Annotated in this window: 40 protein-coding genes, 1 tRNA gene and 1 pseudogene (1 of these 42 running past the window's edge); 14 read left to right on the top strand and 28 right to left on the bottom strand. The window is 46.0% G+C overall.

Features of this window, described 5'->3' with window-relative positions; translation table 11 throughout:
- From RID09_RS21870 to RID09_RS21860, 3 genes are all read right to left on the bottom strand, one after another.
- Positions 1-139 carry the 5' portion of a tetratricopeptide repeat protein gene (locus tag RID09_RS21870; RefSeq protein WP_446338026.1) on the bottom strand. 2,516 nt of this gene lie to the left of the window's left edge, so 139 of the gene's 2,655 nt are visible here — the first part of the coding sequence; it begins with the start codon at positions 137-139; its stop codon lies beyond the left edge, outside the window.
- Positions 140-618: 479 nt separating this feature from the next.
- Positions 619-2,550: a tetratricopeptide repeat protein gene (locus RID09_RS21865; RefSeq protein WP_446338025.1), complete on the bottom strand. Its 1,932-nt coding sequence runs from the start codon at positions 2,548-2,550 to the stop codon at positions 619-621.
- Positions 2,498-3,853, bottom strand: a complete 1,356-nt coding sequence (locus RID09_RS21860; RefSeq protein WP_446338024.1) for an ATP-binding protein — start codon at positions 3,851-3,853, stop codon at positions 2,498-2,500. The genes RID09_RS21865 and RID09_RS21860 overlap by 53 nt, the downstream gene beginning before the upstream one ends.
- Here RID09_RS21860 and RID09_RS21855 point away from each other — a divergent pair.
- Positions 3,845-4,057, top strand: a complete 213-nt coding sequence (locus RID09_RS21855) for a hypothetical protein (RefSeq protein WP_446338023.1) — start codon at positions 3,845-3,847, stop codon at positions 4,055-4,057. The two genes, RID09_RS21860 and RID09_RS21855, sit on opposite strands and share 9 nt — an antisense overlap.
- Positions 4,058-4,204: 147 nt before the next feature.
- Here the strand turns inward: RID09_RS21855 and RID09_RS21850 are convergent, their stop codons facing one another.
- The 7 genes from RID09_RS21850 to RID09_RS21820 all read right to left on the bottom strand — a co-directional run bounded on the left by RID09_RS21850 (position 4,205) and on the right by RID09_RS21820 (position 17,612).
- Entirely contained in the window at positions 4,205-5,545 is a 1,341-nt protein-coding gene (locus RID09_RS21850; RefSeq protein ID WP_446338022.1) for an erythromycin esterase family protein, read from the bottom strand.
- Positions 5,546-5,562: 17 nt separating this feature from the next.
- Positions 5,563-6,225 (bottom strand): phosphoribosyltransferase, encoded by a 663-nt coding sequence (locus RID09_RS21845; RefSeq protein ID WP_446338021.1) that lies wholly within the window; start codon positions 6,223-6,225, stop codon positions 5,563-5,565.
- A 244-nt stretch (positions 6,226-6,469) separates the two neighbouring features.
- A complete protein-coding gene (locus tag RID09_RS21840) occupies positions 6,470-9,064 on the bottom strand; it encodes a PAS domain S-box protein (protein WP_446338020.1) in 2,595 nt (864 codons plus the stop codon).
- Entirely contained in the window at positions 9,006-10,514 is a 1,509-nt protein-coding gene (locus tag RID09_RS21835) for a CBS domain-containing protein (RefSeq protein ID WP_446338019.1), read from the bottom strand. Before RID09_RS21835 ends, RID09_RS21840 begins: the two co-directional genes overlap by 59 nt.
- Before the next feature lie 95 nt (positions 10,515-10,609).
- The gene (locus tag RID09_RS21830) at positions 10,610-16,288 is read right to left on the bottom strand and encodes a PAS domain S-box protein (protein ID WP_446338018.1); all 5,679 of its coding nucleotides are present in this window, start codon (positions 16,286-16,288) and stop codon (positions 10,610-10,612) included.
- Positions 16,255-16,518, bottom strand: a complete 264-nt coding sequence (locus tag RID09_RS21825) for a hypothetical protein (protein WP_446338017.1) — start codon at positions 16,516-16,518, stop codon at positions 16,255-16,257. Before RID09_RS21825 ends, RID09_RS21830 begins: the two co-directional genes overlap by 34 nt.
- Positions 16,519-16,559: 41 nt before the next feature.
- Positions 16,560-17,612 carry a YihY/virulence factor BrkB family protein gene (locus tag RID09_RS21820; RefSeq protein WP_446338016.1) on the bottom strand — a complete coding sequence of 351 codons (1,053 nt, stop codon included), beginning with the start codon at positions 17,610-17,612 and terminating at the stop codon, positions 16,560-16,562.
- Positions 17,613-17,934: 322 nt separating this feature from the next.
- Between RID09_RS21820 and RID09_RS21815 the strand changes: the two genes are divergently transcribed.
- From RID09_RS21815 to bchD, 3 genes are all read left to right on the top strand, one after another.
- A complete protein-coding gene (locus RID09_RS21815; RefSeq protein WP_446338015.1) occupies positions 17,935-19,149 on the top strand; it encodes a sensor histidine kinase in 1,215 nt (404 codons plus the stop codon).
- Between the two features lie 189 nt (positions 19,150-19,338).
- The gene (locus tag RID09_RS21810) at positions 19,339-20,610 is read left to right on the top strand and encodes a glycosyltransferase (RefSeq protein WP_446338014.1); all 1,272 of its coding nucleotides are present in this window, start codon (positions 19,339-19,341) and stop codon (positions 20,608-20,610) included.
- A gap of 121 nt (positions 20,611-20,731) precedes the next feature.
- Positions 20,732-22,759, top strand: a complete 2,028-nt coding sequence (gene bchD / locus RID09_RS21805) for a magnesium chelatase ATPase subunit D (RefSeq protein ID WP_446338013.1) — start codon at positions 20,732-20,734, stop codon at positions 22,757-22,759.
- 112 nt (positions 22,760-22,871) lie between these two features.
- On the opposite strand, the gene RID09_RS21800 is transcribed toward bchD, so the two are convergent.
- The 4 genes from RID09_RS21800 to RID09_RS21785 form a co-directional block, all read right to left on the bottom strand.
- Positions 22,872-23,486, bottom strand: a complete 615-nt coding sequence (locus tag RID09_RS21800; RefSeq protein WP_446338012.1) for a Uma2 family endonuclease — start codon at positions 23,484-23,486, stop codon at positions 22,872-22,874.
- Between the two features lie 427 nt (positions 23,487-23,913).
- Complete coding sequence (locus RID09_RS21795; protein WP_446338011.1) at positions 23,914-24,960, bottom strand: DUF4231 domain-containing protein; 1,047 nt, start codon at positions 24,958-24,960, stop codon at positions 23,914-23,916.
- A gap of 8 nt (positions 24,961-24,968) precedes the next feature.
- On the bottom strand, positions 24,969-26,204 hold the full coding sequence (locus RID09_RS21790; protein WP_446338010.1) for an RNA-guided endonuclease InsQ/TnpB family protein: 1,236 nt from the start codon (positions 26,202-26,204) through the stop codon (positions 24,969-24,971).
- A gap of 159 nt (positions 26,205-26,363) precedes the next feature.
- The gene (locus tag RID09_RS21785; RefSeq protein WP_446338009.1) at positions 26,364-26,846 is read right to left on the bottom strand and encodes an alpha/beta hydrolase; all 483 of its coding nucleotides are present in this window, start codon (positions 26,844-26,846) and stop codon (positions 26,364-26,366) included.
- 550 nt (positions 26,847-27,396) lie between these two features.
- On the opposite strand from RID09_RS21785, the gene nifJ reads away from it, so the two are divergent.
- The 3 genes from nifJ to RID09_RS21770 all read left to right on the top strand — a co-directional run bounded on the left by nifJ (position 27,397) and on the right by RID09_RS21770 (position 32,976).
- Positions 27,397-31,011, top strand: coding sequence for a pyruvate:ferredoxin (flavodoxin) oxidoreductase (gene nifJ / locus RID09_RS21780; RefSeq protein ID WP_446338008.1), 3,615 nt, complete (start codon positions 27,397-27,399; stop codon positions 31,009-31,011).
- A gap of 82 nt (positions 31,012-31,093) precedes the next feature.
- Complete coding sequence (locus tag RID09_RS21775) at positions 31,094-32,110, top strand: dihydroorotate dehydrogenase-like protein (RefSeq protein WP_446338007.1); 1,017 nt, start codon at positions 31,094-31,096, stop codon at positions 32,108-32,110.
- A 236-nt stretch (positions 32,111-32,346) separates the two neighbouring features.
- Complete coding sequence (locus RID09_RS21770; RefSeq protein ID WP_446338006.1) at positions 32,347-32,976, top strand: transposase; 630 nt, start codon at positions 32,347-32,349, stop codon at positions 32,974-32,976.
- Between the two features lie 298 nt (positions 32,977-33,274).
- On the opposite strand, the gene RID09_RS21765 is transcribed toward RID09_RS21770, so the two are convergent.
- Both RID09_RS21765 and RID09_RS21760 read right to left on the bottom strand, forming a co-directional pair.
- Positions 33,275-36,829 carry a HEAT repeat domain-containing protein gene (locus RID09_RS21765; RefSeq protein ID WP_446338005.1) on the bottom strand — a complete coding sequence of 1,185 codons (3,555 nt, stop codon included), beginning with the start codon at positions 36,827-36,829 and terminating at the stop codon, positions 33,275-33,277.
- Between the two features lie 808 nt (positions 36,830-37,637).
- A pseudogene (locus RID09_RS21760) lies at positions 37,638-39,581 on the bottom strand (DUF3370 family protein).
- Positions 39,582-39,900: 319 nt separating this feature from the next.
- On the opposite strand from RID09_RS21760, the gene RID09_RS21755 reads away from it, so the two are divergent.
- Positions 39,901-39,974 (top strand) — tRNA-Asp (locus tag RID09_RS21755).
- 23 nt (positions 39,975-39,997) lie between these two features.
- Here RID09_RS21755 and RID09_RS21750 read toward each other — a convergent pair.
- Positions 39,998-40,180 carry a hypothetical protein gene (locus RID09_RS21750; protein WP_446338004.1) on the bottom strand — a complete coding sequence of 61 codons (183 nt, stop codon included), beginning with the start codon at positions 40,178-40,180 and terminating at the stop codon, positions 39,998-40,000.
- On the opposite strand from RID09_RS21750, the gene RID09_RS21745 reads away from it, so the two are divergent.
- The 4 genes from RID09_RS21745 to RID09_RS21730 all read left to right on the top strand — a co-directional run bounded on the left by RID09_RS21745 (position 40,179) and on the right by RID09_RS21730 (position 44,047).
- Complete coding sequence (locus tag RID09_RS21745) at positions 40,179-40,940, top strand: hypothetical protein (RefSeq protein ID WP_446338003.1); 762 nt, start codon at positions 40,179-40,181, stop codon at positions 40,938-40,940. The genes RID09_RS21750 and RID09_RS21745 overlap by 2 nt on opposite strands.
- Before the next feature lie 99 nt (positions 40,941-41,039).
- Positions 41,040-42,485 (top strand): glutamate--tRNA ligase, encoded by a 1,446-nt coding sequence (gene gltX / locus RID09_RS21740; protein WP_446338002.1) that lies wholly within the window; start codon positions 41,040-41,042, stop codon positions 42,483-42,485.
- 156 nt (positions 42,486-42,641) lie between these two features.
- Entirely contained in the window at positions 42,642-43,547 is a 906-nt protein-coding gene (locus RID09_RS21735; protein WP_446338001.1) for an XDD3 family exosortase-dependent surface protein, read from the top strand.
- A 275-nt stretch (positions 43,548-43,822) separates the two neighbouring features.
- Positions 43,823-44,047, top strand: a complete 225-nt coding sequence (locus RID09_RS21730; RefSeq protein ID WP_446338000.1) for a hypothetical protein — start codon at positions 43,823-43,825, stop codon at positions 44,045-44,047.
- 135 nt (positions 44,048-44,182) lie between these two features.
- Here RID09_RS21730 and RID09_RS21725 read toward each other — a convergent pair whose 3' ends face one another.
- The 9 genes from RID09_RS21725 to RID09_RS21685 all read right to left on the bottom strand — a co-directional run bounded on the left by RID09_RS21725 (position 44,183) and on the right by RID09_RS21685 (position 55,281).
- Entirely contained in the window at positions 44,183-44,827 is a 645-nt protein-coding gene (locus tag RID09_RS21725; RefSeq protein WP_446337999.1) for a ThiF family adenylyltransferase, read from the bottom strand.
- A gap of 60 nt (positions 44,828-44,887) precedes the next feature.
- On the bottom strand, positions 44,888-45,109 hold the full coding sequence (locus tag RID09_RS21720; RefSeq protein WP_446337998.1) for a hypothetical protein: 222 nt from the start codon (positions 45,107-45,109) through the stop codon (positions 44,888-44,890).
- Between the two features lie 152 nt (positions 45,110-45,261).
- Positions 45,262-46,179, bottom strand: a complete 918-nt coding sequence (locus tag RID09_RS21715; protein WP_446337997.1) for a hypothetical protein — start codon at positions 46,177-46,179, stop codon at positions 45,262-45,264.
- A gap of 312 nt (positions 46,180-46,491) precedes the next feature.
- A complete protein-coding gene (hpsP, locus tag RID09_RS21710) occupies positions 46,492-47,742 on the bottom strand; it encodes a hormogonium polysaccharide biosynthesis glycosyltransferase HpsP (RefSeq protein ID WP_446337996.1) in 1,251 nt (416 codons plus the stop codon).
- Between the two features lie 189 nt (positions 47,743-47,931).
- Complete coding sequence (gene hpsO, locus RID09_RS21705) at positions 47,932-49,101, bottom strand: hormogonium polysaccharide biosynthesis glycosyltransferase HpsO (RefSeq protein WP_446338039.1); 1,170 nt, start codon at positions 49,099-49,101, stop codon at positions 47,932-47,934.
- 136 nt (positions 49,102-49,237) lie between these two features.
- Positions 49,238-50,230 carry a hormogonium polysaccharide biosynthesis glycosyltransferase HpsN gene (hpsN, locus tag RID09_RS21700; RefSeq protein ID WP_446337995.1) on the bottom strand — a complete coding sequence of 331 codons (993 nt, stop codon included), beginning with the start codon at positions 50,228-50,230 and terminating at the stop codon, positions 49,238-49,240.
- Positions 50,231-50,345: 115 nt separating this feature from the next.
- Positions 50,346-52,034, bottom strand: a complete 1,689-nt coding sequence (hpsL, locus tag RID09_RS21695) for a hormogonium polysaccharide biosynthesis protein HpsL (RefSeq protein ID WP_446337994.1) — start codon at positions 52,032-52,034, stop codon at positions 50,346-50,348.
- 207 nt (positions 52,035-52,241) lie between these two features.
- Complete coding sequence (glmM, locus tag RID09_RS21690; protein WP_446337993.1) at positions 52,242-53,705, bottom strand: phosphoglucosamine mutase; 1,464 nt, start codon at positions 53,703-53,705, stop codon at positions 52,242-52,244.
- A gap of 139 nt (positions 53,706-53,844) precedes the next feature.
- A complete protein-coding gene (locus tag RID09_RS21685) occupies positions 53,845-55,281 on the bottom strand; it encodes a pentapeptide repeat-containing protein (protein ID WP_446337992.1) in 1,437 nt (478 codons plus the stop codon).
- A gap of 135 nt (positions 55,282-55,416) precedes the next feature.
- Here RID09_RS21685 and RID09_RS21680 point away from each other — a divergent pair, with 135 nt between their 5' ends.
- On the top strand, positions 55,417-56,256 hold the full coding sequence (locus RID09_RS21680; protein ID WP_446338038.1) for a prephenate/arogenate dehydrogenase: 840 nt from the start codon (positions 55,417-55,419) through the stop codon (positions 56,254-56,256).
- 133 nt (positions 56,257-56,389) lie between these two features.
- On the top strand, positions 56,390-57,001 hold the full coding sequence (locus tag RID09_RS21675) for a hypothetical protein (RefSeq protein ID WP_446337991.1): 612 nt from the start codon (positions 56,390-56,392) through the stop codon (positions 56,999-57,001).
- Here the strand turns inward: RID09_RS21675 and RID09_RS21670 are convergent, their stop codons facing one another.
- Positions 57,002-57,367 (bottom strand): hypothetical protein, encoded by a 366-nt coding sequence (locus tag RID09_RS21670; RefSeq protein ID WP_446337990.1) that lies wholly within the window; start codon positions 57,365-57,367, stop codon positions 57,002-57,004.
- A 183-nt stretch (positions 57,368-57,550) separates the two neighbouring features.
- The gene (locus RID09_RS21665; RefSeq protein ID WP_446335796.1) at positions 57,551-57,661 is read right to left on the bottom strand and encodes a hypothetical protein; all 111 of its coding nucleotides are present in this window, start codon (positions 57,659-57,661) and stop codon (positions 57,551-57,553) included.
- Positions 57,662-57,671 lie beyond the last annotated feature (10 nt).

The raw sequence follows: 57,671 nt of genomic DNA, 5'->3' as shown, positions 1-57,671 counted from the left end.
TATCGGAAAGCGCTTGAGATAGTAACGCATGTTGGGCGATGGCTTGAGGCTGGATAACGCCAACAGACAATAGGATTGTCGAAAAGACAACTGCGCTTAACGATAGGAATGTCAAAGTCACCGAGTTTATGAGCTTCATCAGAACGTCCTTTGCCTATTGCTCTCCCATTGCCATCTGATTTCTAACCTTACCTCAAAATCACTATCGCTGACTCAAGCTAGGCTCGTCGTTGTTCGTAGTGAGCGCTTTAGCGCTAATTCATCGGGGAGCGGGGGGAGCGGGGGGAGCGGGGGGAGCGGGGGGAGCTGGGGGAGCGGGGGGAGCGGGGGGAGCTGGGGGAGCTGGGGGAGCGGGGGGAGCTGGGGGAGCGGGGGGAGCTAGGGGAGCGGGGGGAGCTGGGGGAGCGGGGGGAGCTGGGGGAGCGGGGGGAGCTGGGGGAGCTGGGGGAGCTGGGGGAGCGGGGGGAGCTAGGGGATACTTCGCTTTTTGTTAGGCGGGGGAACCGGAAATTCTTCAAAGTCTCTTTTCTAAAGAGGAAAACCAGAAATTCTTCAAAGTCCCCCTTTTTAAGGGGGATTTAGGGGGATCTAAACTTTTAGCGTGAGTCAGGTAAGTCCTCAATCCGGAAGGCGTTCTAATAATTCTCGCGTCATATCAGCGAAATATTCATCCTGATATTCGATAAATATCTCTAAGGCTGTCTGTAAATTGACCTTAGCCTCAGCGTAATTTTCCTGGGTTTTTGCCAATAATCCTAAGTTGTGATAAGTGTTAGCTTGATTGTAGCGATCGCTAAATTCAATAAAAATATCCAGCGCTTGTTGATAATAATGCTTTGCCTGCTCATACTCCCGTAACTCTGCGGCAATGGGCCCTAAGTTATGATAGGTTTTAGCTTGAGCGTAGCGATCGCTAAATTCAATAAAAATATCCAGAGCTTGTTGATAGTAAGCTTTTGCCTGCTCATACTCCCGTAATTCTTGGGCAAGGTTTCCTAACTGGTGATAGGTGTTGGCTTGCTCGTAGCAATTACCAAATTCAATATCAATCTCCAGAGCCTGCTGATAGTAGCTCTTTGCCTGCTCATACTCCTGTAAGGCGTGGGCAACCATTCCTAACTGATGATAAGTGTTAGCTTGATTGTAGCGATCGCGAAATTCAATCTTAATATCCAGAGCCTGCTGATAATAAGCTTTTGCCTGCTCATACTCCCGTAATTCTTGGGCAACTACGCCTAAATTGTGATACGTATCAGCTTGAGCGTAGTGAGCGCTATATTCACTAAAAATATTTAGAGCCTGTTGATAACAAGCTTTTGCCTGCTCATACTCACGTAACTCTTGAGCAAGGTTTCCTAATTGTCCATAGGTGTAAGCTTTAGAGTAGTGATCGCTAAATTCACTCTTCATATCCAGAGCCTGCTGATAGTAGGCTCTTGCCTGCTCATACTCCCGTAATTCTTGGGCAACTACGCCTAAATTGTGATACGTATCAGCTTGAGCGTAGTGAGCGCTAAATTCAATACAAATATTTAGAGCCTGCTGATAATAAGCTTTTGCCTGTTGAAATTCCCTCAATTCCAGGTAAACATTACCCAGATAAAATAATGCCGTGGCTTCACTCTGCCGATTCTCCAATCTCCGGGATAGGGTTAACGACTGCTCATAATACTGAATCGCCGCTTCAAATTGCCGTTGCTGATGATAACTCTTACCTAAATGATTAAAAACTCTCACTTGAAACCCTAGATCATCCGGCTTCAAGTTCAGCGCCGCCTCTAAATACTCCCTGGCTTCCTCTGGTTTCCGCTGAGTCAGATACGCCTCACCCAACTGCTCTAAAATCTCCGTATAATGCTGAAGGTTTTCCCCCGTAGCCTGTTCTCCCGTTGGCTGATAATCCATCAACAGACGCTGGAGTAATTCCACCCGTTCTTGCTGTTCCGGTGTGGCAATTGGCTGAAACGATTTTGATGGCTGAAATGCTCGTTCCATGGCATCATCTTTCATCTGGGGAGAGGTTTTAAACCGAAAGACGCCGGATGTCCACGCCCAAAAATCCGGGGCAAATTTAGCTAACCGAGTAATCGCATAATCAGGGAGAATAAAGAGTAACGGATGGGGAACCGTGCGTTTATAGGAATCGCGGACAAAGTTCAGATCTACTAACACCGGGGGATGCTCGCCAAATACGCCAATCGACTTAGCTAATCCCTTAATCACCACCACAATCTTTTTATCCGGTTCCGGCTGAATCTGAGCCAACTCTTGCACCAACTCATCCCGAATAAAGCGCAAATTCGGATCAGCAAACTCCAGAATCACCCACTGAATCGCCTGACAATTATCATGGCGGGTTAGAGCTTCAATCAGCAATTCCCGATCTGGGGAAAAGTTCACCTCAATAAACCCCAGGGTAAAGCCTTCGGCAAAGTCAATAAACGTCAGCAGTTCGGCAAACTCTTCTTGATTCTGTGCCAAAAAATGCCCGATTTCCTCATACTGACTGCCCCGATTGGATGGCGGCGAGAGCTTTTTGGAAGAATTCATTTTGCTTAACCACAGGATTGGGATAATTCCAGCGTTTGTCGCCGTTATATTCTAATACGGATACATTAAATAGCATCAATTGACCCAGTTCATCTTTGCTCACATTTTTTGTCAGACAGATGTGAGCTAAAAGGGGATAATGGTCATCGGGAATAAACCGTTCAAACCCAAACTGTTGTTGCTTAATCGCATAAGTCACATCCTCAGCATTAATTTTCTCATGTTTACGGGTACTCGCCGTGCGACAAGCGGTTCGCATCATCTGCATCAGTTGGCGCACATGTCCGCCACTAGCTTTTGCCAACTCTAACAACACCTTCCGGGATTCAAACACATCTTCCACCTGAACCCGCCGTTCAATTAATCTCGCCATCGCCTCTAATCCAGCAAGTTTATACTCTAAATCACAGCGTTCCCGTTCAAATTCATAAATCGTCACCATCGGCACAATATGGGGGTCACTATCCCATTGTTTCAACGGGTTTTTCGGGGAGCAAAGCACGGAAATGGGGACGGTATAAATTAGGGTACAATTCAGGTCTTGTAACTGCGTCGCATAGTCGAGAAATAAATGGTCGGCTACCGCCACGGGAATCCGATCCAGGTTATCAAATATAATCAGTAATCCCTTATAGTCGGGAAACTTCCGGCGAATTTTCACATAAGCATCCCCTAATAACAGATTAATATCCGCCTTGAGTCGAGATAAATCTTTTTCTAAGGTTTGACGAATCGTGGTTTTTTGCCGATTCGATCCTTTAATTTGCGCCAGCAACTTAACCAAGAGTTTGGCAATAAAGGGCGCATCGAGACCTAAGCTAGCTTCTCCGGTGAGGCTAACTGATTTTTCGACGGTTTCCTCGGTTTCTTGGGTGATATCCTTAAACCAAGCCTCAAATTGCTGGAGGAGTTGAGTATCAAACGATAAGCCGAGTTTCCGCAGTTCAAATTCAACCTGTTTGATGACAATTAAATATAAATCGGTATAGCGAACATCATTAATATCAGTTTCTTCGTTAACTTCTAGATAGATGACATAATAATCATCCCGCCAGCGCTGTTGAATCCGTTTTAATTCTGTACTTTTACCACAGCCGCGATGTCCAGTGAATAGAATCGTGGTACATTCACTAGGTTCTTGGAAGTCTAAGATAGTGCTAACGCTGTCTACGGCGGAGGATTTACGAACAGGGGATAAGTCTACATAATAGCGATCCATTTCTTCAGGTTCGAGGGGCGCTAAGTCACAGGCTTTAAAGGCGGCTTTGAGGGTATTGGCGCGGGGATAATCAGTTTGAGTCATGGGGGTTGGGGGAATACTGCTCGGTTAAGAAAAATTGTAGGTTGGGTAGAGCGCCAGCGTTACCCAACAAACCTAGTAAAACGTTGGGTTTCGTTACCTCAACCCAACCTACTGCTACTCAAGGCTTATCCGAGCAGTATTGGGGGTTGGGGGAATAGCGATCGCCTGAATCCCGATTATAGTTTAGACGAGTTACGGAATTAAGCCTAGAACTCAAAGCTTAAACCCGTTAAAACTGATATCTTGAGTCTTCTAAGCAAGATCCCCGACTTCGTAGAAGTTGTCGGGGATCTGTTTGTGTACCTCACTTACACGCCATCGCGCTGTAAGCGTTAACCATCCGGGCTAAAATCACACGCCCATAGGGAAGGTTTCGGGTGCTTCACCTCGATCCCATTGAGGGGTGCGTTCTAAGGGTTCGACGGCGCGAGTCTCGTCAAAATGGATCATCGCATCAAACTGTTCCGGTAATCGCGCCTGGAAATAATGGCTGATGCGTTCAGTTTGGGGTTGATAAATCACACCGATCGCACGTTCTAAACGGGGCTGATGTAACCCTTGCACGGCGGGGTTTTGCTCCTGTAAGTTTAGCCAAAAATTTGGCTGTCCAGTCTGATGAAACAAGGCTTCATAACTTTCCGGTAATGCCCGACGCACTCCCTTGCGTTCTGCCGATGCACCCCAATTGGATGCGGCGGTAACGGTTCCGGTGTAGGTACTAAAGCCAATCAGGAAGGCATCGCCCTCATATTGCTGACGCACCAATTGACCGACATTAAGTTCCCCAGCCGCGCCCATATCGGTGGCTCTGGCGTCGCCGAGGTGGGAGTTATGTTCCCAAACCACAACCTTCGTGGGTTGACCCTGTTGCTCAAAGTGAGTTACCAATTGGTTGAGGGTTTCCGCCATGTGGCGATCGCGTAAATTCCAGGAAGAAATCCGACCCCGAAACATGGAACGATAGTATTGTTCGGCGTTCTTAATCAACCGGGCATTCTGTTCGGCATAGAAGAACTCATCCTCTGGAATACGCCCATCTCGTTGTGCATAATCCGCCGCACGGCGTTGTAATTCCACCAGTTGCTCAACCACCTCATTTTCACAGGGTTCACCCATGCCAAAACTGGTGGCGTACCCATAGCTTTGGGTATCTTCGCCAAAGTGATCGAAACAGGAGTACCGATAACGCGCATGGGCGGAGGCTTCTGGATCAACTGTATCTAAATACTTGAGAACAGCTTCAATTGAAGTATATAGGCTGTACAGATCTAGCCCATAAAAGCCTGCTTTTGTGGCATCCTTCGGTAAGGCATCATTATACTCTCGCAGCCAACCGACAAAATTTAATACATCGGTGTTGCGCCACATCCAAGTGGGGAAGCGTTGAAAATCTGCTAATGCGTCGATACTATCGGAATCATCACTAACACCTCGAACATAGCGATTAATCCGATAAGCATCGGGCCAATCGGCTTCAACGGCGACGGCGGTGAATCCCTTTTCTTGGATGAGCCGTTTGGTGATTTGGGCTCGTTGTTGATAAAATTCGTGGGTGCCGTGGGATGCTTCACCGATGAGGACAAAACGAGCATCACCAATCTGATCGAGTAGTGCCTCATAGTCTGATGATGTCCCGGAAATAGGATGTGCGGCTTGACGCACAGCATCAGTAAGTTGAGTTTGGATAACCATAATCTAAGTCCTCCTAATCATCGAGTTGAACCAGCTATTTGTTGACTGGCTGAGCGCTCCATTAAGTCACGCACTTCTTGGTCAGTGGTTTGGTCAAAGTTGTCGTACCACAGACCTACCGCGTAGAACGGTTGGGGTGTTTCACTGCAGATAATTTCGTCTACCTCGACTTGAACATCCTGGCAGGTTTCTGGCGCAGCAACGGGGACAGCCGCAATGATTTTTTTCGGGTCATGCTGTCGCAAAGCAACGGCAGCGGCGTGCATCGATGCCCCTGTGGCTAAACCGTCATCCACCAAAAGTACAGTGCGATCGCGCAATTCTAGGGGAGGACGATCCCGTCGGTAAGCCTTTTCCCGCCGTTCTAATTCTTTTTGCTCTTTCGCCGCCACTTGCTCAATCGCTTGCTCCGATACCCGCAGCGATCGCACGACATCCTGGTTTAAAATACGGGTTCCGCCACTCGCGATCGCGCCCATTGCCAGTTCTTCTTGACCTGGTACACCCAGTTTGCGAACCAGCCAAACATCTAAAGGGGCATTGAGTCCTCTCGCCACTTCATAAGCCACAGGTACACCACCACGGGGTAATGCTAGGACAATCACATCGGGGCGGTTGGCATACTCTTTGAGGTCGCTGGCAAGTCTTTGACCTGCTTCTTTTCTATTTTTGAAACGCATAATTATCCCAAATTGTCAACAAATTCTATACGACTAATTCAATCAGCGAATTAAGTGAATTAACTCAGGTGAGAACGGTGAAGTTTTCTCTGAACTCCCTCATCCTGATTTTTAATTAAAAGGGGAGTGAATCCTGAATAGACGGCTTAATTATTGGTTTAAGCTTCTATTAGCTTAGCTCGTTAGATGCAAGAAATTCTTCAACCTACAGATAGATACCTGAACACCCCAAACCTTAGCTAATTTACTTCGCCAGATCCATGTCATTTAAACAGATTTCTCTTGGCTGTTGCGATCGCGGTTTAAGCGGAATCTCGATCATAAACGTTGTTCCTTCCCCTGGAGTAGACAAACAAGAGAGTTGCCCCTGGTGTTTCTCAACGATAATTTGATAGCTAATGGATAAGCCCAAACCCGTACCACTGCCTACAGGTTTTGTCGTAAAAAACGGATCAAAAATTTGCGGTTGCACTTCCTCAGAGATGCCAATTCCGTTGTCAGTAATGCGGATCTTCAAAATATCGGTCTGCTGGCTTCCATTTTTCGGGGGTCGTTGTCGGTTAGCACCAGCTACTTCGGTGCTGATTGTAATCACCCCCGGTGACGAGTGACTATCTATGGCGTCGATAGCATTAGCCAGTATATTCATAAACACCTGATTCAATTGATTCGCATAACAGGTTACTTGGGGCAGTTGACCATACTCTTTAATTACCTGAATTTCCTGTCGATTTCCGGGCTTTTTGAGTCGATGCTGTAAAATAAACAGCGTGCTTTCTATCCCTTGATGAATATCCACCGACTTCAGTTCAGCTTCATCGAGTCGAGAAAAGTTTCTCAGGGAAAGAATAATCTGATGAATCCGCTCCGCCCCCTCTTGGATAGAGTTAAGCAGTTTATGCCAATCTTTTTTGACAAACTGTAAGTCAATGGCTTCTGCTATCTCTTGAACGGTTGCCGGGGGATTGGGATAAGTTTCTTGATAAAGATTAATTAGCTGAATCAAATCATTAAAGTATTGACGACCAATAGTGATATTGCCAAAAATAAAAGAAACTGGATTATTAATTTCGTGAGCAATTCCCGCGATCATTTGCCCCAGACTCGACATTTTTGCCGTTTGCACAAGCTGGGATTGGGTGCGTTTTAATTCTTCGAGAGTGCGTTGGAGTTGATGGGCTCTTTCTCGTTCTCGTGCTTCAGATTGTCGCAAAGCGGTTTCAGCTTTTTGGCGCTGGGTGATATCTAAAGCCGTTCCGAAGAGTTTAATTATCCGATAGTGCTGATCAAAAATGGGTTCAATTCTCACCTCAAGATGTCGAACTGTCGTCCGATTTCTCGGTAAAATCTGAAACTCTAATTCGTAGCAGAGTCCTTGCTCAATGGATTGCTTGATGGTTTCTTCAAATTGGGAACGATCATTGGGATGAATAAAGTCAAGGAGTTGTTGATAGGTGGGTTCTGTTTGATTGGGTTCCAGACCAAAAATGCGAAACAGTTCGGCTGACCAGATAATTTGACTGGTGAGAACATCAAATTCCCAATTGCCAATGTGGGCAATTCGTTGAGCTTGAGCTAGATTTTCTTCCGAGAGGCGCAGTTTTTCTTCCGCCTGCTTGCGCGTGGTAATATCAATACCAAAGGATTGAATTTCTAAAATATGTCCTTGTTCATCCAGAATCGGTTGATCAGTCCACTTAAACCAATGGAGTTCTCCCTGATCAGAGATCATGATATGTTCGGAGGTTTCTGGACATTCATGGTTGACTAGCAATTTGACAAAATCCCTGATCTGGTCTTGAATAGAATCAGGCAGTAATTCTAAATATTTTGTGCCAATCAGTTCAGCCGGAGACTTGCCAAAAAAACGACAGTAAGACTGGTTGACAAAGGTGAGGGTGGTATCCGGTTTCCAGCGACAGACGAGGACTTGTTTCTGAAATTCTACCAGTTCTCGATACCGGATTTCGCTTAAGCGTAATGCTTCTTGTGCTTTTTGACGTTCTGTGATGTCACTGGCTGTACCCGTTACACCGACAACTTGACCTTGGTCATCAACCACTGCGATCGCGTTGAGCAATAATTGAATGGGTTCCCCGGCTTTGGTTAGATGGGTGGTTTCATATTGGAACACCGACTGTCCCTGAAGTAAACACTTAAAAAGATTAACATCCGGTTCCAGGCGTTCCGGTGACAGGAAATCGGTAAACGAACGTCCCAGCATTTCCTCTGGAGAATAGCCATAAAGGTGTTGTACAATCGGATTAACAAAGGTGTAAGACCCATACCGATCAACCGACCAAATCAAGTCTTGTGACGCTTCAACCAGATGACGATATTTTTTTTCACTCTCACTCAGAGCAATTTCTGCATGGTGGCGTTCCTGAATTTCTTGTTGCAGTTGGATATTTTGTTGGGCTAGCTGCTGTTGTAACCGTTGTAGGCGTAATTGATTCTCAACCCGGGCTAATACTTCTTGCACTTGAAACGGTTTAGTAATGTAATCGACGCCACCGACTTCAAAGGCTTTCACCTTATCAAAGGTTTCATTCAAACCACTTAAAAAAATTACCGGAATGTTCTGGGTGATCACAGAGGCTTTCAACTGTTGACAAACTTGATAGCCGTCCATGTCTGGCATGACAATATCCAGTAAAATTAAATCGGGGGGACTGTTCGCAATAGATCTCAGTGCCAGTTTACCATTGGGTATAATCCTGATTTTGTACCCTTGCTCGGTTAACATCTCGGTTAACAGGTGCAAATTATCCGGGGTATCATCAATCGCTAGTATTGTCCCTTTGTACAAAGGAATTGACTCCAGAGTCATCGTGTTCATCAGTAGTTGATTTGGTCAAAGCTAATAGCCGTTCAAACTGAAATTCATGAGCTAAAGTAGAGAGAGAATTGGCTAAGAACTCATCGCGATCGCGAATTTCCTCGATGAGGCTCAGCATCACATCAAAATCTCCTTCAATTGTGGCTTGATGGAACGAGGTTTGCCAATCCCTGGGTAAATCAGCCATATCCTTTGGCGTCAAGGTAATGGTTACCGGGGAGGCTGGCACCTTGGGTAGCACCTCAGACAGCTCAAAATTAACTTCATTGTACGGAATGTGAGTGGACTGAGTTTTGGTTAATTCCAACAAGTTTTCCAGCAGTTCGAGCAAATGCTTACCAGCACTAGAGATGATACCTAAATTTTTCTGATCTTCGGGGGAGAGGGATTTTGAACGGTGCATCAGTTGAGAAAAACCGAGAATCGCGTGGAGTGGTGTTCTAAATTCATGGTTTAAATTGGCTAAGAAGGCACGTTTAACTTGGTTAGCGGCGGCGGCTTCGTCTTTGGCTTGTTGCAGTTGTGCTTCTAACTTGCCATATTGGCAGAGTTTTTGCTGCAATTTCTCATTGAGTTGACTTAACTCCTGGGTTCGCTCATCCACTTGTTTACGCAGAAGTTCAATTGTAGCATACAGTTCTATGGGGTTTAGCGCTTCTATGATTGTACTTTGGGTGATGATTCCTGCTAGTCTTCCGGCTTCATCTACAACCACTAAACGGCGGATTTTGTGGCATTTCATTATTTCATTTGCCAGCATCATTGAATCACTAACTTTAATCGGAATTAGGGGATTACTCATCACTGTTTTCGCGGGAGTATTAGCGAAATCAATCCCCCTATTTTTAAACTGAATAATATCCCGTTCTGTAATAATTCCCACGGGAACAATATCCGCTTCGTTTTGAGTTTCCGTAATCACGATGCAGCTTTTATGATGGGTAACCATTTGCTGGGTAATTTCTAGTAATGACGCTGTGGCAGAATTCTGAATCACCTGAGAATTCATTGCATCCCCCACTTGTTTGAACTTCAATAAGTCAGTGGGTTGAACAACCTCTCGAATGGTTTTAGGCGTAATTACTCCAATAATTTTGCTCTCTTGATCGATTACAGGCAAATGACGAATATGATGCTGGCGTAGCAGGGAAATAATCGAAAAAACGCCTTGATCTTGGTCAAGGGAAACGGTAACCGGATCAGGAGTCATCACGGCTTGAATCCTTAGGTTTTCCAGGGGTATCTGCTGGGCAGCGATGCGGACAAAATCCCGTTCTGTGAAAATACCCACTAACCGTTTCCGTTTGACGACTAAGGCATAACTAATCTGACGTTCATTGAGCCAATTAATAACGTCTGTTACCCGCGTCTGGGGAGTAACTATCAGGGGATTACAATCAATAGCTCGTGATTGCGATAGTTGTTCTAAAAGGGGACTGCTGGATGACATTTTTTGCATTTATTTTTTATTGAGGGGTAAGGATTCAGGGAATAAGGATCTTTTTTGCTTAAAGCTTTTCCTTTTTCCCTTCCCTTTCCATTAACTCATAATTTATCAGTTATAGTTGACCAAGGTTCGGTTAAATCGAGTAATCGTTCAAACTGAAAATTCTTAGCCAAGTGAGCAAGAGTATGGGCTAGATTATTATCCTGAGCCTGGATTTGATCAATTAAGCTTAACATCTGCTCAAAATCTCCCTCAAGGGTAGCTTGGTGCAACGATGCTAACCAATCAATAGGCAGGATAGCCAAATCATCAGATGTTAAGACAACTGTCTCCGTTTGCCCTGTAATTTGCTCCGGTTCGTCACAAATAAAATTGACTTTCAGATGTTGGCGTATGGCTGCAAATAAATCAGATTCGTGAAACGGTTTGGCAATGAAAGCCGTGCAACCCACCTCTAACGCTTTTAACCGTTCTTCTTCTATTACACTAGCACTTAGAGCAATGATTATTGGGGAACAGACGCGCCATGGCACGTCTCTACACTGTCGGATTTGTTGGGTAACAGCGTAGCCATCCATTCCCGGCATCCGCAAATCCATTAAAATTAAATGAGGTTGCCAATGATGCCAAATCTCAATCGCCTCTTTACCGTTACTAGCCTCTTGGAGTTCAAAGCCCAAGGGATGAAGCAATTGCATCAATAGTTGACGGTTTTCCACTTGATCATCCACAATCAAAATCCGATAGTGGGGTTGATTGGGTGCAAGGGCAATGACGCGACAGGGAGTCGTTTGGGGTGTGCTGGGAGTGACATCGATTACCTGGGCTTGAATATCAAATGTAAAGGTTGTACCCAGTCTAACTTGACTTTCCACCGTGATTTCTCCGCCCATGAGTTGAATAAACTTGCGCGTAATCGGCAGCCCTAAACCTGTTCCGTTCTGGGATTGCACTCCACTTTGGCTTTGCACAAAGGCTTCAAAGATACTCTCTAATTCATCAGCATCAATACCACATCCGGTATCTTTGATTTCAAAATGAAGGGTTATTTTTCTGGCTAAACTGTTCTCATATATTTCTACCTCTCTTCGGTCATTTGTCCTTTGTGAGGCAACATTTACAACCACACTTCCTGCTGAAGTAAATTTAATCGCATTACTCAGGAGATTAATTAAGACTTGGCGTAACTTAATTTCATCGGTTTGGATGGTGTGGGGAACATCAGCCGCACAGTTAAAACCCAATTGTAAGCCGTTTTCATCTGCCTTGAGTCGAAACATATCTTCAACTTCACGCAACAGATGATGCAAGTTAAATGTAGTTTCATTCAGGGTAATGCGTCCCGCCTCAATTTTAGATAAATCTAAAACCTGGTTAATTAGTGTCAGTAAATGTTCTCCACTATTGTGAATAATCCGTAGATTGTCTTGGTACTGGCGAGGAAGAGTGACACTATTACTCATCAGTTGAGCAAACCCCAAAATAGCGTTGAGGGGACTTCGCAATTCATGACTCATATTTGCCAGGAATGTGCTTTTTGCCCGGTTAGCGGCATCGGCGGCTTCTTTTGCCTCTTGTAGGGCGATTTCAGCTAATTTGCGTTCGGTGATATCAGTATTCGTGCCAACCATACGGATACCCTTTCCTTGGGCATCTCGGATGGCTTGTCCCCGCACAATAATCCAACGAATTGAGCCATCTTTGTGCAGCATTCGATGTTCAACTCGGTACTCTGGAGAAACTCCCGCTAAATGTGATTGGGCGGCGGCGAGGACAACCGACTGATCATCAGGATGAATATAGGTTGTCCAATGGTTCAAATCATTGGCAATTTCTGCCTCGGTGTAACCGAGAATTGCCTTAATTGTGGGGTCGATATAAAATTCATTAGTCTGTAGATTCCATTCCCAAACTCCTACCTTTGCCGCACGAGTCGCTAACTCATAGCGCTGTTCACTCTCTTGTAATGCGGCTTCTATCTGTTGGCGTTCGGTGATGTCTGTGGCGGTACCCAAAAGCTGGGTAACCATACCGTCAGCGGTTCTAGCAAAGGGGGTTTCTCGACCCAAAAGCGTGTGCCATTCTCCATTAGCATCTCTGACTCGGTACTCGATTTCAAAGATTTCTCCATCGGCTGCGTTTTGAACTTGTTGGAAATAGGCGGGTAATCGGGCTAAATCCTCTGGATGGATGAGGGTGGGTAGAAGGTTTTCACCCATGGCGTAAATTTGTTCTGCAGTATACCCTAAAAACGCTGCCATTTCCCGGTTGGCGTAGATATTGCGTTGTTCAGTTAAATCAAAAATATATAAAAGATTGGGAGAGGCTTCAGCAATACGTTGAACAAAATGCTGACTTTCTCGTAGTGCAGCTTCGGCTTGCTTGCGTTCAGTAATGTCGCGAACAATACAAATTCTTTCTCCTCCGGGTAATAACGTGACCGAGACTTCATGGGGAAATGTGCTACCGTCACGGCGTAAACCTTGGGCTTCGGTGCGACAATATCCCTGCTGAGGCAATAATGATAGAGAATCTTCTAGTAGTCGTTGATATTCGCTAGCCTCGTACAGCGCCTGCCAATTTTGACCGAGGAGTTGGGTAGCGTTATCATAGCCAAAGATTTCGGCGTGCGCCTGGTTAAGAGAGACATACTCCCCCTGCTGATTCAAAATCCCAATCCCATCGGTAGCGGCTGTCATCGCGGCGGCTTGCAGCTGCAAGGTTTTCTCAACCTGTTTGCGATCGCTAATATTAAAGCTAGTACCAATCAGTCGATAGATTCGCCAGTTGCTGTCTCGCAGAGGGGTTAAATTAGTAATCCACCAGGTTTTTTGTCCCTGAATCTGCCGACATTCTTCATAGGTAATCTGTTCTCCCGCCTCAACACAGGCATGATACCGTTCAGACACCGCCTGTGCCACTTCTGGAATGAAGGCTTCTTGGGGAGTCTTACCGCTTATTTGTGAGGAGAGAAGACCTGACATCCGTTCATGGGCTGGGTTAATGCTAACATAGCGAAATTCACCCAATTCTTGAACATCAACGATAAAGACAGCCGCTTCAATTCCGTCGTAGATACTGCGTAAAAACGCTTCCCGTTCTCTCAGGGATTTCTCTGCTTGTTTGCGTTCTGTGATATCCTGCACGACAACCATACCCGCAATAATTTCTCCAGTATCATTTTGCACTGCCCGAGTTTGCACCAGATGAATGCAATTGTGATAAGGTATTTCCAGAGTTTGTTCTATCCCTGCCAAAGCGTTGCGATATAGGGGTTCAACCAAGGCAGATTCTGAGTCGGATAAAGCCTCCCAAATGGTTTTTCCTTCTAATACATTTCGGCTATATCCTGATCCTGAGGAACCTAACCCTTGACCATCGGCGACTAAATAACGCAAATTATGATCAAACAAGAAAATTGCCCCATTGGGGAAATGTCTTGCCATGGTACGGTAGAGTTGCTCACTGTTGCGTAATGCAACTTCTGCTTGTTTGCGTTCGGTGATATCAATTGCCGTACCAATCACCTGTTTAACGGTGCCATCTGGAGTTCTAGCAAATACAGTCTCCCGCCCCCATAGAGTATGCCATTTCCCTTGGGCATCCTGCATCCGGTACTCTAACTCGAAAATTTCCCCATCCGCCGCATTCGCTAACTTTTGCCATTTTTCTGAGACGATAGTGAAGTCATCGGGGTGCAGTAGGCTGGAGATAAAATTCTCTCCCATGGCTTGAATTTGTGCGGGTGTATAACCCAGAATGGTGGCAATTTCTTGATTGCTGTAGATATTGCGATTTTCGATGAGGTCATAAATATATAAGCAATAGGGTGAAGCCGCCGCAATCTGTTCGATAAAATGTTTACTTTGGCGCAGTTGTTCCTCCGCTTGTTTTTGAGTGCTAATATCAGTACTCACACCCACATAGCCGATGTGATTTCCTTGGTGATCTCGAATTAGGGTATTGGTGGCATAAACCGGGAAGGTGCTACCGTCTTGGCATTTAACCGTGAATTCTCCCTCCCAATAACCATTTTCTTGAACACCCGCTAAAATTTCCTGCGCCAGGGCTTGATCTTGGGGAAGTACGGTAACATCAAGAATGGATTGACCGAGTATGGTTTCTGGGTTGAGTTGATATAAACCCTGGGCAAATTGATTGGTGTAGATAATGGTTCCGGCTAAATCTGTGGCAATGACAGCGTTACTAACTTGATCCAGTAGAGAGGCTTGAAAGGCAATTTGTGCCTCAGCTTGCTTGCGTTGACTAATGTCTCGGATAATAAATAGGGCTTCATTGTCCCTAGTTACCACAACCCGCACTTCTTCGTAGTGCAGCTTACCATTGCTCCAATGATGCTGTTCATAAATTTGGGTTTCTTCCCTTAGCAACGCCTGATGTAGATGGTACAGACAGGTTTGGGCTACGTCTGATGGCAGACAGTCGTGGATGCTGCTGCCAATGCGATCGCAGGTTGGGTAAATTAAGTCTAGTCTATCCCCAGGAGCGATATAATCGGTGATCATCCCATCAGCGTTGAGCCGAAACATTAAATCAGGAATCGCATCGATAATCGCTTGATTTCTGGCTTCACTTTGGCGTAAGGCGATGTCTGCTCGTTGGCGATCAATGGCTGTTGCTAGGATATAGGCAATTCCTTGGAGAAAGTGAACATCATCCTGACTAAATTGGCGGGGTTGTGAGGTATATACGCCCAAAACTCCAAAGGGTTGAGCGCGATCGGGGATAATCACACTAATACCGCTAATTATCCCCTGATCCTGCAACAGGCGTGAACCCCCAAAACGAGTCTCTGTGCGTAAATCTTCAACAATAACGGGTTCATTGTGGGGTAGAATATAGCCTTCTGTGCTAATTGTGACGTGACTAACTAATTCCCCTTGCCAGCCTACCGCAGCTTTTAGGAATAATGTCTCCCCATCGGGTAAAAGTTGTAACACTTTGGCATAGTTTACCTCCAAGGTTTGAGCCAGCAGAGTTACGGCTTGATCCATTAGCTGAGAGACATCGGTTTCCACTAATGCAGTTTGTCCAAATTGAGCAATTGCGGCTTGTTGGCGGGCGCGGATTTTCAGGGTTGCTTCGGCTTGTTTGCGATCGCGACTATCCGGAGCAATCGTCTGTGCCGCAACTTGTTGTTCTAAACTCTGATTATAATCGGCTAAAACCCGCTCAGCCTGCTGACGTTGAGAGATATCAGCAAACGCCGCGATCGCATGAGTCAGATTTCCCTGACGATCATAGATTGGGGCGCCCCAGGCTTCTAGGGGAATGGTGCGATCGCGGCGACAGATTTCCATATCATCAACTCGTACCCGTTTCCCTTGTAAGGCTTGCCATAAGGGATGGCGATTCGGGGGATAAAATTGATCAGTTCCCGCCTGATAAACCCGATAGGTTTCCATTAATTGATCCGCCGCCATTGACTCAACCATTCCTTGACCGAAAACTTGCTCACCAGTTTGATTCACATAGTAAAGTTTCCCATCAGCTTCTGACACAAAAATACCCATAGGTACAGCATCGAGAAGCTGTTTGAGGCAATGTTCACTCTCTTGGAGTTTGGTAATTAATACGGCTTGGTTTAATCCCTGATTCATTTGATCCAGTTGTGCTGTTTTTTGAGTCAATTCTTGGTCTTGATGATACTGTCGCAGGGCTTCTTTCACGGCTAGGTGTAAGTCAATGCTTTGCCACGGTTTACAGATATAACGATATAAGTCTACCGAGTTAATCCCATAACTACTCCCGCCCAATCAGCTTGTCTGGTGAGCATAATTTTCAGGGTAGCGGGAGAACGTTGATAGATGCACGTCAGCAGTTCATCTCCTCTCATTCCTGGCATAAGGTAGTCAGCCATAACGACGGCTACGTCACCACCCTCCTCTAGACTATCAGCAAAAACCGTTAATGCTTCTGCCCCACTTTCCGCCACTTCAATGGAGGCATTTTCCCCGAAAGCCGCTTCGAGTAAGGATTTTGCCATTTATTATTGACATTCAGGTTTAAATGCCGAACCGCTTAATCCTACTTTTCTTTTTTATTTAAGCCCATTTTTCTGGCTACATCATTGTAGGCTTTCAACGCTTTAGCCCCCGGATTACCTGACTTTTTTCTGGAGGAAGATTTTGGCGACTGACCTGGATTTTCTGCGGCTTTTTCTAAGGTTTCTGTCCGAGGAATTCCTTGTTTTGCCCGCGCTTCTTCAGTGAGTTGAATTGCATGTTTATCGGGAACGATTTCTGCCCCAAATTTTCTCGCATAAACTTGAGTAAATTCTGCCCCCAGAAAAAGAATTTGGGCTGAATAATAAACCCAAGCCAGAAAAACCACTAACGAACCCGCTGCACCATAGGTTGAGGCAAAACCACCCCGCCCTAAATACATGCCAATTAAAGAGTTACCAATTGTGAAAAGTATGGCGGTGATAATCGCCCCAATCCAGACATCACTCCAGCTAATTTTAACATCCGGAAGAAACTTGTACATCATCGCAAATAGCAGCGTGATTACGCTCAGAGAAAGCCCCCAGTTTAAAAGTGACCAAAGAAATTCCATTCCCAAGAGTAAATCACTGGCATAATTAATCACCGCAGATAACACGGCACTGATAATCAAGGAAACTAAGAGTAAAAAGCCAACCCCCAGCACAATAGAAAAGGACAATAACCGTTTCTGTAAAAAGCCTTTAACTGGACGTCCCGGTTTAGGTTGTACTCCCCAAACCGTATTCAAGGCATCTTGCAGTTGGGCGAAGACTCCCGAAGCACCAAAAAGCAGAACAATAATACTGATAATGGAGGCAATATTGCTAATATTGGGTTGATTAGCATTTTCAATTGCCGTTTCAATCACCTTAGCTCCCTCCGTACCAACCAACCCTTGAATTTGCTGGACAATTTCCCCCCGCGCCGCTTCGGGACCAAAAATAGAACCTGCGATCGCGATCGCGATAATTAATAGCGGTGCTAAGGAAAACACTGTGTAATAGGCTAAGGCGGCGGCTAAACGTGACGCTTTATCCTCTTGCCATTCTTGAATCGTTTCCTGAAATAGTTCTCTAATAATCTTAAAATTCATCACCATGACTCCATCACTGATTGGCGTCAGCACATCAACTGGCTAAACCGTACAATTCTTATAAAATCTTCAGGCTTCCACCTACAACCCCCTAAAGACAGAAGTTAGACCTATACTGGATTTATAATGGGTTCACCTTAATTGATTTTGACTGGGCGGCAAACCTCAACTATGGATTTTAGTCAAGAGTTGTTAAATAAGCTTGACACAATCGTCAAGCATTGGATTGAAGCGGTTCGTTCTGATGCAGAGATGGAGAGCGCAAAACAATGTGGGTGTAACCCCCGTAAAAGGAAACAGTAAAGGTTAATTGCCTAAAAGTATGAATTTTTCTCAGGAATTACTGAATAAACTGGACTCAATCGTCAATAATTGGGTGGAAGCTGTTCGCCAAGATGGGGAACTCGAAAGTGCCCATGAACTCACCTATAAGGCGGTGCTGGATGGTTTACCCTCAGTACTGCGAGCGATTGCCAAAGTCCTTTGTGACTGTGAAAACGGTGCACTTCAAACAATTGAAGAGAAAGGTTTAGAACATGGTGTGATTAGAGCCAAACAAGGCTACGATCCAACCGAAGTAGCACGAGAGTATCGGATTCTGCGCCAGATTATCTTTTCTCATTTAGAACCGGATCTACTGCGGGGATCGAGCGCTGAAGTTTTGCAAGCCACCCGTATCATTGATATGGCACTGGATGAAGTGATTGGTCGCTGTTTCAACAGTTATACAGAAGAACGATTGCAGGAGTTAGAAAAGCTGCAAAGTCAAGTGAACCTCACCAATCACGAATTGACGCGCTTGGTTGAAACCCATCGAGAGAATTTAGCCCATTTAGCCCATGATCTGAAAAATCCGCTACAGGCGATTCTGATATCTTCGGATCTATTTGTACGCCAACATAAAACCCAAGACACGGTTGTCAGTCTCGATCACATTGAGCGCGTACTTAGAAATGGACAACAGATTTTGCATCTAATCAACGATTCTCTAGAAGTCTCTCGTCATGAAGCAGGACAGGTAACATTGCACGCAGAGGTGCTTGATGTCTGCGCTTTGATCAACAACGTGGTAGACACGTTAACGCCCTCAGCCAGTGAGAAAGACCTCAAGATAACGGTAGATTACGAACTCGCTCCCAAGCAAGTTACCTCTGACCCCTTGCGACTTGAACAGATTATCACGAATTTGGTCAGTAATGCCATTCGTTACACCGAAACGGGAAGCATTACCATCAGCTGCCAGGTTGAGTGTAATCATCAAAATGATAAATTTGCGATCGCAGTGGCGGATACCGGGATTGGGATTGCCCCAGAAGACCAAGCTCAAATTTTTGAACCCTACTTTCGCGGTGGTTCCCGGACTAATCGCTTACCCGATAGTACCGGATTGGGATTAGCGATCGTCTCGCGGTTAGTTAAACTGTTGCAAGGAGAAATTCAGCTTGATTCTGAGGTGGGAGTAGGTTCTACGTTCAAAATAATTTTACCCTTAGCAGTTAAAACTCCTGCTAGAACATCAGTTAGTAGCGTGGGGTAGTTGAATTGATAGTCCTGGAGTTGTTAAATCGTCATTGGGTAAAACCCAAAGTAAACGGCTTGCCTGAGCCCCTTTTATTTCACAACTGATTTAGACACACTCAATCCTGTTGCTTTTGAGGCTTAAATTGGTATTTAATAGAGGTTTATTCAGTTTAAGAATATACAATAAACTCGAAAAATAAAATATATGACGCATTTTGGTATCATCTGCCCCGCTGCAGCCAGCCATCTCAACCTGATGTTTAACCTGGGAAACGAACTGAAACAGCGCGGTCATCACCTCACCCTCTGTGGTTCCATCGAGGTTCAATCTCAGACAGTAGCCAGGGGTTTGGAATATAGAGCGATTGGTCAGTCCGAGTTTCCCGCCGGAGCAATGGCTCAATATTTGTCTGGGTTAGGGCAAAGGAGTGGACTCAGCGCCATGAGATATGTTAGTCATCTAATGTCACAATGGGTAGATGTATTACTACGAGACGCCCCAGAAGCCTGTAAGGACGTTGGTGTAGAAGTCCTTCTGGTCGATAATACCTCCTTTGAAGGTGGAACAGTCGCTGAGTATCTTGACATTCCCTTTGTTACCTTGTGTAGTGGTTTAGTGACCCATCAACATCCAAGTATTCCGCCGTGGAATACACCTTGGCGCTATAGCCCGACGTGGTGGGGACATTGGCGTAACCAAGCAGGGTATAGGGTACTCAATTACATCGATAAACCCATTTGGGATGTCGTGGAAAACTATCGCCAAGCGTGGAAATTGCCCCCCTTCGCAACCCGCAATGATGCCTACTCTAAACTGGTTCAAATCAGTCATCAACCCGCTGAGTTTGAGTTTCCGCGAACAGATTTACCCGACTATTTCCATTTCACAGGACCGTTCCATAACCCCGCTAATCGGAAACCCCTTTCGTTTCCTTATGAAAAATTAACGGGACAACCGTTGATTTATGCCTCTATGGGGACGATACAAAATAAGCGAATTGAAGTGTTTCAAACCATTGCCTCTGCCTGTGAAGGATTGGATGTACAATTAGTGGTATCTTTGGCAGGTTCTATGCCGCCCGAATCACTACCCCAATTACCTGGGAATCCGATTGTGGTTAGTTTTGCTCCTCAGTTAGAACTTCTGAAAAAAGCCACCCTCACCATTACCCATGCCGGATTACATACAACATTAGAATCGTTGAGTTATGGAGTCCCCCTGGTAGCAATTCCGGTAACCAATGACCAGCCTGCCGTAGCTGCACGTATTGCTTGGACAGGGACTGGGGAAGTGATACCCCTGAAGAAATTGAGGGTTTCTCGATTGCGAAATGCAATAAAAAAAGTGCTAACGCAAGAGTCTTATAAACAGAATGCTTTAAATCTACAGGCGCTCATGCGTCAATCCGGTGGCGTCAAACGAGCCGCCGATATTATCGAAGAGGCAGTATTGACGAAAAAACCTGTAAGTAGGTAGACACAATACAAGGTAATGGTGGAGATCGTCATTGTTTGTCATTCGTCAGATTTTTCCGTTAACCGTCCAAACGACTCCAGGACGCGGTATGCTGAAAAACTGATAGTGTCATGGTTGCCTTATGCCTGTGCTGAACTCTCCCACAGCAATAACCAATTTTCCCCTAACGGCTGTCGTGGGTCAAGAAGCGATTAAATTAGCGCTCCTGTTGGCGGCGGTTGACCCCGGATTAGGAGGAGTTGCGATCGCGGGACGACGGGGAACGGCGAAATCCGTGATGGCACGCGCTCTCCACGCCCTCCTTCCCCCCATTGAAGTGGTCAAGGGTTCTCTGTCTAATTGCCATCCCGATTATCCTCAAGAATGGGATGATCAGCTTTTAGCCCAAGGGATTGAACCCGCCACTGTTGAGACAGAAATTATCCCCGCACCCTTTGTGCAAATTCCCCTGGGAACCACCGAAGATCGCCTCTTAGGTTCGGTGGATGTGGAGAAATCGATGCAACAAGGCGAACCTGTTTTTCAACCTGGACTTTTAGCCCAAGCACATCGGGGTATTTTATATATTGATGAAATCAACCTCCTCGATGACCAAATCGCCAACCAACTCTTAAGCGTTCTCACCGAAGGGCGCAACCAAATCGAACGGGAGGGAATTAGTTTTCAGCATCCCTGCAAACCCCTATTAATCGCCACCTACAACCCAGACGAAGGACCCCTGCGGGAGCATTTACTCGATAGAATTGCGATTACCCTATCCGCCGATGGAGTGCTGGCACTGGATCAGCGGGTGCAAGCCGTCGAAGGCGCGATCGCGTACACCACCTCACCCCAAGCCTTTATTGAGCAGTATAACGAAGACATAGATAACCTGAAAACCGATATTATTCTGGCACGGGAATGGCTCAAAGAGGTACAAATTACTCATGACCAAATTGCTTATCTCGTAGAAGAAGCCCTGCGGGGTGGCGTCCAAGGACATCGGGCGGAACTGTTTGCCGTGCGTGTTGCCAAAGCCTCAGCCGCCCTAGATGGGCGTCAGACGGTTAGTGCTGACGATTTGAAACGCGCCGTGGAATTGGTGATTGTCCCCCGTTCTACCATCGTCCAGACCCCACCAGAAGAACCCCCACCGCCACCTCCACCCCCACCGCCTCAGAATGAGTCTTCCCAAGACCAAGACGAACCGGAGGATAAGGAAGAAGAAGAGGATCAACAGGAACCGGAACAAGAACAAGAACCTCCCAGCGTCCCCGAAGAATTCATCTTTGATACCGAGGGAGTCGTTCTCGATCCCAGCGTCCTCTACTTCGCTCAAATGGCGCAGCGGCAAGGAAAATCGGGAACCCGCAGTATTATTTTTTCTGATGATCGTGGGCGATATGTCAAGCCCATGTTACCCAAAGGTGCGGTTAAACGCATCGCCGTTGATGCCACATTACGGGCGGCTGCACCCTATCAGAAAGGACGCCGGGAACGCCAGCCGAACCGTAAGGTTATCGTAGAGTCGGGAGATTTGCGCTCTAAACGCCTAGCCCGTAAAGCCGGGGCGTTGGTGGTATTTGTGGTTGATGCTTCGGGTTCAATGGCACTCAACCGAATGCAGTCGGCTAAGGGTGCAGTGATGCAACTTCTGACTGAAGCCTATCAAAACCGCGACCAAGTTTCCCTAATTCCCTTTCGCGGCGAACAAGCGGAGGTGTTGTTACCCCCCACCCGTTCCATTGCTTTGGCGCGGGGGCGGTTAGATCGGTTACCTTGTGGTGGCGGTTCCCCGTTGGCACATGGGTTAACCCAGGCGGTGCGTGTGGGGGTGAATGCCAAAATGTCGGGAGATATCGGTCAGGTGGTGATTGTGGCAATTACCGATGGACGAGGGAATATTTCCTTAGCCCGTTCCTTGGGGGAACCGATAGCCGAGGGCGAAAAGCCGGATATTAAGGGGGAACTGTTGGATATTGCGGCTCGAATTCGGGCAATGGGAATTCAGTTATTGGTGATTGATACGGAAAATAAGTTTGTGTCTACGGGGTTTGCTAAGGAATTGGCGAAGCAGGCGGGTGGGAAATATTACCATTTACCCAAAGCCACAGATAAAGCTATTGCGGCGATGACGAGGAGTGCGATCGCAGATATGAAATCCGGGTGATTGTGCAATGTAGGGTGGGCATTGCCCACCTTACATATAGAAATCCCTAAACCCACCCCGACTTGGGCGACTCTTTCCGCATCACTGGAGAAGAGTGAGAAGTGCGATCGCGCTAACCCCAAACCCGACACAAATTCAACACAAAACCCGGTAAGACTTCCTCACCGGATAACTCAGCCGGATTTGACAATATTTCTACGTTTAAACCGACTCGATAAACTTCTACTGTTCTATTTTGTGGATCGATTAACCAACCCAGTTTAGCCCCATTTTCCATATACTCCTGCATTTTCTCTTGCAGCGACTTCAGAGTATCCGACTGCGATCGTAACTCCACCACAAAATCCGGGCAAATATTGGCAAACGTTCCCTTTTGTTCATCAGTCAGTGCATCCCAACTTTCTTGACTAATCCAACAAGCATCCGGGGCACGAGTAGCACCATTGGGTAAAATGAAAGCAGTTGAGGAATCAAACGCTTCGCCCGGTTCATCTGCATTTCGCCACCATATATACAACTCTCCAGAAATACTCCAATTCCGTTTGCCAGTTCGCCAACCTGTGGGTGGATTCACAATTAATTCTCCTTTTGCCGTTCTCTCCAGGTGTAATTCTCTATTGCACTCGGCTAGGGCTGTAAACTGTTCTGGAGTGACATATAGCTTCATGGTTTTTGGTAACTCAAGTAACAGAGTTTCGGTTTCCGGTTTTCCTGGTGTCTGTACCATTTTGACCTTTCCTGTCATAGAGATTAGCGATCTAGGCAGTTAAAAACCTGATTTATGATTGAAAACGCAATCATTTATATTATCTATTTGTGTTGGTGCGTTACGCGGGGAACACAATTCATTGGATTTTCCCCCTAAATTATTGCCCCGCTAACGCACGATGGCGGACTGACACAGCTAAAATTGTGGAATAGATTTGACTTTTAAACCGGGCGCACGCCATGCGCCCCTACAATGCTAATCCACCAATTAAGGTGTGCCACGCTACTACTTGCTACTTGGGCGACTCTTTCCGCATCACCGGAACCAAGAATTCAGCAATCGTGCGATCGCACCAATTAATACAGCGATTGCTCAGGGCTGTTTCCCTCTCGCATCCTGTAGGGGCTCTTTCATTGCCGTGCCCTTACCCCAAGACTTACCTGGTTCATTGTGCCGATGCCGATTTCTCGGTTTCTTGCCCCTGTGGCTTTTGCAGACTTTCCGAGGCTTCTTGAATCTGCTTCAGATGAATCGTATTCACCTGATTAATAAAATTTTCAATTGCCTGTTTCAGCTTTTTCTGACGTTGGACTTGATCGTCTAAATCATAGCAACGATAAGCTTGGGTGACTCCCAATATAAATTTTTCCCGTTCGGCTTCTAACAATTCAACGGCTGTATTGGCAGAAATCCAATTTTCTTGAAAAGGAAACGAGGTCACCACACTGGCAACAATAGAAGCGATCGCTGGAAATATAACAGGTAACCACTTAAACCAAGCGACGCCAATATCTAACTTATCAACCAAAACCAGAATGGGTGTAATCCCAGAAAAGACAATCGTTGCCATTTGGAATGTATAGTATATATTTCTCGAAGTTTGGCGGCTTTGTTTATAGTCCTCAATAAGTTCTTGGCAGTACTGCAACGCATTCTCTCGGGCTACTGTTATAGGATTGCTACCCGGTTGTAGCTGTTCATCAACAAGATATTGATAAATTTCCGCTCGTTTTGCAACATCAAGCTGAATTTGACGAATCGCCTCTTTCGCTAACTGCTTATCGATCAAAACCAGGAATACAAAAATTGAAACTAAGACAGCCATCCAAATAACTATAATGGCTTTATCTTGAACAACAAAGCTAATGATACTTGTACAAATCAAAGCTGCCAGGAATAGGTATTGTCCAATCTTGATCCAGGGAATTGGTAACCGGGATAAGGGTGAACCATTTTCGCCTGCCTGAGACAGGTCAGATGGATTAGTATTGTCGAGAGTTGTCATAATTTTGGAGTTGAATCTCGTACATAGTTTGAAGTAGTGGAAAAAATGACCGCCTTCTAAACATTCCCACAAGCGATCGCCTTCTTTAAACCAATATAGCCATCCTTCCAGCGCCTGGGAATCGACAACGTTATCGTCTAGGCTCCCACAGATCATTAAGGGTACGGAAACACCACCCGGAGGAATGCATACTCGCTTATTTGACACTCCCCCGGTTAAAACGCGGGGGATTCTTTCTTCACAGGGAGGCAGAGTTTAACGTCTTCCAGGACGTGACCTTTACCCTCAGAAAGCTTAACCACCGTGTGTCCCACGGCTTCGAGTCCTCTAATCTCGACGACTTGAGCGGCGGCAACATCCCGATTAGCCGTATACCCGCAATGCTTACACTTGTGTACCCGCTCTCGAAGCTTTTTCTTGCCTGTTTCCTTTAGGCACTTGGGGCAGGTTTGGCTGGTTCCCGCTGCGGGTACTTTTTGGAAGTATTTGTCACGCTTAAAACAGCATTGGGAAAGGATATCTAGGAACTGACCCCACCCCGCATCTAGGCAATGTTTGGCTAAGAAGCCTCTAGATGGTGCTTTGAGGTTGAGTTGTTCAGCAAATATCATGTCAGCCCAGTCACAAAGGTTATGGGCTAACTCCCAATGGTAGTTTTTCCGAGTGTTGGCAATTCGCTCGTGTAGTCGTGCCACTTCGAGAAGTGCCTTGGCGCGATTGTTTGACCCAAACCGCTTATTAGCTACCTTTTTTTGCAGCAATTTAAGCTTGCTTTCTAGTTGCTTAAACGGTTTTGGATTGGGGAACAATCGCCCATTAGATACGGCGGCAAAATGGCTAATACCAACATCTAGCCCTATTGACGTACCCGATGGATTGATCTGGGGTACATCTACTTTCCATTGCCAGGTGAGTTGTACATACCAGCCGGACGCCCGTCTCACAAGCCGCGCCTGTTTGATCGTTGCATCATCGGGAATTGGACGGGATTGATTGAACTTGACTAACCCAATCTTAGGTAGCTTGATATAGTTCCCTTGAATTGGTTCTATCCCCATTGACGGAAATACGAATGACCGCATCCGACCCGCTTTCTTGTACCGTGGAAAGCCTTGCCCATTCTTCCACATCCCCTCAAACGCTAACTGTAGCCGTTTTAGGGTTTGTTGTAGCACTTGTGAGTGTACCATCTTTAGCTCAGGGATATTCTTTTTTGCTTGGGTCAGTGCTACTGCTTGAGAATTGTAATTAGGCGCTTTTCTGTCTGCTGGTATGATGTATTCACTTTTGATTGAGCAAGCGTTCACTGGACATTTACGAGAGTTAACCCAATCTTTGCGCTCAGTTAAAGCGTAGTTGTATACTCTACGGCATTGCTCTAGCCATTCCTCAAAAATGGCTATTTGGGCGCTAGTTGGTTTTAGTTTGAACTCGTAAATTAAGGTAAACATTTGCTAGGGCGTCTGCAATGTTTTCTAACACTCATTATACTACACTATTGATTGAGTGTTGTCAGGATAAATTAGACTCGCAACTAAAGTTGCTCTGCTGAACGCAACGCTTAAGTTTCATCCCCTGGTTAAAACGCCGTCGTTTTCACCATCGCTATCCTATAAAGAGTGTGGCAAAGGAGAACTCTCTAAGTCTCGCTCTAATATACTGACTAAACCGTTAACTGCATACCGCTCCGGATTGCCAAATAGACGATAAGCCATTTGCCGGAGAATCATCTGACGCGAACACTGCATCTGCCCTAGTTGTACATAATAGTGCGCTTGCCAGTCAATCGCCGGATACACACCGACACCTAGTAGGGTTAGCGAGCGCACTCGTTGAGGATAGTGACGAGTATAGAGCCATCCTAGCAATCCAGCTGTACTGTGACCAATTAGATGAACAGGTTGCTCGACGCCTTGAATGTACTCATGAAGCCGCCACAACGGTTGCTCCAGGGAACTCGGTTCATCCTGACATTGCCGATACTCCCATTGCTTCACTGACACCTGCTCGGATACGTAAACAATCAGTCGCTGATCGAAACGTTGCAGGCTCGGACTAACCTTTAACCACACAACATCCGTAGTATTTGGCATAAACATCACCTATCTCCTTTTTTTCCCCCCATCTCCCTCAATGGCTGAGAAGCTGAGAAATATTTACGAAATGAAATATTTCTTAATGATTTTGGGCGAATACTTAATAAAGTTAAAATCTCCCAGCTTGTAAAAACTAATACAGCTTATTCTGTTATTCTTTGGATTATTTTAAGGGAGGGAGTCACCCAAATTTTAAAGAAATTAAAAAAAAGTTAGACTCCCCTCAATTGCTAAATTTTTGTTAGATAATAGAAGAGTATCCGGAAGCAGACGGGAAGGTTAAAAAACCGTTAACACATCCCGGAGACGACCGTCAGCCATGGAGTGTGGGGGTTGAATGCCGACTTCTATACCTCAGAAAAAAACAACATTGACGTTGTGAAAAGAAGAACTCAATTGGATAACTTATGCCAATTCGATTTCCAAGAAAATTGCCGTTTTGTAGTGGAACAGACGAAATTAATAGGGAATTTGCAATAGACAAGGAATTAAGTTGAAGTTTAGCGCTCCAAAAAAGATTACCTAGAAACCATAAAGGTTTGTAACTATGACTAAACGAACGATTGCAACTCTAGACGGAAACGAAGCGGTGGCTCGCGTTGCCTACCCACTCAATGAAGTGATCGCCATTTATCCGATCACCCCCGCTTCACCCATGGGAGAATGGGCAGATGCTTGGTCGTCAGAAGGTCGCAAGAACATCTGGGGTACCGTTCCCTCAATCATTGAAATGCAGAGTGAAGCAGGGGCGGCAGGTACAGTCCATGGCGCGTTGCAGGCAGGGTCATTGACCAGCACATTCACAGCCTCTCAGGGCTTGCTATTAATGCTGCCCAACCTCTACAAGATAGCTGGGGAAATGACCTCAGCCGTGATTCATGTCGCCGCGCGATCGCTAGCCGCCCAAGCCCTGTCCATTTTTGGGGATCACCAAGACGTGATGGCGTGCCGTGCCACAGGCTTTGGTCTTCTGGCATCAGGCTCAGTCCAAGAGGCACATGATCTGGCCTTAATTACCCACGCCGCCACCCTAGAATCCCGCATTCCCTTTATCCATTTCTTTGACGGCTTCCGCACCTCCCACGAAGTTCAGAAAATTGAACTGCTAGCGGACGATGATCTGCGGGAAATGATCAATGATGAACGGGTAATGGAACACCGGGCGCGGGGTCTAACCCCCGATCGCCCCGTCCTGCGAGGCACCGCCCAAAACCCAGATGTCTATTTCCAAGCACGGGAAACCGTTAATTCCTACTACGATGCCTGCCCGGAAATTGTCCAGAAAACCATGGACAAATTTGCCGAACTCACCGGACGCCAATATGAACTGTTCCAATATTACGGTGCCCCCGATGCGGAACGAGTGATTATCCTCATGGGTTCTGGCGCAGAAACCGTCCATGACACCGTAGATTACCTGAACAAACAGGGAGAAAAAGTAGGACTGATCAAAGTGCGGCTGTATCGTCCCTTTGATATGAAGCGCTTAGTCGCCGCACTACCGACTACGACTAAGAATATTGCCGTCCTAGACCGCACCAAAGAACCGGGCGCTGGTGGCGAACCCCTGTATCTAGATGTCGTTACAGCCCTTCAGGAAGCCTGGGAAGCTGAGAGTCCGAAACCCAGGGTTGTGGGTGGACGCTATGGCTTATCCTCCAAAGAATTTAGCCCAGCGATGGTGAAGGCTATCTTGGAGAACTTAGCCGCTGACCAACCGAAGAACCACTTTACCATTGGCATTAACGATGACGTAACCCACACCAGCCTCTCCTATGATCCCAGCTTCTCCACTGAACCCGAAAGCGTGGTGCGCTGTGTGTTCTATGGCTTAGGGTCAGACGGTACCGTGGGCGCCAATAAGAACTCGATCAAGATTATTGGTGAAGAAACCGACAACTACGCCCAAGGCTACTTCGTTTACGACTCCAAGAAATCCGGCGCCGTCACCGTTTCTCACCTACGCTTTGGTCCAGAACCGATTCGTTCAACCTACCAGATTAGCCAAGCCAACTTCGTCGCCTGTCACCAATGGCTATTCCTGGAAAAACTCAACGTCCTGAGTATCGCCGCCCCAGGTGCTACCTTCCTGCTGAATAGTCCCTTTAGTGCGGATGAAGTCTGGGGTCTACTGCCCCGCCCGGTGCAAGAGGAAATTGTCAACAAGAAGTTGAAGTTCTATGTCATTGACGCCAATGAGGTGTCGGTTAACAGTGGCATGGGACGGCGGATTAACACCGTGATGCAAGTCTGCTTCTTTGAACTGGCGAACATCTTACCCAAAGAAGAAGCGATCGCCAAAATTAAGCAGTACATTGAAAAGACTTACGGCAAGAAGGGTGCAGAAGTTGTCCGCATGAATATTGAGGCAGTGGACAACACCTTGGCGCATCTGTATGAAGTGCAAGTGCCAGACACCTTTGACAGTACAGTGGACATGCGTCCCCCAGTTCCCGACACCGCCCCAGCCTTTGTCCGGGATGTGTTAGGTCAGATGATGGCGCGGGGTGGGGATAATCTGCCAGTGAGTGCCTTGCCCGTAGATGGTACATTCCCCACTGGCACAACGAAATGGGAAAAACGGAATATAACCCTAGAAGTTCCCGTGTGGGACCCCGATGTCTGCGTCCAGTGTGGTAAGTGTGTCATGGTTTGCCCCCATGCGGTAATCCGAGGCAAATCTTATGATCCGCAGGTGTTAGAAAACGCCCCCGCTTCCCTTAAGTCCACGGATACACGGGATAAAGAGTATGCGGGACAGAAATTCACCATTCAGGTGGCGGTCGAAGACTGCACGGGTTGCGGAATTTGTGTGGATGTTTGTCCGGCGAAGAACAAGTCTCAGCCCAAGCTGAAGGCGATTAACATGGAATCCCAGTTACCCCTGCGGGAACAGGAACAGGCAAATTGGGACTTCTTCTTAGATATTCCCAATCCCGATCGCCGTTCTTTAAATTTAGACCGCATCCGCCAGCAGCAATGGCAAGAACCCCTATTTGAGTTCTCCGGTGCTTGTGCGGGGTGTGGGGAAACTCCCTATCTGAAACTAGCGACCCAGTTATTTGGCGATCGCATGTTGGTGGCAAATGCCACAGGCTGTTCCTCGATTTACGGTGGAAACCTACCCACCACACCTTGGTCACAAAACGCTGAAGGGCGCGGACCTGCTTGGTCGAATAGCTTATTTGAAGATAACGCCGAATTTGGTATCGGCTTCCGCGTTTCCGTTGACAAACACACCCAATTTGCCGCTGAGTTAGTGCAACGTTTAGCGGGTGAGATTGGCGATAACTTAGTTAGTGGCATTCTCAACGCGGAACAGAAATCTGAAGCCGATATTTGGGAACAACGGGAACGGGTGGCTCAACTCAAGCAGAAACTGCAACAGATGAACTCTCCTGAAGCCAAGCAGTTGTTGAGTTTAGCCGATTACCTGGTCAAGAAGAGTGTCTGGATTATTGGCGGTGACGGCTGGGCGTATGATATTGGTTACGGTGGTTTAGACCATGTGATTGCTAGTGGTCGCAATGTGAATATCCTGGTTTTGGATACTGAGGTTTATTCCAATACCGGGGGTCAGGCGTCCAAAGCTACCCCACGGGGGGCGGTGGCGAAATTTGCCGCAGGTGGTAAACCGTCAGCTAAGAAAGACCTAGGCTTAATTGCCATGACCTACGGGAATGTCTATGTTGCTAGTGTGGCAATGGGGGCGCGGGATGAACATACTCTCAAGGCGTTCCTGGAAGCTGAGGCGTATGATGGTCCATCCCTAATCTTGGCGTATTCCCACTGTATTGCTCATGGGATTAATATGACCACGGCGATGTCTCATCAAAAGGCGTTGGTCGAGTCTGGGCGCTGGTTGCTGTATCGGTTTAATCCGGATTTAGTTAAAGACGGCAAGAATCCCCTGCAACTGGATATGCGGAGTCCGAAATTCCCCGTGGAAAAATCCATGTATGAAGAAAACCGCTTCAAGATGCTGACCAAGAGTAAGCCAGAAGATGCCAAACGTCTCCTGGAAGAAGCGCAGCAGGATGTGCAGATCCGGTGGCAGATGTACCAATATCTGGCAGCCCGTCAGTTGGACACCCACAACGGTGATGGAAATGGTCAGACAACCCAAACTGGTGAGGAGGTTAAGGAACCAGCGAGTACCTAAATAACATTGTAGAGACGTAGCATGCTACGTCTCTACACCCCTCCACAGGATTACCCATAAATAATGTAAGAGGTTTAAACGGATGGATCTGACAACAACATACCTAGGGTTAGAATTGCGATCACCCCTCGTCGTTGGTGCGGCGGCGCCCCTGACAGAAGATATTGACAACATCAAGCGTATGGAGGATGCAGGGGCGGCGGCGGTGGTGCTGCATTCCTTATTTGAAGAACAACTGCGCCAAGAAAAGTTGGAGTTACACCATCATTTGGAGTATGGTACAGAAAGTTTTGCCGAAGCCCTGACCTATTTCCCCGAAGCGGAGGTGTTTCATGTGGGGTCAGAGCAATATTTAGAGCATATCCGTAAGGCAAAAGAGACGGTGAATATGCCGATCATCGCCAGTCTCAATGGTTCCACGGTGGGCGGCTGGACGCGCTACGCTAAGGAAATTGAGCAGGCGGGGGCGAATGCGCTGGAGTTGAATATCTACAGCATCCCCACGGATATGGATCAGACGGGGGCACAAGTGGAGCAGAATTATCTTGATATTCTGCAAGCGGTGAAATCTGAGGTGAATATTCCAGTTGCGATTAAACTCAGTCCTTTCTTCAGCAATATGGCAAATATGGCGAAGCGGTTGACTGAGGCGGGTGCGGATGGTTTAGTCTTTTTCAATCGATTTTACCAGCCGGATATTGATATTGAGGAGTTGGAAGTTTCACCCAATATATTGCTGAGTACACCGCAAGCGATGCGCTTACCCATGCGCTGGATTGCGATTTTGTATGGTCGCTTATCTGTAGACTTTGCCGCTACGAGTGGGGTACATAAAGGGCAGGATGTAATCAAAATGATGATGGCAGGGGCGAAAGTGACGGAAATCGTTAGTGTGCTGCTGCGTCATGGGATTGGCAATCTGCAAGAGATTGAGCAAGAGGTACGCCATTGGATGGAAGAGCATGAATATGAGTCCATCAAGCAGATGCAGGGTAGCATGAGTCAGATTAACTGTCCTGATGAAAGTGCCTTTGAACGGGCGCAGTACATGAAAGCGATTCAGACGTACAAGCCTCAATTGGTGGGGTTTGCCCCGTAGGATAAATGGCAATTCATTAATTAGATCCCCGACTTCTTGAAGAAGTTGGGGATTATCGTGGTTGGTTGTAGGGGCGAGTCGCTGAGCAAAGGTGGCGGTGTCACAATTAACTTATCTCGACTCGCCCCGGTCTAAATGCGGTGTCATATAATTTCCAATACCCAATGCAGGGCGACCCGATAAAATTAATAGGTGAGTTTTCTTAATTGAATGCAGCGGGTCGCCCCTACAGTTCTATGCCCTACGAACCTCAAAGACATCACCGCCATTCTATTCGCCTAAAAGGATACGACTACAGGCAACCTGGTGCTTATTTTGTCACGCTTTGTATCCGTAATCGAGATTGTCTGCTGGGGGAAATTATCCAAGGCAATATGTATCTATCCCCATTGGGTCGCATTGTGAAAAACGAATGGTATCGAACGGCTGTTGTGCGCCCGAATGTGGAACTTGATGCTTTTGTGATTATGCCGAACCACTTACACGGTATTATTGTCCTTACAGATACCCACCGTACCTCATTGAGGACAGAGTTATCGGTTTATTCTCTGGATTGGGTTCAGCCGATTGTCTCGACTGGAAGCACTAGGGAGAAACGACAGATTAAAGGTGTGGTTTCGGGTTCTCTAGGTGCAATTATTGGGCAATTCAAATCCCTATCTGCCAAACGGATTAACCGGATTCGTCAAACCCCCCACGTTCCTCTCTGGCAACGCGATTTCTATGATCACATCATTCACCGGGAGACATCCCTTCATGCCATCCGCAAATACATTGTAGAAAATCCTCTACGGTGGATAGACGACCCAGAAAATCCCGAATATCCTGTATCCAATCAAGACCCTCTAACCGATTTTCCGTTTTAACTGGCAATTATCCCTGATAGAGATTGTCAGGATTATTAAGATTATTAAGATTATTGAGATTATCACATTTGTAGGGGTTTGTAGGGGTTTGTAGGGGCGAGTCGCTGAGTCAAGGTGGCGGAACCGCAATTAACCTATCCCGACTCGCCCCGGTCTAAATGCGGTGTCATATAATTTCCAATACCCAATGCAGGGCGACCCGATAAAATTGATAGGTGGGTTTTCTTAATTTAATGCAGCGGGTCGCCCCTACAATTGGTGATATCCTTACAAATGAAAAATTACAAATGACAAAAAATCACAACTCAATGGTGTAATAATCCAACGACGATTTTCCCGCCCCCTGACGCCAAATACTATCGGATTCCCACGGCGCATCTTTTCCGCGACGGCAACGGGTGCGAACAGTTAGTTTATCCTTTTCAAAGATCAGCAAATTGTATTGCCAAGGCGTAGCCGTTACCAGTTCTTTTGTCGGTGCGCCAAAGGTTCCGGCACAAATGCGGTCTAATTTGCGCCCATCTCGACTCATATCGTAACGGAACAGACTGGTTTCGGCTTTGTGGATATGTCCGTGCAGGAAGAAGCGAAACCCGGAAACGGCGAGGAGTCCGATGAAGTCTTGGTCGATAATTCTATCTTGATAGGGACTATCGAGGGGGTGATGCCAAACGGCGATTTTTAAGCAGTTATCGTAATCGGGATTAGTATCAATTTCATCCAGGGCGTTGCTGAGGGCATTTTCATGAATGCTGGCGCGGGATTTGAAATGATGGTCGAGTTGCCATGCTGAGTTTAGCCCTAAAATGAGGAGGTTTTGTTCGGGGAGATAGTCGAGGGTGTATTGTTGGTCATAGTCTAAGGGATAGGGTTTTCGTTTGATGTCTTTGTAGAACTGGCGGAAGTTTTCAAAGCGTTTTTTGTAGGCGGTTTCGTCACGAACTCGGATGACTTCATCGGTGACTTTAATATAATGACCATCAATTAGTTTACCGTTGTATTTAGGGCGGTCAACAAGTAGGTAGGCTTCTTGTGCTAAGTTCCAGTTGAGGTCATGGTTACCGGGAACAATGGTAATTTGTTCTGGGTTTAGGGAGAAGGTTTGACAGAGGGTGTTGAGAAATTGGGCGGCAGCTTCGTATTCTTCTGGGGTAGAATAGTTAGCAATATCGCTGGAGAGGATCAGGGCGTCAAGCTGAGAAATATTGAGTTCATGACGTAAATCAAGTCTGAGTTGTGTAGACCACAAGGTTGCTTGGTCGAGGGTGGTAAAGTGGAGGTCGCTAAGGTGGAGAATATGCATTAGGGGAGAAGGAGTGGTAAGAATTGGTTGAGTGAGGGTAAAATTGTAGAATTTGCAGCGGTTTTGAATTTGTGAAATAGGGTCAATTATGTAGCTTTTTGCTGTGTCCAATAGTAAGTCATGGAGAACAGGCAGTATATCAGGGTTGCCAATTTCCCCTAATATCCTAATGGCTGCATCAATACGATGATCGGGATCATCACGTAAAATTTCCAGAATTGAAGTCAAATCAGACTCAGACTCATCATCACTTGCTGCTAGCTTATAAACGGCTTTATTACTATTCCAATCTATCTCATCGTAAAAATCATTAATATCAGCCTCTGTCAATGACTGATCGTTAATTTCTTCTAATGCTTTAGCTGCTATATCTCGAACAAAAGCGTTTTCAATAGTCAAAGATTGAGTTAAGATAGTCACAAGCAATTCATAACCCATTTCTGCAAGGGTGTAAAAGATGTCTTCTCGATCCAAATGAGCATCATCATTTAAAGCCTTAACACAAGCAGATACAGCCCTTTTGCTGCCAATTTTTGCCAAAGTATATGCAACTGACTTACGAATCTCCGGGTCTTCATCATCTAGGGCTTCGATTAATGCTAATTCAGCAGACTTACTATTAATTTTTCCTAGTGCATCAGCAACTTCTTCTCTAAGATAATATTCTCCACTATTAAAAGCTTCGAGTCGTTGATCAACTCCTAATCTAGTGTATATCTCATGAATACTATATCTCTCACGAATACTAGAAGATTTTTTGTCTTTCAAAGTCTGAACAAGAGCAGGTACAGCGGAATCACTGCCTATCTTGCCTAATGCTGTAGCTGCTATCTCACGAGCATTAGGAACTTGTCTTTCATTCAAGGTCTCTATTAAAGCAGGGATGGCAGACTCGCTACCAATTTTACCCAAAGCGTCAGCCGCTCTACGACTAACACCAACGTCTTCATGCTTCAGGGCTTTAATTAGATGGGGAATAGCTTTAGGTAAACCAATTTTACCTAAAGCGTCAGCCGCCCTACGACTAACATCAGAGTCTTCATGTTCGAGAGCTTTCATGAGGTTGGAAATAGCACTCTCAGACTTTGTTCTGCCCAAAAGCTGAATTGTGAGTAACTGAGGAATTTCTAACCCAGACACTAAAGCCACTGTTTGCTCTTGAAACTCTGGTTTAACTTCCCCTGCCAACCTTGCCCCCAACTGCACATCCACAGCTAACGCCAACCTCACCACTCGCACTGCCTGTGCCTTATCTTCAACCAATTCCAGCATTAACGCTAGAGGTTCTGTCCATTTCAAATAATTGAGATACTGCCGTTGTAATTCCTCATCACTAAGACTCGGTAACTGCTTGAGTAAATACTCAGCCGTATAATACTCCTGAATCAGTTGATGGCGAAACTCTATCTGATTATTTGCCCTCAGTTGAATCAAGTGATGCTTGAGTAAATCGTTTAACCATTTACGGGCGCGAACTGGCGGGTCAAGGAAATCGTGCTGACGCAGATACTCGGTAAAAATTGTCTCAGCTTCTGTCTTGGCAATTGCTACCTGTATCTCTTTTGGGTGATTACCCTTCGTCATGACAAACGCTAAATATTGCAGCAACTCTGACCAAAATTCCCGTGAGTCTTCCGTAACCGGGACATCGGCTTTAACTTTTCGGTCATACTGCTGGGCAAAGGCGCGAAATACTGAACCCAGATTGCTGGGAATCGTCTCCAGACAATGGAACAAATCACACAGCATCTTTAACAGCAGGGGGGTTTGTCCCAACTCTCGCAAACGATTCCCCAACTGCGGCAACATCTGTTTTCCCTGTTGTGGCAAATAGGCGCAGACAAATTCCTCCATTTGCTTTGGTGTCAGGGGTTGCATTTCCAGTTTCTTAGTTATGCCCAAATTACCCCCGATGCCTAAATCCCTAGTGGTGAATACCATAGGTGTAGTTTTCTGGTAGTTTTGGCGAAACTGCTGTAACTCCCGCCGCGCTGCTTCTGAGGGTAATTCATTAATTCCATCCAGCAGCAGCAAAAATTGCCTTTGTCGCAATCCGGCTTTCAGGGTGTCGGGATTGAGGGTTAAATTTGGGTCATGGCGTTGCAGGAACTGTTGGATTAAGTCCTCGATTGTGGTGCGGTAATAGCGGAGTTCTACCAAGACGGGGATTTTGATTGACCTCTCCCCCTGTTCCCAGACGTTGCATGCAACGTCTCTACAGGCTTCCTTGCCTTTTTCCGCCTCTTCCAACAGCAATCGCACCAGTGCTGTGGATTTCCCGGAACCGGGACGCCCGACTAACAAGATATGCTGGGGCGCATATTTCCTTAACCCCTCTAGTACGGTTAGTTTCTCAACCTGTTCCGCCTTTTGCCCCCTGGCGTCTCTATCCGGTTCCACCGTCTGCACCATTAATTTAAAATCAAATAGCACTGATGTCTGTTTCCGGTTCTGTGGTGTTCGCCCGACTACATCGGTAATCGTGTAAACCTGCCACCATTGGGCGTAGGTGGTGCCGAGGGATTCGAGATAGGGACGCCAATCGACCATAGTGAGAAAGGGAGACGGGAGAACTTGCTTTTCCAGTAATCTGGGGGAATGGGTGCGTTTTGAATGAACCCGAGAATGTCCTTATCTACCAGCCTAACAGGGTTTCGAGGCTTCCCATGAAGAGTCAGTGAAGAGTCAGGAGGAGAGGGTGAGTAGGATGGGTTGTAGGGTTTGCGATCGCACCATCTCCTAATTTATCCTAACTAAGTTAAAAGGAATGTCTCTGAATTAAAAGTTTGTCCTCAGCACTTGAACGTTGAGTCACTAAAGTGACGACTACGAACCTAGGTTAAATTAGTGTCTTATGCTCTACAATTTACCCATTTAACTATGTCCAACCCTTCCCAGAATGACCCACACGCCCTGCTTCCCCTGCCTCCCCTGCCTCCCCGGCTTTTCCTATCTACTATGTTTGAGCGCAACTCGGTATAAAGGGGGACTGAAGGGGGCAAAATCAGGGATAATTAACATGAGATTATGACAGGCTGGAATCTCCCTAAGAGCATTCCCTTCCCAGAGTCTGGAAGGCGAAAAAAAGTAGATACACCCTGCCTTATTCAAGACCCTATATTTTATGCAGATGACCCTCTCAACCCTTGACGAAATAACTGCTCATTTTGTGTCATTGGGGAGAAGTTTTTCAAGTGGATGTAACGAAGGGCAAAAGATACCGTTTTGAGGCGTTTCTACTATGGGAGGCAGAGCCTCCAGAATAGCATTCCCTTCTCAGACCTGGGAACGAGAGGAAAACGAGAGGAAACGAGAGGAGAGGAGGCAGAGCCTGGGAGATGGCTGGGGGTGAGGATTTCTACCTCGCCAACGTCTTCACTGTCAACACCTGCGGCGGCGTGGAATCCGGTGGATAAATAAACTCGACCTTTACATTTCGCTGTTCCCCTGGCGCTAAATTTAACGTAACTAAGGGGTTAGACGGTTGTCCCCGACGCTGAACTAAATGGACATACCATGTCTGACTTTCCCCTTGGTTATCTTCATAAGTGACCCGAACAGTTCCCCGAAAAAATACCCGATCAACTTGTGGATTCAAAAACAGTAACTTATCTGTACCTGCCTCATCTTTTAACGGCGTTTGCATCGATACGGTTACCGTTTGAGATTGACTTGTCGTATTTCTCATGGGTAACGTCAGATTATATTCCACGCCATAATTACTATGAGCAGAATACGCCGTATCCGGATAACGAGCTAACATCGGCGCACTTTGAATTTGACCCGTATTCAACGTAATTAAATGGAGCGTTCATAAAACATAGGAAAATGCCTCACCGGGTTGGGGAATCCTCAGACTATCTGATTCTAATGTATCTGTAATCTCTGCTAACCATTCTGTCCCTTGGGAAACCCCGGCAACCCGTCCAAATACTGTGGGTTCTCTAGGGGGGTCAAGAGGTGTTGGCGTCAGATCCCGGGGTTCGGCTAATTCTCCTTCAACTAATAAAGTTTGCCATTCAGCTAATGTTGGGGCGCGGTATGTACCATTCGAGTTTTGTGGCGCTTTCATGGCTAAATTGGCAACATAAACTGAACCATTACTCTGCAATCGCATCATCGTGGAACGTCCATTCGACGCCGGTGCCCGTTGGATAGGAATCGGCTGATTCATCAAGAGTTGAGTTTGCCCTGCTTCCAATATCATTTGTGCCGGAAAGCTTTCCTGACGAATCCCCCGCAGTACATCAGTCATCGTGCGACTACCGGGTCCCGAATAAATCTTGCCATTGGGATTATCCACCATATCCGGTAAGTCAATAAACGGCGCATCGGGAGTACTCAAATAACTTGCCCCTTGCAAAACCTCAACTGTCACCGGTTTATCGGTGGGATTGTGCAGCAGTAATCCCTGATAAAGGGGGCGAGTTTCTGCCTGAGTTTCTGCCCTAGCGATATGATGGGTAAAAATATCGAAACGTCCTTGAAAGGGAAAATTAAGATGGGCGGCAGGAATACGTTTTCCGGTTGGGGAAAATGTGGATAATAAAATCCCTTCACTTCTAACTAATTCAGGATAATTACTATTAAATGTGGGAACAGAATTCAGTCCTCCGGGTAATGTCCGCACCTGTTGGGGATGAATTTCCACCCCAGCAATATACTGAGGCGGAACCGCATAAATATTTAACCCCCGACACAATAGCGCCGCTACTTCGCCCCGTGTCGCCCGTTCATTGGGACGAAGCCGTTGCACCGTGGGATAATTAACCACCAGAGTATTCACCGCCGCCGCCGCGATCGCATTCCTGGCGTATCCTGGAATACCAGAGGCATCTTGGAAGTATTGTGGCAATATTCCCGATGGATTACTGGGAATGCTGTAATTCTTCGCCCCCGCCAAAACCCCAATCGCCTGCACACGAGGAATCGGTTGACTGGGTTGAAAAATCCGCCCCGGATAACCCGAGAAAAATTCCCGTTGATAAGCGTCTTGAATTGCCCGATATGCCCAGTGACTCTGTGGCACATCTGTAAAGGCGATACCACTGCGTTTCACCTCGGCGTCGGGGAATGCATTCAACATCAGCACCGCAAATTCTGCCCTTGTAATCGAACCATTGGGGCGAAACGTGCCATCCGGGTAACCTGTAACTAGGTTTCGAGATGCCATCTGGTTAATACAATCCTTTGCCCAATGGGTTTGGATATCGGGGAATGCGATAGCATCGGCACTAAAGAGGCTAAAACAGAAGGCAAGGAGAACCGATTGAGAGATAGAGACGTTGAAACCTCTGGGCATGAATTAGGCGTTCTGGTTACTTTATCGTCGTTGAAGCATTTTTGGGATAATTTGTTTCTGGGATTTATCATTAGTCATTAGTCATTTGTCCTTTGTCGCAGAATGCTTGTAATCCGTTGGGGCGGGTTTAGTGATATAAGGGTGAGCAAACCTTCCCGTTAGTGGTAAAACCCGCCCCTACAGCTTCCCCATCTTCCTCATCTTCCCCATCTCTCCCATCCTCCCCTACACCCCCTCTCTAACCCTAAGAAAAAATTTTTTCGGCATGGGCTTGACAAATCCATAGATCTTCGTAACAATGGTATTCGGCTCGTAAATTGGGACTGTAGTTCAATTGGTTAGAGCACCGCCCTGTCACGGCGGAAGTTGCGGGTTCGAGCCCCGTCAGTCCCGTAAAATGCTTAAATATTGTAGGTTTAGTTGGGACAGAATGCAATGCCTACTCGCTCAGCCGTTACGGGGTGAGTTCTATTCGCACTGAATTCAATGGCATTATCGCTCGTCTCAACCCCTCTACTGGCAACATCAAGATTTCTAGCTGAATTACGATGTTTCAATAAAATAATTTTCCATAAATTATAGGATACTAAAGGTGTCATGTTGCAATTCACGGGTTATGACTCAAGCACTTACCCAATTTTCCATGAATGTCTTCAACGGTATTTCCCGGCTGCATTACCTATGGAAGATTACATGAAAAAAACTTTCCATTGTTTAAAAGCCCTGGGTTTTGAAGATGAAAATACAATGGGAATGGCAGCACTCTGTCGGGACGAAATTACTGATCCGTTACTTAATGAAGTAGTTAAATACTGGGGAAAAACCTTTAATTGTTGTAGTCTGGCTGGGTTCGTGATGATGGGAAAAACGGGTTTAGCCGCCGCAACAGACCACGTTCCGATTCTCGAGGGAATACGCCGCTTTACGTTTTTAGCCATGCCTCATATTGCGATTTCTAGAGACGGAGAAATTGGCAAGGTTTATCGAGAAGGCATCCACAAAGCGTCTCATGCCTGTGGTGCATTAGAAGCGATTGTCAACGAGTTAGAATCAGGACGTCTTAACCTAAAAATGGATATCGAGGATCTGGAACAATCTATTATCCGACAAAAAATACTGTCCACTATAAATTATGGAGACAAACCGAATTTAGTTGACATGACTAAGTTGGCTTGTCAGATTATTTCTGATGATGTAGAAAACCTCTTGCATCCCTTAGATTATTCTATATTTAAGTATGCGGTGATGACGGGTATTCAAATTCATGGTCCTATGGATACGAACTGGATCTATCCTCATGATTTTTATGTGGTGGGTGCAGATTTACCAGGAGGCAAAAAGGTTATTGAAGTGGTTTAAAAAAGAAATTCGGGGATGGGTGAGGGAGTGAGCGCCGCTCTACGCTACAATAAATAGCTGGAAAGTACTTAGCCAACCCTACCACCAGAGATTGATCTTGTGACTGTTAGAGTCCGCATTGCACCGTCTCCCACCGGAAACTTCCACATCGGTACCGCCAGAACCGCTGTATTTAACTGGCTATTCGCCCGACACCACGGCGGTCAGTTTATTCTACGCATCGAAGATACCGACCAAACGCGATCGCGTCCCGAATATACCCAGAATATCTTAGAGGGTCTCACCTGGTTAGGACTCAATTGGGATGAAGGACCGATTTTTCAATCGAAACGGTTTGACCTTTATCACCACACCATTCAAACCCTTTTAGATAAAGGGTTAGCCTATTACTGTTACACCTCAGAAGCGGAACTTAAGGCACTCCGGGATGCCCAAAAAGCCCGCAAAGAAGCCCCTCGCTATGATAACCGTCACCGCAATCTCACCCTAGAACAACGCGCCGCTTTTGAAGCGGAGGGACGAGAGTCGGTGATTCGGTTTAAGATTGACGATAGTCGCGAGATTGTCTGGAATGATATGGTGCGCGGTCAACTCACCTGGAAAGGGAGTGATCTGGGTGGGGATATGGTGATTGCTCGGGCGGCTTCTCAAGGTGAAATTGGTCAGCCTCTCTATAATTTAGCGGTAGTGGTTGATGACATTGATATGAAAATAACTCATATCATCCGAGGAGAAGACCACATTGCTAATACTGCCAAACAGATTTTGCTTTATGAAGCCCTCGGCGCAACAGTACCCGAATTTGCTCACACGCCTTTAATTCTAAATCCCCAGGGGCAAAAACTTTCTAAACGGGATGGCGTGACCTCTATTTCTGAGTTTCAGACTATGGGTTTTGTCCCAGAAGCGATGGCAAATTATATGACGCTTCTGGGTTGGTCTCCACCCGACTCGACACAGGAAATCTTTACCCTAGAAGAAGCTGCTCAACAGTTTAGTTTTGATCGGGTGAATAAGGCGGGGGCAAAGTTTGACTGGGATAAACTGGATTGGCTCAATAGTCAATATCTGCACAAAAAACCACCATCGGAATTAGTTGATTTACTAATTCCCTACTGGCAAGAAGCGGGGTATAACATTGATCCGGAAAATAATCGCCCTTGGTTAGAGCGATTAGCTGCCGTTATTGGTCCGAGTCTGACGCGCTTACCGGATGCGGTGGAGATGACGCGGATGTTATTTACTGACTCGATTGAGTTGACTTCAGAGGCGATTGAGCAAGTTAAAAAAGAAGGGGCAACAGATGTATTAAACACGGTTTTGGAAGCCTTAGAAAATACCCCAGAATTTAGTGCAGAAACCGCAGGGGAAATCATCAAACAGGTGACTAAACAGCAAAAGGTAAAGAAAGGTTTAGTCATGCGCTCCCTGCGTGCTGCACTCACGGGTGATGTGCATGGTCCTGATTTAATTGAGTCTTGGGTATTGCTGCATCAAAAAGGACAAGATAAACCCCGTTTGCAGCAAGCTTTGAGTCAAGCCTAGAACGAAAGTTCTGGCTCAAAGTTAACTTAAGCTACAGCCCCCTCACCCCGATCCCAACTCCCATCCCCCTTGGGAGTTCCCCCTTCCGTCGCCCTTTTTAAGAGGGAGAGCAGAGGATGCGAGTAAACTCGTCTCTAAAACAACAAAGAGATGACTATGTTAAACAAAACCGCCCAATTCATTATTATCACAACCACATTAGGTGTAATTTTAACCACCACAAAACCAGCTAAGGCGGCGACGTTCACCGCTTTGAATGAAGGGACTGTCGCCAATACGTTTACGGAATGTATCAACGATGGTATTGCCCTTCAAGTTGGCAAAAATCCTATCAATGATCAGGGATGGCAATATGCAGTTGATTCGTTCAATGATGGCGTGGATGGATTTCAAGTCGGTGGAGCTGGTAAGGGCTATGAGATCTATAGTCTAGCGCTTAAGGAAACTAAGGATAGCATTGTGGTAGTGATTAATGGCAATATCCCATTAACAGGTATTGATGGAACCCGTGCTGATGATGCCAATATTGGTTGGGGTGATTTGTTCTTCAATTTTACTGACAAAGACTTCACCACGGCGAATAATCAAGGGGATTTATTCGGAGTACGTTTTGCCGAAAGCAATGATTCTTTAGTCCCTAATCTTGGTCTTTATAGCAATGTTACCGCTATCAGTACCACAGATATTAATAGTGGATTTGATAACCTGGAAGATTACAACATACGAGTGAATGACGCTTGTCAAGGTGCGGGTTGTGGTCCGAGTCTGGGTGATTTAGCCGCCGATACGTCTTATTTTGACCAATCTCAAAGTTTAAATACGATGGGTTCAGGTGAATTTCTCACCAATATTATGTATCTGTCTGAGTCGGAATTACTCGATGCTGGCTATGATTTAAATCGCTTTGATGGTGAACATACTATCGCCTTCAAGTTCAATAAATCGGGGATTTGCGATCGCGGCTACTGTACGTCAGTCCCTGAACCCTCTGCTGGCGTGGGTTTAGCCGCCCTCGGCTTGATAATGGGGTTCAACTCTCTTTGCAAGGGTTACTCGGATTAAAAAGTAGGCGCAGCAAAGGTTCCAGCTATTGACAGAATAGGTGCGATCGCGACTCCACGAACAGGGAACGGTGAGGGACGAAATACTACAGAATTAAACCCAATTTATGTATCTTTAAATACATTTTTTATAAGCTGGCGATCCACTGAATGCAGAATTGGCGATTAAATTTGTAAAGATTTTTGACAAAATCCTGACCATTTGCATAAAAGGCAGGAAATAATCCAGAGTAATAATTAGAAACTCACTTAACCTCTCAACCAACCAAGGAAACTATGTGGAACATCATTTTCAGCGGCTTAATCATCTTTTACCTCATCATGCTACCGCTTTTGTTCACGCGATGGCTAGACTTTCTACAACGTGAGGAAAACCTCTCTCCCGAAGCCCAATTTCACTCGATCATGTTTTTAGCCATCGCCGCTCTTTTTTGGCCCCTAGTCGTACCCATCTCCTACCTAGAACTATTAGAGCGCCAAGGACAGCTCCAGAATTTTTGAGCAACCGGAGTGTAATGTCCATTTTCGACACCCCATCAATCACGATTACATCTCAAGTCGCCTGAACTGAAGGAACAAGTCCAATGACTGCATTTACCCTTAACCATTAAACGTCAAACCGGGGATCACCGGCGATCATACTTCATCATTCAATGGTTGAACGGCTAAATCGGCTAACGTAATGGTAAAACTTCGTTGCTTTTGAGTGGCAACAAAGGTAATAACCACCTCACAAGCAACCGCAACCGCCAGCATCACTAAATTTCGCGCCAAGGGATAATCACAAATATCATCATTGGCAGGTGAGGGAACGCGATAACTATCGTTCCAAATTATCTCCCCATAGTCACTCGCCAATCCGACATGGAGACAGGGAATCTGCACCTGTTGACAATACTCCTTCACCCCTTGACGGGCGACACTATTGTCAAAGGTATCGATGACTAAATGACTGTCCCGGAGTAATTGAGAACAGTTGTCCGCCGTTAGTTCTTTGGCACGCCCATCTATAGTGATACCTAATGCACGATAGAGGGTATTTGTCAAAATTTTAGTTTTATAGGCACCAATATCGGATTTGTAATAGGGTTGAGTGGAAAGATTTCGTTCTTCGATGCGATCGCGATCGATTACCCGCAACTTGCCAAACCCTGAACGTGCCAAGTTTTCAGTCATATTTGCCCCCAGCGCTCCAGCCCCGCAGATAGTTACCGGAAACTCCTGCAACCGTGTCATCAGGGCGGGTGTTCGATAAAGGTTTTCGTGAAAGAAAATAGACATTCTGAATAAAATTGGGCAACCACCGCGATCAGTCAATAGCCAGTGGCTAGTTTGAAACAACTAACCATTATCAACGACTTTAACAAAACCATGTCGCACCCCATAGATTAATCGAGTCACCGCCTCCTCATGATCTGAGGTAAAGGTATTATCCATCGGCATTACCAGTAATTCATACCAGTCAGCCAGACTGATTTTACCCTTTTGCATGCTTTGAGCAAAAAGTTGACTAAAGTCAAACGAGTTACTGATTTTTCTCTGGTAAATTTTTTGGGTCAGCATTATTTGTCTCTGTGCTTAATAGAGATTGTGGTAGACGATAACTAGATTGTAGTCAAGATTGAGGGAAAGTTTCTTGAAAACTCCGTAAAGAAATGTTGGTCGAACCATTAGGAAAATTAATACAGTTGAGCCGGAGAAATTCCCAAATCTTGTTAGATACGGGCTTCAATCACACCAACCAGGGATTGTAAATCAAAGTCGCGATCGCAACCACTTAAACAAATCCCTGAACTCATCACGGTTAAATCCCCCTTGGCGATCGCACAGGTATGACTTTCCCGATCACGAGTTGTCCATTCCACTTGCCAAAACTCGCCGCGATCGCGAAATGTCCGCAATCTCCCACCTCCCATCTGTAATGCATCCCGCAACCGTTGTTCATCGGTTTGATCAGGATTAGAACCCCCTCTTTCCCGCCGTCTCTGGGGGTGTTGTGGGCGAATCTCCCCCTCTCTCACCTGACGCCGATGTTGTTCTCTCTCCTGATAAGCAGATGTTTGTTGCAATACAAGTTCATAAACCGTCACCATTTCCGGTGTCATTCCCGCAAACCGAACCTGATCCGGTAAAGTAACCTGTTCTAACTGTTCTCGTAACTGTTCAGTCGGTTGGGGTTCAGCGCGTCTGTCTATTTCATCAAACCAAAAAGCCGTACCATCAAAACGGGCAATAATCGGTTCAAATGCAGCGCCTTCGCTAACCAGATGTACAGGTACAGGTTTGATCATACCCAAGCGTTGCTGCATATCCGATTCATTAATGGGATACGCTAACCAAGTCAATGAACGCAACGGATAAGCCAATCGTAAGCGCAGGGGTTTAAGTAGGTTCAGATACTCAGCTAATTGAGGTAAACTAGCCTCGGACACCACCTCAGCCTTTTTCTCATCCACAGGACGAAAAATACCCCATCCTTCAAAATCAGGCGGTTGAGGGGTAAAGGTATAAATCAGATTAGCGACTGACGTGCGAACTTTTCCCCCTTGAACACAGGGCGCAAGAAACTCAGTATCCTGAAGTTGGGTTTCTTGGGCGGCTATTTGGTTGAGGAGGTTATCAATATCTGCCATAATCAGTTATCAGTTATCAGTTATCAGGTGTCAGTTATCAGTTATCAGTTATCAGTTATCAGTTATCAGGTGTCAGTTATCAGGTGTCAGATGTCAGATGTCAGTTATTAGGTATCAGATGTCAGTTATAGCAGTTCGCTCTCGCGTAGTTACAGTACAAGTGTTCTAAATCCCTCCTGATCAAGCATCCCTCTCTAATGTGTAAACACACCAGCGCGAAGCGCTATATTAGGTATCAGGTGTCAGATGTCAGTTATTAGGTATTAGATATCAGGTGTCAGTTATTAGATATCAGGTGTCAGTTATTAGGTATCAGGTGTCAGTTATAGTTTGATATGCCTCAATCATAGTCTGCGCGATCGCATCCCAACTATAATGCCGTAGTGCATAGTCTCTCCCATTGACCCCACGCCGCTTCTGTTCCCCAGCATCTCTTAACGCTTCCCGTAACGTTTGAGTCAACGACGCCACATCACACCCACAAACCCATCCCGCCTCCGCCCCTTTCACTTCTTGGCAAATATGCACCTGATCCGAAATTACCACAGGAGTCCCCGCCACCATAGCTTCGGCGACAGCAATACCAAAGTTTTCATAATAAGAGGGTAAAACAAATAAATCCGCCCTTTGTAGCAACGCCGCTTTTACTTCCCCTTCTACAAAACCTGTAATTGTCGTATGAGACGATAGCGGCGACGTTTGAATCTGTTGTTGAATTTTACGTTCATACTCTGGATCTTGGGGATTCGCGCCAGCTAAGATAAAGTGAAACCCTAACCCTTCAGCTAAAAGAGTTTCTAAAGCCGGAATTAGTAAATCCAATCCTTTTTTCGGGTCAATTCGAGACATAAACAAGAGGATTGGCAATTGGGTAGAGACGTTCCCTGAAACATCTGTAGGGGCGGGTAATGGGACTTTTGTTTCGCCATTGATGATATCGTTTGTGCAGAACCCGCCCTGACGTAGAGACGCACCATGGCGCGTCTCTACATCCTCCGGAGGCGTAACCCCCAAAGGAATCACAATATCCGGCGCATTCGTACCAAAACGTTGAGAAATCTTCGCCTCTTGTTCACTGGTAAAATGAATACCCGCCGCCCCAGCTAAATTAGCACGTTCCCACAAACCGACATAAACTTGTTTTAATCGCCGTTTCTTCTGTAAATCTGCCGGATCAAGCGTACCTAATGGACGCAAAAGATAGGGTAAATTTCGTTTTCGGGCGACTGTTGCGGCGGCGGTGCTCACAGGTGAAAAGAGGGCGTGAATATGCGCCACATCAAATTCCCCTGCATGTTGCCACAACCAACGTAATAATAAGAGAGAAAACTTATAGCGACGGAACGGAGAACACCGGAAATATCGCACCTGATACCCATCCTGCGGGACAGGTTTATCCAAAGGAACATCCAGTGGCGCTTGACCAAAATCCCCATTACTATCGGTGGTCAATATAGTAACATCTACACCTTGATTCGCTAGCGCCTTAGAAAGCCCCAGTACCATTTGACTCGGACCCCCATAAACCAGCGAAATTGAAGGGACAATTTGTAAAATTCGCATTTTTTTAATTCGTCATTTGTCATTTGTTATACTCAAGGGAGCGAGAAGAAAGCTACCTCATATCATCGCCAACTATTTTCAAATCCGATAAAAAAAGCAAATCCCAATCCTATAACCCCCTCTGCGTCCTCTGCGTAAACCTCTGCGCTCCTCTGCGTTTTAAAAATATAATTTTGATACCCCGTCTCATCATTCAATAAGTCTCTGATAAAAATCCAACAACTTCCGTGCCAAAGCCTTATTAGTATACTGCCTCATTGCTCGTTTATACCCCAATTCAGCCAACTGATTAACCAACTCCGGCTGCTCCATCAGCGATACCAACTTATCCCGTAACGCTTCTACATTCTTCTCCGGAAAAACCAAACCCGCTTCACCAATCACATTCGGAATTTCCCCAGAATCCGACCCAATTACTGGCACTTTCGATGCCATCGCCTCAATCAAAACATGACCAAACTGTTCTTTCCATCCCGCCGCCGTTAGAGTTTTAAACTTGTACGTCGTCTCAGATGGCAAGACGAGAACATTCATCAAATTGATATAATTTGGTACTTCGTCATGAGGAACACTCTCCACCCAAATCATCCGGTCTTTAATTCCCCATTCCACCGCCTTTTCCATTAACTCAGTTTGCAGGGAACCACGCCCTAGCAGTAACCATTTCCAGCAATGCTCCTTGATCCCCGCCAAAGCTTCCCCTAGAGTTAATAACCCTTTTTCTTCAACAAACCGTCCTACAAATCCGACGACAAATTCATCTCCTTGAATTCCTAACTTGCTTTGTAAGTCTGGCTGGACTTGGGGACGAAATCGGCTATCATCCACACCCAATTGAGGCATAACGATAGAAGCCCCCTGATAACCGTGCTGCTGGAGTACCTCCACCGCATCCTGATTTCCCGCAACGAGTCCGTGGGTATTTTGGAGGTTATAATCGTGCAATATCGATAAAGGAAACTTTACCTGATAGGGTAAATTCCACCAGGTAAAGAATAGATTTTTTGCCTTTAGCCCTAAAAGTTGATTCAAGGCAATGAATTGGGCATATCCTAATGACTTTGCGCCTTGTTCAACCTGAAGAATTTGGGGGCGGAATTCCCGTAATAAGGGAAGAATATCTGCGCCAAATGTGAGTAATCCCTGATTATTTTGGCTCAAGTTAGAGACAGGTACGACTCGAAATGAACCCTCTTGACGCGGTTGAGTTTCAATAATTTTATTTTGAACGCCCCCTGGACGCCAACGACGGGGTACGACTACGGTGACTTCAATATCAGGTTCTAACTTAGCAAGTTCCCGTAGCTTTTCGCAGTTGAGATCAACAATATAGGTATGACTGGCAACTATAATTCTCATACTTTTTGTCATTTTTCATTTGTCATTTGTCATTTGTCATACTCAAGGGAGCGAGAAGCAAGCTACGTCATTTGTCCTTAGAGAAATGGGGAATAGGGAATAGGGAATGGCAGATAATCACCTTTTCAATCCCCAATCAACTATCAATAGTCTTATCCAACGTGGTATAAATTTGTCCCTGATCCCAACTGGACTTGATTTGACTTTTCAGGGCGTCGATAAACCCGATAATGTAGAAACCTGCACGAGTGACAATTTTGATTGGGGAACCACTCTTGTTACAGGGTGGATTTCCCAAAACGTGACAATCAAAAAGCTTAGCGAATAAGCGCACCTGCTGACTGGGGGTGAGGTTTTTCAGCGCCATCAAGAAATGATTGTGATAAAACGTAACTTGGTATTTTAGCGATCGCGTACTAATATCATGACAGCCGCCAGTTTCTTCGCCTAGATGCACCAAATAGGCATCGGGATCATACCAAATCTTGTAACCCGTTTGCCGCGATCGCAGACAAAAATCCGACTCTTCCCGTACCGCACTCCCCCGAAATCGTTCGTCAAACCATATCCCATGCTTGGTAAAAATGTCCCGACGGTAGGACATATTACAGCCTCTGGCGGAAATCACCCACTGAGGTTTGATCGTATGCACTAAGTCAATGTGATACCAGGCAATTCCTGGGTCCATCGCCTGAGGTGGCAAATCCTCGATTTCATAATCTCCTTGATGTTTCTTCTTAGAATCTGCCAGCTTCATCCGGTCAAACACTCGCCCTGCAACCGCTCCAACCTCCTGACGCTGATAGTTACGGGCGTGAGCATCTAAGTACCCAGCAGGCATTTTCACATCATCATCAATAAACACAACAATTTCGCCCGTCGCCCGTCGCACACCATAGTTTCGCGCCCCTGGTAAACTCGCCCAGTTCACCCGAAACCATTTAATTTTCTGGTCATTCGCTAATTGCTGTAAATAGGCTTCGATTTCAGGTTTATGGTTTTGAGTTTGATCAACCACTAAAACTTCTACAGCAGGATATTCTTGCTTGAGTACATCTTCTAAGGTATCTCGCAAGGTTTCTTCACGTTCGTAAGTGGGAATAATGACTGAAATTAAAGGCACATTCACGGCTATTTTTTTGAAATGGTAATTGTTGATTGTTGATTGGTAATCAGCTCCCCCAGCTCCCCCAGCTCCCCCAGCTCTCCCTGCTCCCCTAGCTCCCCCAGCTCCCCCTCATGCACTAGGAGGCTATTGGGGTAGCAATTCGGGGTTTAGAGACCTTTTTTTTACCCTTCTTTTGCGCGTCAGGTTCATCCTGTTGTTGGACAAGTTTGAGTTTTCGCAGTTCCTGTCTGTCTATCGCGGGTAAGGCTAAGATTGCTCCAGCAAAGAACCAGTAGTATACAGCTACGGGGTCTGTATCCAAAGGATACCAATAGGTGTTATAACTGATAATCAAAACAAAGACCCAATAACTAGAGCCAAAACTACGTAAATTTTTGTCACGAACTGATTGTTTGGCTTTAAATGTAGTAAATGTCAAGTGCGTCACAAAAACCAAAAAGGCTAAGGTGCCAATCAGACCGACTTCCAAAATAAGTTTGGGATAATAGGTTTCAACCAGTGAAACATCCCCAAAGGTGCGAGTAGAATTAGTAGCTCTTCCTAAACCGTTACCCAGCAAGCCCTTGCTATTATACATTGCCCATTCAAATTGCTCTTTAATGAATGCTTGCGGTGGTGAAGCCTCAGCACGACTCTGAAAACTGTCAATCCGTTCCTGAACCAGTTCTGGATTCGTAGCTAAGCCAATCGCAATCACCAAGGCGAGTCCTACCCCAATCGGAATAAACCGCTTGAGATTCGCTATCTGACCTGTAAGAATTAACAAGAGTATCGTAATAGCTGGAACCAAAGCCAAGGCAATTCGCTGACCGCAGATTACCGCATTTATGAAAACCAGTGCCATTCCCACCAAACCCCCAATCCGCCAGAAAAAAGACGAATCGCTGAATGCGGCAGAAAACGTTAACGCACTATTGGCAATTAGGAACCAACCCCAGTGCCAAGGAGACACAAAAGTTCCTGGCAAGCGAATCATATTCTGTGATGGACTGTACAGCAAAGCCCCACCAATAAAACACTTCGCATCTAAACTTGCCTTAAATAGCTCAACCCCGGAGAGATGATCGGTGCCAGCACACCTGCCGCTCTTAAGCATTGAGTATTGGATAAGACCTAGCACACAGCAAGTAATTGCCAAACCTAGATGCAAGCGGCTACAAAATAGCAAATCCTTTTTACTTTTGAGCAAATGTTGAGCGCAAAAAATCAGAGGAGCGTATCCAAGTAAAATTTTCAACCCAAAAATTCCTTGAATAAAGGGTTGTCCTGACTCCTTGCCCGTCAACTGCAAACCGTTGACAAAGAATAATGTCAACAGAGACAACACCAAGCAAATACTCAGTGTTGGCATCAAACTTTTGGGAACAAAGAAGGGTTTTTTTTCACGTCGGCACTGTTGGTATAAGCCAATTAGAGCAGGAAAATAAAATCCATCTTTTGCTAATTGAAGTAGGTTATTGCCGCCAAAAAATTGATAAATTACAGTGCCACTAAAGGGCATGTAAATCAGGAATAGCCACAGTGCCTTGCGGGGATATTTATAGGACAGACCAAAACAAGGTATGATAGCTCCGGCGATCACACCCATCTTCGGTTCGGCAACCACACTAACGATCGCCCCTAGAAATATCCCTGGCAATAGCGTCATGAACAGCCATTGAATCAGTTCTTGGCGCTGCCGTTGTGCTTTACGCTTTTGGGCTAGCTGCTCCTTCAGACTCAGGAGAGGGGCTTTAGACTGCTTTGACTGCTTTTTTCCTTTTTTTGAGGTTTTCGATTTTGATTTTGATTTTGATTTAACCATGGCAAAGCTGTCACGCTGCCTATCTCTTTCGATTGTGGCATATTCCCAAGTGAGGGAGCAGGGGGGAGGGGGTGCAGGGAAGCAGGGGGATCAATGTAGAGACGTAGCATGCTACGTCTGGGAGCAGGGAAGCAGGGGGAGAAAAAATTAAATGATAGTTCCCTGCGAGCAGTATTGCCCAGTATTGCCTTGGAGCCTTGGAGCCTTCTAACCTAAATGATTTTCGACAACAGAAACCAGTTTGGCTGTCCAGTGCGTTGCCATTTGAGCTTCAACGGCTTCTACCATCACCCGGATGACGGGTTCGGTTCCCGATGCCCGGACTAAAACGCGCCCTTGATCTGCCATAACGGTTTGAGCTTGGGCAATCGCATCCATCAGGGGTTGACACTCTTGCCAATATAAGCGGCGATCGCGGTTTTCGACGCGCACATTTTGCAACAGTTGGGGATAAGTCTGGAAGCTTTGATCAACCAGAGTATTCAAGGAAACCCCCGACTGACGTACCAACGAGGCTAAATGCAAAGCCGTTAACATGCCATCGCCTGTCAAGCCGTAGTGGTAACAAAGAATATGTCCCGACTGTTCGCCGCCGAGCATGGCACCACTGCGATTCATTGCCGCCTGAACATATTGGTCGCCTACAGCAGTTCGCACCAATTTGCCGCCCCTGGCTTTCCAGGCATTTTCAAAGCCCAGATTTGCCATAACAGTGGCAACAATTAAATCGTCAGGGAGTTGATTCGTTTGTCGTAATGTTTGCCCCCAGAAATAGAGAATATAATCCCCATCAACGACTCGACCTTCACAATCAACCGCCATCACCCGATCCGCGTCACCATCAAAGGCAAAACCCATATCGGCAGAGTGTTCTCGTACCGCATTCTGGAGGCAGGTTAAATGAGTTGAGCCACAATTAACATTAATGCGATCGCCATTGGGTTGATTATGTAAACAGATAACGGTTGCTCCCAACTGTGCAAAAACCTGTTCCGCTAAGTGCACGGAAGCCCCCCACGCCAAATCGAGGACGATTTTCATCCCTTGTAAATTGGTCACCGATTCCAGGGGACGCCGTAATGATTCGAGATAACGTCCCACTAATTCCGGTCGGTGGTAATGGTGACCCTGACTATGAGCAACCACAGCCTTATCCACTATGCCTCGGATACCCGCCTCAATCTGCTGCTGCAATTCCCCAGGCAGTTTTGTCCCTTGGGCGCTAAAAAATTTAATGCCGTTGTCTTCTGGGGGATTATGACTGGCAGAAATCATCACCCCGCCCACGGCTTCTGAGAAACGGGTAAGATAGGCAACTCCGGGCGTCGGACATAACCCGATATTCCATACCTCCAATCCAGCTAAGTTTAAGCCTTTACTCAGCGCCGATGCCAACATATCGCTGGAGTTTCGCGAATCCTGTCCGACAATCACCGGACCTAATGCTGAGGCTTGCGAATGTAAGACCTGACCTGCCCAAAACCCAATTTGTAGTGCCAATTCAGCTGTAAGCAGTTCTCCCACTCGTCCCCGAATGCCATCCGTACCAAACAAGGGAGTCTTTGGCAGAGTTAGGGGTAAATCCGTTAGCGTTCCATGGGTCGAAGATTTTTGTAGATGTCTGGGGGCAAAACGATATAAGTCCTGACGGCGGACAGGAGACGTAACCATAACTTGAATTTCCTCACACAACACGATACTGTGGAGGATAACACTTTCTTCTATGGTTGTTATAAGTCATTCGTCATTCGTCCCCAGCTCCCTCTGCTCCCAGACGTAGCATGCTACGTCTCTACATTGCTCCCCCTGCCTATTGAGATTGCATCAACGGCTTGCCAAAGGCTGGATGGTAGTAAGCTGTCCAGGTTTGATTGTTAGAGTTAGTGATGATGGTTTGAGTGGGAGCTTGGAAAAAAGGACTCGACTTTCTGAAATCCACCGCCATTTTGGACGGATCAATCCCTTGTTCAAGGGTTTTCAGGAACTCTTGAATGGATTGGGATGTTTTAAAGCCCCACTTTTCCAGAACACTGGGTTCTAGCTTCTTGAGCAGTGCGATAATATTTTCTTGGGTAATCGTTGCATCTTTAAACGGAACAATTCCTAAGTAAGCAATAATCAACAATTCAGCATTACTGGCACTAAAGGTCAAAGAGGTTTTCCGCACGCCAACGTTCACGCTGGGTGCTGTATTGAGAACGGGGAAACTCTGCGCCAGTTGATGATAAACACGGACTAAGGCTAAATTGGCGGCGATATCTAAAGGGGCATCAATGATAATGGTGACGGTGGGTAAGGTTTCGTTAAAAAACTTGTGCGATACTTCTTCGCTGGACAGGGTAACAACCCGAGAGCGATCGCCCTCTGGACTCAAATCAACCCATTCGCAGACAATACCTTGGGTTTTGAGACCAACACGAGACACCCCATGCAATTTTGCCCCTGTGAGCGTCGCCCCGGTTAAATCCGCCCCAATCCAATCGGCATAAATTAATCGTGCTTGGGTGAGATCGGCATGGACTAAACTGGTATTGAGCAAATTAGCATGACTCAAATCCGCGCCGGTTAAATTCGCGCCGCTTAACTTTGCCTCACTCAGATTTGCCCAACTGAGATTCGCACCACTCAAGTCAGTCCAGCGTAAGTTAGCACCACTGAGATCCGCACCCGCTAAATTGGCACAACTGAGATTGGCTTGTTTGAATTCAGCCTGTCGAACATTGGTATTACTCAGATCAGTACGGCTCAAATCGGCGGCGTTCAAATTAGCACCTTCCAGAATTGCCCCTGTTAAAACAGCTCCCCGTAGGTTGGCTTCGCTAAGATTAGCCCGGTGCAGTTTGGCATTTCTGAGGGCGGCTTCTCGCAGATCTGCACCACTGAGATTCGCTTCTGTTAGGTTAGCGCCACTTAATTTGGCACGAATCAGTTCCGCCCGAATCATCGCCGCCTGAGTCAGTTGCGCTCCCCCCAAGTCCGCTCGAATCAAATTGGCAACGTTGAGATTGGCTTTGGTTAAGTTAGCGTTGGAGAGATTGGCACCACTGAGTCTGGCTACATTAAGTCGCGCCCGACTTAAATTTGTACCAATTAAATAAGCACCACTGAGGTTGGCTACACTTAAGTTCGCGTCACTTAAATCGGCACCACTGAGATTAATCCCACTCAGGTTGGCTTCGGCAAGATTTGCCCCGGAAAAGTTTTTCACGCCAGCGGCATATTTTTTGAGAATTTCCATCACATTCATCTTTCTTCCCCCGTGGAGTTCCACACCTCCTGTTTCAAATGCTATCCTTAATTGAACTGCCAGTTGCCTAAAACCCAGCTTTGCCTAAAACTTAATTTAAGGGATTTGATTAGCTTAACGTGGATGGCTATGATCATGAAGATTGGAATTGTTGGGCTGGGACTGATTGGGGGTTCCCTGGGACTGGACTTGAGAAAATTGGGTCATTCTGTCTTGGGAGTATCTCGCCAAGACTATACCTGCAACAGAGCCATTGAACTAGGTGTGGTGGATGACGCCAGTGTCAAAATGAACCTACTGGCAGCTTCTGATATTGTTTTTATTTGTACGCCAATTTCTGCGATCGCGCCAATGCTCCAGGCGTTAATTCCTCACCTATCCCCGGAAACTATTATCACGGATGTGGGTTCGGTGAAAACGGCGGTGGTGGAAGCGGTAACACCCCTGTGGCATAATTTTGTCGGTGGACATCCGATGGCGGGTCGAGAATCGAATGGGATTGAGGCGGCGGTATCGGGGTTATTTACCGATTGTGCTTATGTGTTGACTCCTCTGGATACGACGCCACCCGCCGCCGTGAAACAGGTTGAGCATTTGGTGCGATCGCTCACGAATCGAGTCTATTTCTGTAGTCCTCAAGATCATGATCGCGCTGTCGCTTGGATTTCTCACCTGCCTGTTATGGTGAGTGCGAGTCTCATTAATGCTTGTATCGATGAAACTGACCCCATTGTCTTAGAGTTAATACAGCAGTTAGCCAGTTCCGGGTTTCGTGATACCAGTCGGGTGGGTGGCGGAAATCCGGAGTTAGGGGTGATGATGGCACGTTATAATCGGGACTTTTTATTGCGATCGCTCCTATCCTACCGTCACTGTCTCGATGAATTGATTGAACGGGTTGAGCAAAGCGACTGGCAAGGCTTAGAACAGCAACTCCAAGACACTCAAGCCGCGCGATCGCAATTTTTCTCCTAATCCCTAAATCTGGGTCAACTATCCCCGTTTGGGTACGGATCAGACAGAAGGGATAGAAGGAAAAAGTACCTAAGTTCAAAAGGGTGGTAACTTCATCAGATTTGGTATTTAGAGTTTATCGGAGCATGATTGTATGTCCTACAGCGAGTTTAGTTTAGCTAAAGCCAAACAAGAGTTTGGCTTAACGACTTTAGAAAAACGTGATATTTTTGCCGATGTTCCTGAATTAGCCAGTAGTAACTTATTGGCAGAAGTCCTTAATTATAACCTGCCGATCGCATTAGGCAGTAATAGTGAAAAGGCGCGTTCAGAACTTATTATAGCGCCCATATTAGTTGACTTGCGCCGACAATTACAAGAACAGATTAATTTATTTTCTGGCGTAGATTTTACTGTCGATGAAACCAAAGGTTTAAATGGAACGTGTGATTTTATTATTACTAAATCTCCAGAAATTCTGATCGTAACAGCACCTGTAATTACAATTATAGAAGCAAAAAAAGAGAATATTAATGCCGGACTGGGGCAGTGTGCGGCGGCAATGGTTGCGTCCCAAATTTTCAATCAGCGCTCAGACAGTGAGATTCAAACAATTTACGGTGCGGTGACGACGGGTAGTATTTGGCAATTTCTTAAATTAGAAGGGCAAACCTTGTCCATTGATTTAAGCGAATATTATCTCAAAGATGTAGATAAAATTCTCGGTATTTTAGCAAGTGGAATTTCTCAGGAAAATGAAGTATAGTCAAGGCGATCGCTTCCATTGTCTCCTAATCAACCAGGTTAATCCAGCCACAATTACAAAGACAAGCAGACTAAAGAGAACGGGGATTTTACAGATTACGGCGGTTCTAGAAAAAATCGGCTGACAATTTTTATCGGCTGGAGCAAAAGAAGCTCCGGCTACTCCAGCACCGACGATAGCGACGAATTCTTGAAAGCTGCGATCGCGTTCAATCTTTTTGTAATAATCAAAAATATTCTTTTTAATCAAACGGCTTTGAGCATAAGCCCAATTAATTTTAGTATAATAGCAAAATAATCCCATCCAATCGGGGTAAAACTCTGCGGCTTTTTGGGCGCTTTCTGAATTAGGATAAATAGCAATCAAGATGGGACAGTTCTCTAACTGCAAATGGTGATGGCTCTCCAGTAATCAGGGTGATAAGTTTTCTTAATAAAAGAGTTTAGCTCCTTGGCTCTAGTCTTGGCTCGGAACGATAGTGGAGAGTCAAGACTAGAGCCAAGTATCCTGGCTTTGGGGGGGTAAGTTTTTTCGGTTCTTCGGTACTTATTATGCTAAACTATCAACTAAATGCCAAAACAATAAAGCTCTTTTTTCAAAGTTATAAAAATTGGTAAATCCAAAACCACAACGTTTTATTACCTTTAATCTATTGTTAATTCCTTCGACG

The organism is Coleofasciculus sp. G1-WW12-02, from assembly GCF_040219735.1.
Taxonomy (GTDB): Bacteria; Cyanobacteriota; Cyanobacteriia; order Cyanobacteriales; family Coleofasciculaceae; genus Coleofasciculus.
Note: the sequence above shows the minus strand (reverse complement) of the source record. Positions and strands in the feature narration are given on the sequence as shown.

Excerpts from the sequence above, each read along its gene's own strand:
- RID09_RS21725 (WP_446337999.1), bottom strand. The coding sequence starts at position 44,827 with ATGTCTATTTTCTTTCACGAAAACCTTTATCGAACACCCGCCCTGATG.
- RID09_RS21825 (WP_446338017.1), bottom strand. The coding sequence starts at position 16,518 with ATGGCAAAATCCTTACTCGAAGCGGCTTTCGGGGAAAATGCCTCCATT.
- RID09_RS21800 (WP_446338012.1), bottom strand. The coding sequence starts at position 23,486 with ATGGTACAGACACCAGGAAAACCGGAAACCGAAACTCTGTTACTTGAG.
- hpsP (WP_446337996.1), bottom strand. The coding sequence starts at position 47,742 with ATGCGAATTTTACAAATTGTCCCTTCAATTTCGCTGGTTTATGGGGGT.
- RID09_RS21730 (WP_446338000.1), top strand. The coding sequence starts at position 43,823 with ATGTGGAACATCATTTTCAGCGGCTTAATCATCTTTTACCTCATCATG.
- hpsL (WP_446337994.1), bottom strand. The coding sequence starts at position 52,034 with ATGGTTAAATCAAAATCAAAATCAAAATCGAAAACCTCAAAAAAAGGA.
- glmM (WP_446337993.1), bottom strand. The coding sequence starts at position 53,705 with ATGGTTACGTCTCCTGTCCGCCGTCAGGACTTATATCGTTTTGCCCCC.
- RID09_RS21850 (WP_446338022.1), bottom strand. The coding sequence starts at position 5,545 with ATGGTTATCCAAACTCAACTTACTGATGCTGTGCGTCAAGCCGCACAT.
- RID09_RS21835 (WP_446338019.1), bottom strand. The coding sequence starts at position 10,514 with ATGTCATCCAGCAGTCCCCTTTTAGAACAACTATCGCAATCACGAGCT.
- RID09_RS21750 (WP_446338004.1), bottom strand. The coding sequence starts at position 40,180 with ATGACACCTTTAGTATCCTATAATTTATGGAAAATTATTTTATTGAAA.
- RID09_RS21685 (WP_446337992.1), bottom strand. The coding sequence starts at position 55,281 with ATGAATGTGATGGAAATTCTCAAAAAATATGCCGCTGGCGTGAAAAAC.
- RID09_RS21785 (WP_446338009.1), bottom strand. The coding sequence starts at position 26,846 with ATGCCAAATACTACGGATGTTGTGTGGTTAAAGGTTAGTCCGAGCCTG.
- RID09_RS21775 (WP_446338007.1), top strand. The coding sequence starts at position 31,094 with ATGGATCTGACAACAACATACCTAGGGTTAGAATTGCGATCACCCCTC.
- RID09_RS21720 (WP_446337998.1), bottom strand. The coding sequence starts at position 45,109 with ATGCTGACCCAAAAAATTTACCAGAGAAAAATCAGTAACTCGTTTGAC.
- RID09_RS21815 (WP_446338015.1), top strand. The coding sequence starts at position 17,935 with ATGAATTTTTCTCAGGAATTACTGAATAAACTGGACTCAATCGTCAAT.
- RID09_RS21790 (WP_446338010.1), bottom strand. The coding sequence starts at position 26,204 with ATGTTTACCTTAATTTACGAGTTCAAACTAAAACCAACTAGCGCCCAA.
- RID09_RS21715 (WP_446337997.1), bottom strand. The coding sequence starts at position 46,179 with ATGGCAGATATTGATAACCTCCTCAACCAAATAGCCGCCCAAGAAACC.
- RID09_RS21840 (WP_446338020.1), bottom strand. The coding sequence starts at position 9,064 with ATGAACACGATGACTCTGGAGTCAATTCCTTTGTACAAAGGGACAATA.
- bchD (WP_446338013.1), top strand. The coding sequence starts at position 20,732 with ATGCCTGTGCTGAACTCTCCCACAGCAATAACCAATTTTCCCCTAACG.
- hpsO (WP_446338039.1), bottom strand. The coding sequence starts at position 49,101 with ATGAGAATTATAGTTGCCAGTCATACCTATATTGTTGATCTCAACTGC.
- RID09_RS21675 (WP_446337991.1), top strand. The coding sequence starts at position 56,390 with ATGTCCTACAGCGAGTTTAGTTTAGCTAAAGCCAAACAAGAGTTTGGC.
- RID09_RS21735 (WP_446338001.1), top strand. The coding sequence starts at position 42,642 with ATGTTAAACAAAACCGCCCAATTCATTATTATCACAACCACATTAGGT.
- RID09_RS21770 (WP_446338006.1), top strand. The coding sequence starts at position 32,347 with ATGCCCTACGAACCTCAAAGACATCACCGCCATTCTATTCGCCTAAAA.
- RID09_RS21860 (WP_446338024.1), bottom strand. The coding sequence starts at position 3,853 with ATGACTCAAACTGATTATCCCCGCGCCAATACCCTCAAAGCCGCCTTT.
- RID09_RS21820 (WP_446338016.1), bottom strand. The coding sequence starts at position 17,612 with ATGAATTTTAAGATTATTAGAGAACTATTTCAGGAAACGATTCAAGAA.
- nifJ (WP_446338008.1), top strand. The coding sequence starts at position 27,397 with ATGACTAAACGAACGATTGCAACTCTAGACGGAAACGAAGCGGTGGCT.
- RID09_RS21745 (WP_446338003.1), top strand. The coding sequence starts at position 40,179 with ATGTTGCAATTCACGGGTTATGACTCAAGCACTTACCCAATTTTCCAT.
- RID09_RS21810 (WP_446338014.1), top strand. The coding sequence starts at position 19,339 with ATGACGCATTTTGGTATCATCTGCCCCGCTGCAGCCAGCCATCTCAAC.
- RID09_RS21765 (WP_446338005.1), bottom strand. The coding sequence starts at position 36,829 with ATGGTCGATTGGCGTCCCTATCTCGAATCCCTCGGCACCACCTACGCC.
- RID09_RS21845 (WP_446338021.1), bottom strand. The coding sequence starts at position 6,225 with ATGCGTTTCAAAAATAGAAAAGAAGCAGGTCAAAGACTTGCCAGCGAC.
- RID09_RS21865 (WP_446338025.1), bottom strand. The coding sequence starts at position 2,550 with ATGAATTCTTCCAAAAAGCTCTCGCCGCCATCCAATCGGGGCAGTCAG.
- RID09_RS21680 (WP_446338038.1), top strand. The coding sequence starts at position 55,417 with ATGAAGATTGGAATTGTTGGGCTGGGACTGATTGGGGGTTCCCTGGGA.